Below are 46,953 nucleotides of genomic sequence, written 5' to 3'. Positions count from 1 at the left end.
TTAATTTAGTATTCGTGTGAAATTCAATAGGAATCGCTCGTTCGACTATATCATACCTGTTTACGGAAAGAAACCCAACCATAACTTTCCATACCCCTAACCTAGTGCACCGACCGTTGCAGTTTGAATCTGAGCGTTGAAACGATGAATATTTTTCGACCAGCTACAACAAAACTATAAATTTGATAGTCTTATAACAGATCAATTAATCTCTATGTGTCTCTTTAAACGCCCATTTAAAGAGATGGTTACAGAGTTGTCCTAGCAAAGTCATTCTCTATAAGCTTCAGTCTCAAATTGTCATCTCACATATCTTTGATACCAAGCAGGATAATAAAAAAAAGTGCAATTTCAGTGTATGCCATTGGTGAGTAGAAGAAGCGATTTGTCATCTCAAATGCGTCCTTGTTGGACGACATAGCATTCGTGGGTTTGCCCTACTCACCTTCTTTCTGTTAACTTGGACAGTACCCAATGACGTAGCCTGACTACGATCATCAATCATGTGAGCAATTCGGAAAGGTCAGTGGCGTATTGATGTATTTCACCTAATCAAAGCCTGTTATGGATGCTTCTTTCAATGCCCTCAAATATGGAGTCGGCTTGGACATGGGTAAAGAAACCTTTTATGCCTGTGTTAGCACAGTTGATCAAGCACAACGCATCAAAATTAAAGCGACTCATTCGTTTAGCAATTCACCCAAAGGGATCACCAGTTTCCTGCGATGGGCTACTCATCATTGTAAAGACCGTCAGCTACCTGTTCAGTATTTAATGGAAGCCACTGGCGTATATCATGAACAAGTGGCCCTGGCTTTGCATCATCAACAAGCTCAGGTAAGTGTGATCTTACCCCAAAAAGCAGCTCATTATCTCAAAGCATTAGGCATCAAAACCAAAACCGATGGAGTGGATGCCCAAGGATTAGCCACTATGGCTTGTCAACAGCGATTGGAAGCATGGACTCCGATCAGCGAAGCCATGTATAAACTACGGCAAATAACTCGACAACACACTCAATTACAAGAGCTTAAGACGCAGTTGAATAATCAACTGATTGCCTTGGAGACAGGCATGTATCAAGCCAGCGAAGTCAAAAAACAGTTGAAAAAATTGCTGGATCAACTTGATCAGCAGTTAAGCGAGTGCGTCAAACTGATTGAAAAAGCTATTGCCCAGAATCCCGATTGGCAGCGTAAGGTGGATCAAATTTGTCAGATTAAAGGTATAGGTATGTTGACTGTTGCCAACCTCCTGACCGAAACCAATGAATTCGCTTTGTTTGAGAACCATCGTCAATTAGTCAGCTATGCGGGCTATGATGTGGTCGAGAACCAAAGTGGTAAACGGGTGGGTAAAACTCATATTAGTAAACGGGGTAATGCTCGGATCCGACGGGCCTTGTATATGCCATCTCTATCGGTAGTGCGCTACGAGCAACGCCCTTTTAGAGGCTTATTTGAACGCGTCTATGAACGGACCCATATTAAAATGAAAGGGTATGTAGCCGTCCAACGCAAGCTGCTCACCATTATTTATAGTCTGTGGAAAAAAAACCAATCTTACCAGTCAGATTACACGAACGAGGGACAAAAAATAGTAGCTCCCATAATAGGAGCTACGCTGCATCAACCCCAAGAGGTCGTGCTTGAAGATACGAATGTGAGGATTTTAGTGGAATCTTAAAAAAATTATATAGCTTTTCTTGCTTCTAAAGACAGTACCACGAATCAAAATCAAAATCTCTGTAGCGTCCTAAAATAAGTTTACAGTTTCGGGGTGAATTTATTAGTTCATGCTTATAGTCCTACCATTGGTTCACAGTATCTCAACCAAAAATTAGCTATCCACTTCTAGCTCTACTTCCCTTTTCTTATAATAATTTTTCCAGCGTCTTCGTAAATCGCCCCGTTGCTGATGGGCTTGTTGTGGGGTCAGCATGTCACAACTGCTATGGGGGCGCAATGAATTATAGATCAACACAGCTTGGGCGATCCCCTTTTTGGCTACGCTCAGGCTAGGGTACTGATCGGCTAATAGTTCCGCTTTTAGTATTCCATTCACCCGTTCATCGATCGCATTTTCCAAGGGGTCTCCGCTTTGCGTCATACTGATTTGGATGTTATTATTCTGTAAAAGACTGACATACTCCAGGCAACAATACTGCACACCCCGGTCACTATGGTGAATCAATTCAGAAGTGTCTTGGCAGGCTTTTAAGGCCATCTCCAAGGCTTTCAGACTACCCATCGCACTCAACGTTTCCGATACACAGATCTAACAATTTCTAGGCTATAAGTATCGGTCACTAAGCTCAGATAAGCAAAGCCATCACCGACCAATATATACTTTATGTCGCTCACCCATAACAAGTTGGGCGCCTTGGGTACATACTCCCGAATTAGATTCGGATATTTCTTTTGCCAGTGATTTGAAAAAGTAGTCTGTACTCTACGGCGACGTTTTTTTACTAATAACTTATGGGCTCGTAGCAAATTAAACAGCGCATCTCGACCCAGCTTCAACTGGTGCTCTTGGACGAAATCCTGCATCAGCACCAGTAATTTTCGAGTGCCTAAGCGGGGCTGCTGAGCGCGGTGAAGCAACACTTGCTGAATAACCAGCTCGGCTTTAAAGCAATTCTGGTTATTGTTCTTTTCAAATTGATAGAAGGCCTGCCTGCTATAACCAAGCAGTGCACACAACGCCCACAGGCTGTGTCGCTTTTCGTTGTGCCTCACTTTATTGACCGCTTAGTGCCAAACTTTTTTCGGATCGGGACTTGCAGTTCGTCCTCGGCAATATTGAGCATGGCGTTCAGCAGCTTATTGCGTAGTTGTTCGCGCTCCAACAGCTTTTGGAGTTGCTCAACGGTAGGCGGTTGATTGGGTTTTGGCTTCATGGGATCGGAAGCTAAGCCCACGCCTTTTAGTTTAGCCTGCTGTTGGGCTTGATACTTGAGCATACACCGATTTATCGTGGCTTTACTGATGCCATATTTTTTCTCTAGTTGCAGGTAGGTATACCCACCCAGCAAATATTCTCGGACAGCCTTTTGTTCATGTTACAGTTCAATTGAGGGCTGTAAACCTATTCTAAGACATGACACTCACATTTTAGCTGAGTTTGTGAGACTGATTTTTCTTCCAAATGACGAATTATCTCCCTTTCCGTAGAACTACCCAGGGGTGGAAAACGGCAGGCAGGAATATGAACTTCTTGGCTTTGCCTTAAGACAACTGGTAATCCTCTACTGACCTATAAACTATACGCTCAGTCAAAGAAGACTGTTAAGCCAGGCATTGGTGGTAACTACACGAATTGTGGCAATGAGAACTAAGTGGCGTACTATACAAAATCGAAAAAAGCTGCACTTTCGAGCATTCTGAAAAGTTTAGCCAAGCAATGTGATCCGTACTATCTGCCAAACAATCGCCTGATAAGATCAGTTGTACGCTATGCCATAGTTAAAAATCTTTTCCAGACACCGCTCCAGCTCATCCACCAACACATATATATCGTCTTCTAATCCTTCAGCCCACCCCCCCGTTGCTGCCGAGCCGTGAAAGTAGGCCGAATAGCGTAGGCCCAGTTGCTCAGATATGTTTCGATAGAAATCGGGGAAATAGGTTGGGGCAAACAACTCGAACAAATGTGTACCAGGTTGGCACCAGAGGATGTTGACAAACGAGGCCCCATGTGGGCCAATTATAAACTCGGCGTTTTGGTAGATAGCCACCTGTTCAGTTACTGAACGCGGCTTGTCTTCAATCACCTCAATGTTATAGCGTCGCAGCAAGTCGATCAAATCAGGCTCGTTGAGCACTCGCCGTCGCCCCGCGCGGCTAATGTATACCCGACTGCGTTTTCCAGTTGGTGGAGGAAGTTTAGATAAGATGTGTTTGCGGAGCGCGTCGATGTCTGCCTTGTTTGGATAAAACCAATGGCCGGTATTCGCCAGCACACATTGCTCGAAACGTACCTGCGTCGTGCGGGTGTCCACGATACGACCCGGATCTATATCCAGTAAGGAAAGATACTCACGCTCGTAGGCGGTGTTAAATAAGGGGTAAGCAACGATGGCTTCGTTGAACGTAGTTTCAGGAATGGCTTCTTTAATCCGGCATAACTTTCCCGCCACTAACATCACGAAGTCAAAATAGCCGCCCCAAACCACGCCATCCAGGTAATGACTCCAGGGGGCAATTAAGGTTGTAGTGCTGACTTGTTGGCGTTTTTTTAGGTGAAGGACGTTTCGAAAGAAGTCATCCGTGTTGATATCCGTACAAAAAACATACTTCCGACTGCGGATACCCCCATACGGAAGTTGCCGAAGCGCTCCGTTGAACTGTCCTAAAAGCCATACTGAAACAGGTTCAGTTTCTGACTGATTTGCGGTGAAATACACCTTCACAGGATTGTTCAGGTCGGCGATCTCAGAGAGGGACAGTGCGTTAGCGGGGTAAGTAAGGCGCTGATACGGTTCAAGCTGATAGGCTGTTTGTGGTTTATCTAAAAACTGACACCCCAATCGGCGATAATACCAACGGGACCCTTTGCCTATTACCAGCTTGACCAGTTTGGCGGGAAAGCGTCTGAGTTTTCTATTTATGGACTGAAACCGGGATGCACGGATGGATAGAGGTAGAGCCATAGAAATTGCGTTTAAGCAAGTAGTCTGACGTAACGGATCAATTGATTTCTTCCTTCGTTTCTCCGCAGGTCAGCATCTGATCGCCGAAAAAGGGGTTGCGGATGGGCTTTCTGTCGCTGAGCCAGTAACTGCCCTTATTATTCAGGGCCATCGGGCAGTATTGGCGGTACACCGGTTTATCCGTAATGCCAAACGTCTTCACGCTTCGGTACAAACCGTCCTCAAACTGAGCGTAGGCCGTGCGTTGCTTGCCTAGATCGCCCGTACGACGAATCGCTATCAGAGCCGCGCTCATGGCATTCAGGTATGTCATCCAGTCGGTATGGGCCTGACCGGACAGCTGCTTCATATCCACCCCTGAAAGTGCCTTTTCGACCCCGATTGCCGCAACTTTTGTGCTTCCACTATTAGAGCCTATCAACGCTTCAGTCAATTTTAACGAGGCTTCATATACACCCGTTAACTGCTTTTTGAAGGTGTCCGGTGCACCACTACCCGTTGGTTTGCCAGATGAGAGATCTGCTACCGGCTTCCCGGATTGGCTGACTGGGGTTGCTTCCGCTTGGCGATTGGCAACCGGTGCTGGGTTTGTCTCGGCGTTTGGGGTCGATTTAACGCCATCGTCGTCTGGCTGTTTAGTAAACGGGTTCACCCCTTTTTTGAGAATCAACTCACTGTATAGCAGGTAGGCTCCTGACATGGCTATGGTCTCGTCGCCGTTGAGTCCGTTGGTGATGACCACCCGCTGATCGGTTTCAGTACCGGTTTGCACCCGGCGCGGCTGGAACGTACCCGGCCCTGTTTGCACAAACACGACCGCGCCCTCTCCCCCCCGAACGACTGCATCAACGGGCAGCGTCAGCCCGCGCTGTACCCCATGCCGGAGCAGCACCTGAGCCTGTTGACCGGGTTGATACCGCCCGCCCGGGTTGGCCAGGACAGCTCGCATGATAAGTACCTGACTGCCCGCCTGGTATTCGGGGTTGATGAAGGCAACCCGCGCCGTTAAGTCCCCTTCGTACCCGATTACTCGCACAGATACCCGGTCGCCGACTTTCACGTACTTCGCTTCACCGGCGTATAACTCAGCCTCGACCCACAGCTGGCCGAGATTAACCAGCCGGTAGAGTAACGCCCCTTCACCGACGTACTGCCCTTCACTGGCCGCAATCTCGGTAACCGTACCCCCTGCCGAAGCTACGAACGGAATACGGGGCAGTACCTTCTTCGTTTTGCCTAAAGCGGCAATCTGCCCGGCGGTCATGCCGTAAAGCCGGAGCTTCTGCTCGGCGGCCTGGCGAAACTGACTATACCGCCCGGATGCGTTTGACGCTTCGCTGTTACCCATTTCCTGCTCCTGTTGCAGCGCAATCAAGTATTCCTGTTGCTGGGTAAGCAGGGGTTCGCTATAGATTTCGTACAGTACCTGACCCTTACGGATGGTCTGGCCAGTTTCCTTTACGTACAGCCGCTCAATTCGGCCAGCCACCCGGCTACTGATGACATCCGTTTGCTGCTGATCGGCCGCTAACCGGGCGTTTAAGACGGTACTGTTACCAATGCTGCCCGACGATACGGGTTGCACCGTAACATTGGCCAACTGCATCTGACTGGCGCTAAGCATGATTTCTGCGGCTTTGGCACCCGTTTTTACAACAGCGACCAGATCCATACTACAAATAGGACACGTACCCGGTGCCGATTGTACAATCTGTGGGTGCATTGGGCAGGTATAGGTTGTACCTCCCTCCGCGTCAGGGCGGTGATTATGTCCTGAGTGGTCATGGTCGCTGGCGGCAATTTGCGTCGAATCATCCGCTGTAGTCGAGGACGTACCTCCCGGTTGGCAGGAAGCAGTAAACAGTATTAACAGACCCGCCGATCCGTATAGCCATCGTCGTATCATATTATTGGGTAGCCTGGGCTACGTTAACGAAGCTTTCACTATCAATTAAAAACTGGGCATTCCGGGCCACGGCCTGTTGTTTCGTCACGCCACTCCTGATGACCACGAACCCACCTACCTGAGCCCCTGTCTGGACACGGATGGGTCTAAAAACTCCCGGCCTTTCCTGCTGCACGAACGCAACCTGTTCATTGCCCAGATCCAGCACGGCCGTTGCGGGCAACCAAAGCTCATCGTTGGCATGCTGGCCGGTAGCACCCCGACGAATGTTTGCCCGGGCTAATTGGCCCACCCTCACCGAATTACTACCCGGCAGGTAGGCTCGTACCGTAACAAAAGGATTCCCGTTTTCCACGAACGGAACCACGAAACTTACCTGCGCCGGACGTGCTGGCTGGCCCGTTTGATCAAACGAGATGGTCAACGCATCACCGGGCTTGATACCGGCCGCATCGCGGGCGTACAGACGGAACTCAGCCCACAGGCGGCTGGCATTGACCACCCGGAACAGGGTTTGACCGGTTTGGACGTACTGTCCTTCCCGAAGTAACAGCGACCCACCGACAGCGCCACCATCCGGTGCCGGAGTTGGGGCAGAGAACGTGACTTCATCCGTTCCCGCCGTAGCTCCTACGCCGTTCATGCCCCCACCGCTGCCCATGCCTGTACTCGACCCGCCTGTTGCCATGCCGCCTGATGCAGGCGTGGCTGCCGATGGTGAACCGGTTGACTCTTCTACGACGTAGCCGTCGTAAGGGCTAAACACAGCCAGTGAGTAACTGGGCTTGCGCGTGCGGACGAGGTCGGCAATTTGCCCGTCTGTGACACCCAGCAGCCGAAGTTTTTGCTTCGCTGACGCAATCAATGGCGCGTTACCCGCGTCGGCATCGAGCAGGTAGAGCAGTTCGCGCTGGGCCGTCACAATATCGGGACTATAGAGTTCGAGCAGTTTTTGCCCTTTGCGAATCGGCTGGTAATTGAAACGTACGTACAGCTTCTCCACCCGCCCACCAAACCGGGCAGGAATGGTGTAGAGCCGACGCGTGTCATATGTCACAACTCCATTGGCCTGCACCACTACGGCTTCATCACGCCGTTCGGGATGAACCGTGGTAATGTTGGCGACAACGACCGAGTTGGTTGATTGCAGCAACGCTTCTAGGTCGGCATTAACCACGAGGCTATCCCCCCCCGCGCTCACTTTTTTGACCAAATCCATGCCGCAAATCGGGCAGGTACCGGGTTTGTTCCGCACTATTTGCGGGTGCATCGGACAGGTGTACGCTACTTCGTCAGCAGCCCGGTCGTGTTCCGCATGAACACCGGTCGCCGGTCCGCCGGATTGATTGGATTCGTTCGTCTCATTGCCGCTTTTGCAGCCTGCAAAGACTATCAAGGCCAGCACCAATAACCGGGCTGTTAACCCTAAATGCCTGTTATTTCTCCAGTTCCCGTTCATAGCTCAGAATCATGCGGTAATAGTCCTGTAGGCGCGTCAGGTAATCCATCTGCGTCATATTTAGTGTTTCCCAGGCATCAATGACGACGGGTAATTCTCCTTTGTTCTGTTCGTAAGCAATCAGCTGGGTGTCGTAATTTTTGCGCAGGGTTGGAATTACCCGTCGTTCGTAGTTGTCTACCTGCGTTCGCATGTTCCGTATGTCAGTCAGCATCTGGGCGACCATGCCTTGCGTTTCGATGAGCATGCCTTCCCGCTCATAGCGCATAGCTTCGATATCCTGCTGCATGCCTTTAATTTCGGCTTTGTACATTCGTGAGGCCCAAGGCACAACCGGAATCGAAATCATACCCATGAGCGTAAACTGGGTGGGCATCATGCTCTTGACCCCGGAGAAGGGCTGCATGTGATCGAAGCGGATGCGAAAGTCGGGGCGGGCCTGCGCTTTCTGCGCTTCGATACCTGCCTGCATACTCAGTATCTGCCGGTCCATGCGACGGATGTCGGAACGTACCTGGCCAATATCTTCCGTGGTAGGCAGAGCCTGTTGCGGTTCGGTCGGCCGTAGGGTAGTATCCGGTCGGAATGCCTCAACTGTGGGCCGGTTCATCAACGTGTTCAACCCAATGCGTTTGCGCTCAATATCGGCCTCGGTCATCGTCACCATGTTATCCAGCTCGTAGAGCCGTCCTTCCGCTTTATAGACGTTACCTAAGCTGCCCTGCTGGTAGGGGTAGCGGATGTCAGCCAGCTTTTTCATCAGTTGCAGAATACGCCGGTTTTCGGCCAGTACCGTCAGCCGTTTTTCCAGCACGAGCCAATCGAAGTAGAGTTGTTTGGCATCCGAGCGCAGCCGGTTGAGCGTTACGCCCCGTGCGGCCTCCTCAACGGCGGCTTTCGACTGCTGAAAGACTTGAGTGGCCCGCTGCTTGGCCCGGTTGGGAATATCCTGCTCGACGGAGACCATGCCAAAGCCTTTGTCTCGCTCGTCCATAATCATCTGCGCCGGATAAGGAGCCATGAACGTACCCACGCCCACCATCGGGGCCATCCAGCTACGGGCTCCCTCGGCGTAGGCACGGGCCGCAGCAGCCCGGCTTCCGTACGGTTTCAGCAGCGGGTTACGCTGGTCAATGCGGATCAGCACAGTATCCAGCGGCAGCACCGGCACGGTCCGTCGCACGGCGGGGTCGGTCTCATTCTGGCCCGTTCGGGGAGCCGGTATTGGTTGCCCGACTGTCTGAGTGTAGCCCTGACCCGCCAGCAATAGACAAAGAATCGGTATGGGATTAATGCGATGCATCTAATACGTCGAGTTTACCAAATTTGCGTAATTCATACTCCTTGGTCATCAGGAAGATGAGGGGGGTGACGAGCAGTATATGTGTAGAAGAGGTCAGCACACCTCCAATCATCGGCAGGACAATCGGTAACATTACGTCGCTGCCTACACCACCTGCCCATAGCACCGGCACCAGACCAAACAGCGCTACCGATACGGTCATGATTTTGGGTCTCAGCCGCTTGGCTGCTCCGTTGATCACGTACTCCCGAAGCTCCTCCCGGCTGATGGTTTCGCGGGAGTTTCCCCGCTTGGCCACGAGTTGTTTCATGGCGTCGTTGAGGTAAATAACCATCACTACGCCCGTTTCAACCGCAATGCCAAACAGGGCAATGAAACCCACCGCTACGGCCACCGATAGATTTACGCCGTAGAAGTACACCATGTAGGCCCCGCCGATCAAGGCGAAGGGAATGGTAATGAGACTCAGAAACGCTTCCCGCGCTGAGCCAAAGGCTAAGTACAGGGAAAGGAATATGACTACCAGGACGATGGGCGCAATGAGCAGCAGGGTTTGACGGCCTCGGATGAGGTTTTCATATTGCCCGCTCCACTCCAGAAAATAACCATTGGGTAACTTCAGATCCCGATTCACTTTGGCAATGGCTTCTTCAACGGTACCGCCCAGATCGCGGTCCCGCACGTTGAACATCACCGCACCCCTGAGAAGCGCGTTATCCGACGTTATCATCGGTGGGCCGTTCTCAAACTTGACCGTGGCTATCGCCGAAAGCGGAACCGTACCAAAAGCAGCCGTGGCAATCGGAATGCGCCGGATTCGCTCGACGCTGTTGCGGTAATCCTGCGCCAGCCGTACATTGATGGAAAAACGGCGGCGACCTTCGATCGTCTGCCCGATGGGAGAACCGCCAATGGCCGATTCGACCACGTTGTTGACGTCATCCACATTCAGTCCGTAGCGGCCCAGCGCCTCCCGGTTCACATCGACGGTCAGGTACTTACCGCCTGTCACGGGCTCTACATACAGATCTTTTATGCCGGGCACTCCGTTTAACGCCGCTTTAACCTGTTCCGAAACCGCGTAAATACTGTCGAGTGACTGCCCGTGTACCTTAATGCCTACGTCGGTACGGATACCGGTGGATAGCATATTGATGCGGTTGATGATGGGCTGTGTCCAGCCGTTGACCACACCCGGAATCTGAAGTTTGGCGTCCAGTTCGTTAATGAGGTCTTTCTTGGTAATGCCTTCCCGCCATTGGGCCTTGGGCTTGAGCATGATAATGGTTTCAATCATGCTGATGGGTGAGTTATCGGTCGCTGTCGAGGCCCGCCCCGCCTTGCCCAGCACTTTAGCCACTTCCGGGACCGATTTGATGAGTTTGTCCTGCACCTGCAAAATCCGCTTGGCTTCGGCGTTCGATACGTCGGGCAGGGTCACGGGCATAAATAGAATTGACTGCTCATCCAGGGGCGGCATGAACTCCGAGCCTAGGCTCATCAGCATGGGTACGCTGATGGCCAGTGCCAGCAGGTTAATACCGATGGTCGTCTTGCGCCAGCGCATTACCCACCGGATAATGGGTTCATAAATCCGTTCCAGAAAGCGGTTGATGGGGTTGGCATGGTCGTCTTTAAAACGGCCTTTCATGAACAGCGAAAGCATTACGGGAGCCAGCGTAACGACTAAAAACGCATCTACCAGCAGGATAAATGTCTTCGTCCAGGCCAGCGGGTGAAACAACTTGCCTTCCTGGCCGGTCAGCAGAAATACTGGTAAAAATGAGGTAATGATGATGATGGTCGAATAAAATACGCCCCTTGACACCTGAATACTCGACCGTTCAATAATTGCCAGCCGTTCTTCGTCAGGGATCTCTACATAGTTTTTAGGGCCGTAACCGAACCAACTTTTTATCTTTTTCCACATGATGTTAGCGCGTTTGTGGGGTGGGTTCAGGGACCGGTTGTCCATTGATGTAGTCACCTTTCCCATGGCCATTGGTGGCCGATGGTGTGTCGTTGACCGTGCCGGATGGCGGAACAGCAGGCTCCCCGTTACGTGTTGCCGTTAACTCAGCCTGCCGAACGGCTAAATTCTTGTACGCATTTTCGGCCATGATAATACCGTTATCGACGATCACGCCAATCGCCAGGGCAATGCCTGTTAGGGACATGATGTTTGAGGAAATGTCGAAGGCGTTGAGCAGAATAAAGCTCGTGGCAATGGTAATCGGAATTTGAATGATGATACTGACGGCTGACCGCCAGTGCAGCAGAAATAGAATCACCACCAGCGAGACCACAATCATTTCCTCAATCAATGTATGCTGAATGGAGGCGACCGACTCCTGAATCAGCCCGCTTCGGTCATAGACGATATTGAACTTGACCCCTTCGGGCAGGCCCTTCGCGACTTCTTCCATTTTCTGCTTGACGTTGCCAATGACCTCATCAGCATTCTCGCCGTAGCGCATCACCACGATCCCGCCCACCGCTTCGCCCTGCCCGTTGAGGTCAAAAATGCCTAATCGGGTCTCCCCCGTCATTTGGACCGTTGCCACGTCGGCCACACGCACAGGGACGGTGCTGAGCGTCTTCAGTGGAATGTTCTGAATCTGCTCAACGGATTGCAAATAGCCTGTCGTCTTGATGATGTAGCCGATACCGCTCAATTCAAATTTACGGCCCCCAGCTTCGTTATTGTTGGCCCGGATAGCCCCGATGACCTGCGGTACGGACAGGCCATAATAGGTCAGCTTGTTGGGATCCAGTGTAACCTGGTACTGCTTCTGAAAACCGCCGAATGAGGCAATTTCAGCGACACCCGGTACGTTTTGCAGGCCAAACTTGACGTACCAGTCCTGCACGGCCCGCTGTTCGCCCAGGTCCATGCCGGGTGCTTCTAACGTGTACCAGAGAATATGTCCCACGCCGGTGCCATCGGGGCCAAGGGTTGGCGAAACACCTCCGGGCAGCAGCCGGGCGGCATAGTTGAGCCGTTCTAGCACCCGTTCTCTGGCCCAATACACCTCTGTATCATCGTTAAAGATCACGTAGACGAAGCTCATGCCGAACATGGACGTACCCCGCACGTATTTCACCTGCGGCAAACCCTGTAGGTTCGTCACGAGCGGATACGTAATCTGGTCTTCGATGAGCTGCGGAGAGCGGCCCATCCACTCGGTAAAAACAATCACCTGATTCTCCGACAGGTCAGGAATCGCGTCAATCTTTCCCGTCTTTACCGAGTACACGCCCCAACCAAACAGGCCCGATGCCAGCAGCAGTACCATGAAGCGGTTACGGAGCGAAAATTTCATCAATCCTTCAATCATACCGATTGGCCGGTTTGTCGGTCTGTACGACCCGGCGCGTTTTAGTGTTTCATCCGTGGGCAGCTTATAAAAAAAGCCGCCTGTTCGTGGCGGCTTTCAAGGTCGAAGGGTTTCCCAGCTTATTGGGGTAACACTTCGGCTTTGTAGCCTGCCTGCTGTACGGCTGCTTTGACGGTATCGGCCGTAACGCCGAGACGTTGGACCGCTTCCGTCTGCACCGTCAGCACTTTATCGGGATTCTGCGTATCGACCTGCCAGTTGCCTGCGCCAACGGATTCGTTTAAAAAAGGCGTTACCGTGGCCACGCAGCCCCCACACTTAATATTTGTTTTCAGTTTTATCGTTTCCATGACCATTTCCAGGTTTGTCTAAATTACCCGGCAAAGGTCGTCATGAAGCGGTATGGAGCCGTTATACAATTCCCGCACGCGCTTGCAAGATTTTAGTTCGTGTGCCCTTGAAGCAGGTTTTACTGGTTTACCTAGGCCCCCGTCAAAGTCTGCTTTGCTTTCCGATGCGCATCAAAGTGTATTAGCCGACAGTTCAGTGCGTTTAACGTGTGTAGTCGATCCGATCGCTTTATATCCAGTCCAATGGGTTTCGGTCGGTCGTATGCTGATTCCGGTAGGCAGCGGGTGTCAGGCCGGTTACCTGCTTGAACTGATTCGTCAGATAAGCCACACTACTGTACCCTAACTGTTTGGCGATGTCGCTGATGGAAATTTCGTTGTAGCTCAACAGTTCTTTGGCCCGCTCGACCCGCTGAAGTATCCAGAACTTTTCGATAGTTAAATTCTCCGTTGTGGAAAACAGATGGCTCAGGTGCGCGTAGTCCAAACCAACATGGTCGGCTAAATAATCAGACAACGTCGTTCGTAGCCCAGCGATGTGCCCGCTTTGGATCAATTCGATAATCAGGGTTTTGACCTGGTTAACCACGCGGGTCGTTTTATCGGTTAATAAAGCAAACCCATGCCGCTCCAGCATGGCGGTAATTGTCGTCAGATCAGCAGAAGACTCCTCCAGTAGAACCCGCCCCAACTCGACCTGCGTGACCGAATAGCCCAATCGTTCCAATTCGGTGCGCACGACCCAGATACAGCGGTCGCATACCATGTTTTTAATATAGAGTTCCTGTAGAGCCATCAGCAGTAAGTTCCCCGGAGACAATCCGTTAGATCGTCTCCGGGTGGTGTAACACTATATTTCTTCTTTTACTGACCCACACTTCAGCATCTTGTCACCGTAGTATGGATTTCGTACCTCACGGGTAGAACTGAGCCATGAGGCGCCCTTACCCTCAGCGGCCATCGGGCAAAACTGGACGTATGTTTTAGCGGGCTTAATGGCTTTTGCCAGGGCAATCATGCTCATTGAGAGGGCCTCGAACTGCTCCCGTTGTGCGTTTACATCCGTCGACTTGCTAATGGCAGCGGCTTTACTTTTCGCCGTCACCAAGGCTTTCTTATCGGTAACGGATAGCTTGCCAGCATCGACCTTCCCCAGCGCATCGACCAACGTGGTTGCACCCGTTTTGGCTTTCCCGGCATCGGTCGCGACGAGGGCATCTTTTACCGTGTAATAAGCGGTGAGTGCCGGTGTCGTCGTTTGGGCAGAAGCAGCCAGTGAGACTAATGATAGGCCCAGGACGGCCATGGTTAATCGAATCGTTTTCATTGGTTATCTAGAATTTACTTGGTAAAGTATTTGATTGATTACAAGGTGGTTGGTAACGATTTTCGTCCTTGTTTCGGCTTCCGCCTTAACTGGGGAGACGAAACGAAATACAGCGCAAACCCCGACGAGATTGTCAGCAATCCGAGTATAGAGAAGGCCCGAAGCAGACCATTATTAATGTCGTCACGCCCTTCGTAATCCATCGTGTGGAGCATCCAGAGCATATCAAAAATGCGCCAGGGGTCGGTTCGCACGGTTTGCACCGTACCCAGTTGTGCCGCAACATATACCGTCGCGTGAGCCGGTTGCCGGAACGTAATGGCATAGGCGGGCAGCGGCTTTTCACGGTACTCGTGGTGCCCGCTGGTCGTTGTCAGGTACTCAACCCGCTCAACGTCGGAGGGGCCACTAAATCGTTGCCGGGCCAGGGCAGTAGCCTCGGTTTGCGTTAGCTCACCCCGCAATTGACCGGTCTTCGCGTCTGCCAGTTGGGTATGAGTCATGACATGACCGTTTCCATGCTGCATCAGATAGCTTAGCTGGTAGAAAGGCCGGTTGAGTACCTCGATCAGGGTCACCGTCAGAACGGAAGTCATGCCCATCTGCTGTAACGCGTTCATGGGAACGGAAGGCGAAACCAGCGATTGGGGGACGGGAAATCCCGTCGTGGCCCGTTTCAGATGGTCACCGTGAATATCGTCGAGGTTTGACCAACTGAAATACAGTCCGCCCAGTGTCCACAGCAGGAACTGAATGCCGATGAACAGCCCCAGATACCGGTGGGTTTTACGAATGCGCAGATGCCAGGTTCGATTCATACCAGCTTATTCGACTTTCTGTGACTGTTTATGTTCGTGCCGGTTGCCATCGGCGGGTTCCCCCTCATGCTGTTCGAGGTATGCCCCCCGTGGGCCAATACCGTAGAGGTACGTCAACGCGCCCCCCTGATGGCCGGCCAATCCGACAGCAATGCCCGCCCCGACCAAAGCAAGGGCCGCTACGCCTTCCAGCCACTTCAGGGGTCGCCAGAGCGTTATGCCTTTAAGTAACGTTCCCGCCAGCCCCAGCCAGATCGTATAATCTGCGTAGGTTTCGTGGGTTTCTAAAGCTAGTTGTGCCGCATCGCTCAAGCCGTCCGTATGCGGGTGCACATACGTGCCCGCTACATACGCCCCCACCGTTCCAACGGCAGCGACCAGCAGCGTTATCCAATTGAGCGGCCCCGATGGTTTTAGTAAAACTACCAGCTGTAACAACGCGGCCAGCAGTAGCATACTGATAGGCACGTGGACGATCATCGGGTGATACGTCGGATAAGCGTCCAGTGGAGCAGGCATAGGTGCCATCGCCTGAACCTCATCCATGTGCATACTATCGGCAACCATACCTACATGATTCATCGACTGATGATGGCTCATGCTCGAATCGCGACGGGTTGAGTCGGTTGCGGCTTTCTTCTTGTGTTTTCCACCATGTCCAAAACCGGGTTGAATCAGTAACAGAAGAGCGGAAATCAACCATAGTGTCCGAATTTGCTTCATTGTTTCAGGTGATAAATGGGTAGCCTACATCAACGGGTATTGGGATGCCAACCGGAGGAACTTGCCTGGCTTACTTCATGTGCGTATGCCCGGCCTGAAAGCAATGCAGCGCACAGGCCGACCCTTTATAGCTGTCGTGCACATTGCCGATTTTAGTACCTTTGGCGTCGAAAATGTCGCATGTATTGTCGGCATTGTCCTTAATGGTGAACATCAAATCGCCGTTGGCATCCATGTATGTTTTGCCATCTTTGCCCATTCTTCCCATTTTCTTGCCCGTTTTCGCATCCACAAGGTTGCCTTGACCATCTACGAAGGCAATTTTTTTACCGGTAGCATCCATAATCATCCGGTCTTTTGAAATGGTGCCAACGGCTTTGCCCGCCCCATCTTTAATCTGTCCAGTGGCAGAAATAGTCATTGGCTGTTTGTAGTTGGCCGATTGGGCGAACAAGAGTGAAGGCAGGGCCATGAACAAGGCCAGCATCAGCATTACGGTTTGTTTGGTTTTCATACTATTCGTTGTTTAAGCAATTAGGCTGGCTTTACTGCGTAGTGCAAAGCCAATGTTCCAAAAAGCGTGTTGACTTGACTGGTCTGAGTAATCTGACGAAAACCCCCACTGTAGAGCATATTCGGTAGTCGTCCCTCTACGTTAGCTCTGGTTGTATCGAACCCGTCAAAGAACTGAAGACCGTAAAACAACAACCTCATAAATTCATTGGCCGGCTTGCCCCAATCCGCCAGCATTAATACACCTCCCGGTGACAATACCCGATGCATCTCCAAAATCGATTGCCGTTTATCCGCATCAGACAGATGGTGCAGCAGAAGACTACAGGTAACGATGTCCATGCTACCGTCGGGATAGGGCATTGCTGTTGACAGGCCTCGATCCAGCGTGAGAGGCCAGCCTATCACCGCCTGTTTTTGCCGGGCAATAGCCAGAACCGTTTCATCACCATCCAACCCAAACACACTAGCTCTAGGAAACTGCCGATGCAATAACATGGCCTGTGTACCCGTGCCACACCCCACGTCAAGGATGTACCTGGGCTTGCTGTCCTGAATTGGTTCAAGCAGTAGCGTCCGAAAGTGTTCTTCCTGCATGGTTAGCGCCATTAGCCGGTCATAATACCGGGTTAAGCCGTTCCAGCGCAAGGCGGGTTTGTACGAAGCAGTAGCCGGTTTCATGGTTTACAATTTCTTTTCCCACTCAGCAATGAGCTGATTATTGAGTGTAACGTACTCGGTAAACTTCTTCTCGGCGGCCATTGCTGCTGACTTCCGGGCAGCAGCAATGGCCGCTTTGTAATCGCCTGTTTTCGCCAGCAACTTGGCTTGCAGATGCAGGTAATTGAACGCCGGTTTGCCGGTAGCCGCTTTGGTGGCCCACGTCAAGGCCTGTTTGGCATCCTTGTTTGTGTCGAAATAATACAGGGCCGACTGGTAAAATACGCCCGACTCCTCATCGGTAGCGGCTGCCGTGCGTTTTAGGATGTCCGCCGTAATGCGCTCGTCAGCGTTGCTCACGAGCGGAAAATGCACCGACGTATTGGCCCATGTCAGGTACAGATTGGCCTGATTCTTTACCAAATCCTGCACCTCGATGGTGAACGACTCATAAAACCGCACGGATGAATCAGGTTTGACCGTAAACCGCAGCACATCGTTCTTCGCTTCGTACCCCGCCGTGCCATGCCCTTCCGTATACGAGTTCAGGATTACCGTCCATTCGGTGCGGGTTGGGATGGTGAAGAGCGAATATTTGCCAGCAGGTAGGAGTTTACCGGCTACGGTCATCGGATCGGTAATGGTCAGGATGGTGGCATCCGACGCGCCGGTGCGCCACAACTCGCCATAGGGGACCAGCTTGCCAAAAACGGTTCGGCCCTTCACTGCCGGGCGCGAATAGTCGATGGTCAGGTCTGTAAAGCCAACCTTTTGTTTGACCGTTGCTGATGGGGAGGGTTCTGGTAAGCTCAGTTGTGCAAGGGTCGCTTGCGTAAACATACCTGTCAATAGGATAAGCGTAGCAATTGTTTTGGTCAGTGCGATCATGGCGCGAATGGGTTTAGTATTTGAGGACAATGCCGTTGGGCTTTTTACCCACCGAGATGTCTTTAATTTTGCTGCGTTTAGCAACGTCCACCACGGATACCGTAGCCGCCCCCTGATTGGTGACGTAAGCGGTTGCGCCATCTTTGGTGAAGGCAATGGCGTGCGCGTCGAGGCCCGTCTGAACTTCACTCATCTTCATCCAGCTACCATTCATACGCTCGAAAATAGAGACCTTATTACCTGTTCCGGCCTGGCTGACCCAGAGTTCGTTACGGGTGGCATGGTACGCTGCGTAGCCAGGCGTGAAACCCAGCTTAATCGTTTCCACAACGGTTAAGGTCGCTACGTCGATCACGCTGATGCTTTGGCCTTTTTCATTATCTACATACATCCTGCCATCGGCTCCGGGCCACGCGCCAACCGGGTCATCGCCAACCGGAATCGTCTTGGTAACCGACTTGTCGGTGACCTTGATGACCGTGACCGTATTGCTCATGCCATTGGCCACGAATGCGTATTGACCGTTTGCCGACATCGTTACTTCGGCTGGTTCCATGCCTACCGCGATGGTATTCTTCAATGCCATCGTAGCTGCATTATACACCAATACCTTGCCGGCATCATCCATCTGGGAGGTCCATATTTCGGAGCCGTCGGGCGAAAACACGGCGTTATGGTTCATCACCGGTGTTTGCTGGTTGACCGTCGTCGCGCCCGTTTTAGGGTCTACCACCAGCACCCGACCGGTCATGCCTGATGTGCCACCCGCATGACCGGCGCTGAGGTCCATACCCGGTACCCCAACGCCGAGTTTGCTGCCATCGGGGGATAGGTAGATGTGATGTGGCCACATGATCATGTCGGTCATTGACATCGTACTGTGGCCGCCTGAGGCTTCGCCAAAGGAGATCGTTTCTTTCACCTGCTGACCAGCCAGATCAATAACTGACAGGCTGTTCCCCTCAGCATTGACGACGTAGGCAGCGGGGTAATTAATGTTTAGTTCGGGTTGCATGGACGACATGTCGTGCATGTTGCAGGCTGATAAGCCCAGCATCAATAAGGCCGCTATAGCCAGCGCCCGTCCGGGAGTTTGGTTGTTCATTGGAAAAGATAGGTTGTGAAAATGATGTCTGACAGCTGACCGAAGGCTAGGTTCCTTAGCATAGAAACCGCTCAGCTTAGACAGGATCAAAACATAAGGAGCACCTCGGCCGGTATAGCCGCTGGTCGCATGAGCAGGGAACCCCGCTTAACAGAGTCGCACAAAAAAACCGCTGACCGGGACGTTCAAATCCGTCCGCCAGCGAGTAGCGACATGAATCGTTGGCTCAAATAAGCCAGGTACAGAGGGAGGTCAGACGAAACCGACCCGTTCGATGGAGTGGGGTGTCGGCAAACGAAGAAATGGGTTCAGCCGAAGAGAAGGGCAGCAGAGCCGCCAGCAGAAGCTGAAATTGGGGATTGGGTAGAAAATCTGCTGGCTGGGGAGCCTGATGCGGGTGATAGTCGGCCACGAAGCTGCTCACATCGAGGTGTTCATAACTGAGCGTTGTCTTACAGCAGGGTACTCTTTTAACGACCGGTTCGCCCGTTGCCGGAACTGATGGTTCGTCAGCCAGACAGTGTTTGGGACAACTTCTCTGAACTGCCAGCAGGGTCTTCGAGTGGCCGCGCATCTGACACCAGTGTTCCACCATACCAAAGCCCATGCTGCTTACCAAAACCAGAAGGGCCAGCCAGCAGCAAAATAGACGGGTATGTAGGGATTTTGGCATTGAATACACGATTACCGAAACAAAGGTAATTGCTTTTCTAAACAGATGATTTACAGGATTCCGTGTAGCCTTTACAAAATTTATAGAAGTGAACCGTATCCTTAGCGAACGGGATTAATCCACTCAACCTATCGACGTTGAATCAGTTAATCTAACTGATAACCAAAACGTCTGTTTGTATGGAAACTGCCTTAGCCCCCCAACATTTTCAGGAATGTATCGACGCCTGCCAGGACTGCGCCGTAAGCTGTGATGCCTGCGCCGACGCCTGTTTAGGCGAAGTGGATGTAAAAATGATGGTCAACTGCATTCGACTCGATCGCGATTGCGCCAGGATTTGTTATATGGCCGTCACCTTCATGGCCAGTGGTAGTCCCCATGCAGCTGATGTCTGTCAGCTTTGCGCCCACCTTTGTGAAGCCTGTGCTACCGAGTGCGGAAAACATGCTGACCACATGGATCATTGCCGACAGTGCGCCGAAGCTTGTCGGAAATGCGCTGAGGAATGCCGTAAAATGGCTCAGGGTGCCCACGCAATGGCGGCTTAATAAATCGTAAAGCGAACAAGCTCCATCGGGTTAAAACCTAGTGGAGCTTGCCAGTTCATGCTTACGGCTTAGGGCGTAAAGTAGTTGTAGCCATCATCACCTGCCCCTCTGACTCCCAGACGCACATTACGGTTTGACCCGCAACGGCAATACTGGGCATCTGACCTTTACCAACCTGGAGTGTTGGATTAGCCGCTGATTTGACCCAAATGATGCCTCCCTCATCCCAAGCTAATACGGGTTGTGCTGTTCCAGCAGCTAAGGTTATGTTACGACCCGTGGTAATTGATTGCTCTGGCTCACCGGGTAAACATGTATATAGGTTATTTTCACGTCGCCAGGCAGTAATGGGCTGACCTGCTGCTGAAAGAACGACCGCGCCCCCATCCATCGGACAAGCCGTTAATTTCCAGGTGCCCGTACCCAGTTTTTGGGCAGGAGCGTAGGTCTTGCCACCATCCGTCGAGTGAATCAGATGTAAGTCACGTGAACCGCCCAGCCAATTGCGGAACTGTACATATACATCATTATTTTTAGCGGCAAGTGAAACCTTACAGCACTCGCAAACGGTGCCATCAGGCGATCTATAGATAACCTGATTTTTGGACCAGGTGCGCCCCCCATCCCGGGAAGAGGCTCCGACAATTTTATTCTTCTTATCGTCACGCAGGTCAAGCCAGGCGGCATGGAACAAGCCATTGCCACTACCGGCGATGGCTTGAAAGCCTTCTTTGGCGATCTCGGGTACATCATTAACCTGTACGGCTGGAGACCACTGATTTGTAGCTCGGTTGAGTGAGTACGCATAAATATCACCTTGCCGGTTAACGGCGGTTATCACAATAAACTGATCCGTGATAGCCAGTTGTGGGCCACGCTTGGCCCCGGCCACTAAATTGGGAAGGGTCGCTACCTTACTTGGCGCGTTAAAGGATGCCGTTTGGCTTTTGGCCATAGCGTAAAAGATGGTTGAGTCTTGGCCGTACACCAGATGCATTGCCCCTTTTGTATCAGCTATAATAACGGGTAGATGGCCAGACGCGACTTTTTGAGGAGTTGAGGGCTGACAAGTTGCGGAGAGAACCCATAGCTGCAATAGAAAAAATAATAGATTGCGCATAACAGAGAGGAACAAGCAAATGAATTTACGAATATGATAAAGCGATTCTAGCCTGATATATAATGGAATGTTACCACGACACCTCTTCAAGTAGTTGAAATCAAGTGACTATCGAAGCACATTAACGATTTACTTCATGTAGAGATTAAATAGCTCGAAACCCACTCCTATGGCTTCTGAATGGGTTGCCTGATCCTATTTCACGCTACCCATAATGATATTCGGATTGGCTCCCCTCCTACTCAACCGGCCATTTTCTCCCAACAAATGCCGGGCCTGCGGCGGACCGTACCGTTGCGGATAACGGATGCTTTTAATGAACTCGTTAACTTACTATCAATGACTAAGTTGTGTTACTATTATCTAACCCTAGAAATCGTTCGCGAAAACATCGGTATTTTAAATCAGGCGATTACAGCAGTTCATTTCTCAGCGAGTTTGAGTCACTCCATATTCAACGGACAAGGCTTTTCTGTGAGATGATTATTTCGATACACCTTACCTCCATTAAGATGCCCAATTAATTTTTCGGACACATACGGTCGCGCTGCATCATATCGTCCGTGGTGACCGTCCCCGGCCGGGCCTCAGCCGCCGAAGTGGTCGGAAATTTACCGACAGAGGCCAGACACCTCTTTGTTTGGTTATGCCAATATTAGGCTCAGAATAACTAGTAAGAAACCATCTCTTCAAACGCCCGTTTTGAAACGTGGCTTTATGAGTACTCCATCGTCTCGCATAGGAGCGTTTTTATAAGACGATGAGCTTTTTATTAATTGTCCAACTTAGCTAGTAGCTTACGGGTGTGATCCCTGATTAAAAAGATCATCGTTTGATTGGACGGATTTAGCCGTGTTGGTATTACCAAAAACTTTTCATTGATAGGAAATTATGACGCTATTAATTGATTTAAATACCCTTTTTTGAACAGAAACCGTTGGTCAAGTAGGAGAGGAACCTGTACGGATATAATTATGAATGGTTCCCAAGTAAAAGGCTACGCAACCTATACCAGAAGACGTATTGGGAGCTTTTCGCTATTTTTATTTGACTATAGCTAACCAAATGGCTCACTTGTTGGCTATTAGTTTCAGTTCAATATCAAAATCATCATAGATCGCTTTGTCGCCAAGGGCGTCAAAGAAAGATGTTGAGCCGTACTTGATGTCGTATTGGGTTCGGTCAAGCGTCACTTTACCCTGCGCTTCCACCGTCGCTCCATCTTGTTTCACCCGAACAGGGAATGTTACAGCATTCGCAATCCCTTTGATACGCATAGTACCCGTTACCAGGTAGGTGGTGGCTCCCTTCGGCATAACCTTCGTAATGGTAAATGAGGAAGTTGGGTGCTTGCCTGTTGAGAAGAAATCGTCGGACTTCAGGTGACCGATCAGTTTAGCGTTGTATTCCGGATCGGTCAAATCGGTGCAGACAATGCTGTTCATGTCGAAGGTAAACTGGCCACCCGTCAGCTTGTTATCATCGAGTAGCAATGTGCCATCGGCGAGCTTTACCGTACCCATATGCTCGCCTGTTACCTTTCTGGCTTTCCAGTGCAGGCTGCTCTTCGATACATCTACTTTATACGTGTCTACGTAAGGTGTCTGTTTACTACGTGTGGCCATTGTGCCAATTGTGAGGAGTAGAATAGCGGCCAGTCGATAGAGAATTTTCATTTCAGAAGAGCTAGGTAGATCCTGTATAGTACAATGTACGCTAACGTTGAAATGAATAGGAAATTGTACCTATACAAATTTTCTGTAGATTGCACCGAATGGCTTCAACTGCAACTTGTTAGCACACGCGCCCATACGGCAACGGATTGCCCGGCTCCTGCTGGGCTTACTCCTGTTGATGCAAATCAACTCGGTGCTGTTCCGCCATGCACACCGGCTGGCCAACGGACAGATTGTTACCCACGCACACCCCTACAACCTCTTTAGCAAATCCTGTCCGCTGTCGGCTAACCCGCACACGACCCACGAATTGCTCCTGCTGGATGCGGTCAGCAACGCAGCGTTCGTACCCACGTTTGCGCTACTGATCGCCTTTCTGCTGCTGTTGGTGCGCTTTATTATCCGTTCCGTTCCGGCTGCCCCTACAAACAGGATACGGACGGTATGCCTGGCCCGGCCCACGCTGCGCGGCCCGCCCTCCCCGCTCTCTTTCCGGCATTAATAGGCCCTTCCGGTCTGGTTCTGGCACTAAGTAGCCACTGGTTCATTGCGACCGGGGTGTACAGTGCCACTGTATTCACTTTTTTCCTGCTTTTTGATGAAGAAGATAACACTACTCTATCTAGTGCTTTCGGTAATTGTGCTCGTGGCAGTGGCCTGCGAAGCGCTTTTGCCAGCGGCTCCTGCCGACGATGCCCTGCTCGACGGGCCAATTGCCGAGCTAACCCCGGAACAGAATGCCCTGTTTGCGCTGGGTGATGCCGCCTTCAACCGCGACATTTTTACCCCGGCCACAGGCTTGGGGCCTATTTTCGTGGCCAGCTCCTGCGGCTCCTGCCATGCCGGTGATGGGAAAGGAACGCCCTTTACCACCCTCACCCGCTTTGGACAGCATGATGATACGGGTAATCGGTTTATGGGGCAGGGTGGCCCCCAACTGCAAAACCGGGCCATTCCGGGCCATACCGCCGAATTACTACCTGCGGGTGCGGTCTTCTCTAGGTTTACCCCACCTGCCAATACCGGACTGGGCCTACTGGCTGCCCTTTCCGACGAGCAGATTCTGGCAAATGCCGACCCGACCGACCGGGACGGGGACGGTATTTCGGGCGTACCCAATTGGATTCATGCTCCCCATTACTTCAAACCGCAGTGGTTCCATAAAGAACAAAACGACAGGTACGTTGGGCGATTCGGCAAGAAGGCGGCAGCTATAGACCTGTTGCATCAGACCGTCAATGCTTACAAACAGGATATGGGCATTACCTCCGAGTTTGATTCCGAAGATCCGATCAATTACAATGTATCCGGGCAGGCTGGCGACGGCGTAGATGACCCGGAGGTAACGTCGGCAAAGGTCAATGCGGTGGTATTTTACCTGCGAACATTAAAAGTGCCCCTGCAACGTACCCCCGCCGACCCAATGGTAGTGGCGGGTAAGCAACTGTTTATCAGCCTGGATTGCGGCAAATGCCACACGCCCGACTGGAAAACAGGGCAATCGGATGTAGCCGCGCTGGCCAACCGGACTTTCTCACCCTATACCGACCTGCTGCTGCACGATATGGGCGCGGGCCTTGACGACGGCTACACCGAAGGGATAGCTAAAACCGCCGAATGGAAGACACCCGCCCTGTGGGGCCTGGGCCTGTCGCAAAATTCCCAGGGGGGGCGGGTATTCCTGCTCCACGATGGTCGCGCCCACTCCGTAGACGAGGCCATCCGGCTGCACGGCGGGGAAGCCAGCCGTAGCGTGGAAAAGTACGCCAACCTGGCTGAAGCCGAACGCGGTAAGCTACTTCGTTTCTTAGACACTCTCTAACCTCACCGCCTTTTTATTATGAAAAAAGAAGTAAAATTAACCCGACAGGACTTCCTGCGGCAGGCGGTCCTGAAAACCTGCGGTATGGCCTGCTTGAGTACATCCGTGCTGACGGCCGCCCTGACGAGCTGTGCGAGCGTCTATTACGCCCAGGCTCCGCGCATCAAAGGCTGGGCGATTCAGATCAGCAAGAAAGAATTTGACCTTGATCCCAACGGCAAACGGCAACGCCCGTTTATGGTGGTCGAAATGAAGAATCAGACCCACCCGATTTATCTGCGCCGGGTTGGGGGCGACAACTTCACGGCGGTACTGATGCAATGCACCCATCAGGGCAATGACCTCAACGCTCACGACGGCTACCTGTCGTGCCCGGCCCACGGCAGCGAATACGACACCGATGGTCGGGTAACGGAAGGCCCCGCCGAGGATAGCCTGAAGCGATACACCGTGACAACCGACGAACAGTACATCTACATCAATATTGCCTGATGATGAGAACACTTTATTTTTTGATTGGGTCTACACTGATACAAGTGGCGGTTTATGCCCAGCCTGACGCGGCCCGACCCGTTTCAACCTCGGCTACGGCGGCTACTGTGGTGACCGTGACCAAGCCGATACCCACTGATTCGACCCCCATGCCCAAAGCGTTTGCCGACTTGTTTTACCGGGATTCGACGCTTCGCAAGGGTAAACAGGAGAAGGGAGCCCTCAAGATTAATATGGATGCCACGTATGACCGGCCTTTTCTCACGTCAACGAAGGCCCCCGTGTCGATTGGGGGCTATCTGGAAGCCAATACCCAGTATATGCAAACCAATGGCAAGACTGATGGCCTTTCGTTTCAGGCCCGCCGGATGACCATCTTCCTGGCATCGAGCATCAACCGGCGGATCAAGTTTCTCTCCGAGATCGAGTTCGAGGACGGCACGAAGGAAATCAACATCGAGTTTGCCGCAATGGACATCGAATTGACTCCGCTGCTGAACCTGCGCGGGGGCATCATCATGAATCCGATTGGTTCCTTCAACCAGAACCACGATGGCCCTAAGTGGGAGTTTATCGACCGGCCAATTTCGTCGGTGACGATTATTCCCTCCACCTGGAGCAATGTGGGCTTTGGCTTATATGGCAAGAAATACACCGCTAACTGGGTATGGGCGTACGAAGCGTACCTGACCAATGGCTTCGATGATCAGATCATTGCCAACGGCCAGAACCGCACGTTCCTGCCCGCCACCAAAGCCAACCGCGATCGCTTCGATGAGAGCTTCAATGGAGTGCCGTTAGTTACGCTCAAAATGGCTTTCAAACGACGCAAATGGGGCGAAATCGGCCTGTCGTGGATGGGAGGGGTATACAATAAATTCCAGATTGATGGGCTGGTACTCGATCAACGTCGGCGGGTCGATGTGTGGGCACTGGATTTCAACACAACCCTACCTACGGGTACATTTATCAACAGCGAATTCGTGTGGGCCAGCATCAACGTCCCCGCCACCTACACCCAGCAATTTGGCCGGATGCAGCAGGGCGGCTGGATTGACATCGTGCATCCGTTGGTGAAGAAGACCATGTTTGGCTGGAAAAAAGCCGTTGTCAACGCGGCTCTGCGCGTGGAGCGGGTTGATTACAACGTGGGTACATTCGCCGAAACGGGTGATCCGCTGCGGGATGATCTATGGGCTATCGTGCCGGGGCTGAGCTTCCGGCCTTCGCCTACGACGGTGATTCGGGGTAACTACCGCTACCACTGGCAAACCGATTTACTGGGCAATCCCCCCGCCCGCACAGCCGGGTTTCAGTTTGGTTTTTCAACCTACTTCTAACATTACTCACCCCAATGGTTGCTAGCCGTTGGGGTTTATTTTCTATGAAACACAAAGCCCCGATCTTAAACCGTACCATCGGACGGCTGCTTATACAACGTTTGCCGCCTTTACGGCTGCCATGGTCGTTATGAAATTCTGATCACTTACAAGAGGCTATGACTATTCCTAAACCATTTTCATATGAAGTTTTTGTTTTGTCTCACGCTGGGCCTGTTGTCCTGCCAATCGATAAGGCCGTTGACTCATCGTCACTGGTGCGACCAGCCTACCCGTAAACTGCGCTGGCTGAACCGAATGATCCAGGAGATAGGCGTTTTTCCAACGGCTCAGCATACGTGGGAAGTCCATCAAGCGCATTATTGGGGGCAAGAAGTATTCATCGTGCACCTGTTTGGACAGGATAGAAAGGGCCAGGGATTTTTTCTGTATAATCATGCTGGCGAATTGATTTCCACCTGGAAACAGGCTGACTCCGTTCATTTAGCGGATTTGATCGGTGACCGGATGCTGATCGCAAACACGGGCCGATCTAAGGTGAAAGGCAATCAGTAATTTTCTTTTTCGATTACACCCAATCTACCTCGAACATACAGTAGATTAGGACAGTTAAGTCGTAGACAAAACCACGTAACAACGTCTAGATTATGGCACACGAACATCACAAAGAAGCCGCTTATCATTTCCGTAAAGCAGCTGAATACCATGAAAAAGCGCAGCAACTCCATGAAGCTGGCAATCATGAGCAGGAAGCTCACGAAGCGTATGTGGCCTATGGCCACCATAATTTAGCGGATCAGCATGCGCTGGCTGCGGCTGAGCATCACGCTGAACGGCACGACGCAGGACACAGTGATCCGGTTGCCTAATTAGGTAGTTAGTAACAAAAGCTTCCCCGGAGTCTGGCTTTGGCTGTCTCTGGGGAAGCTTTTTTATTTACCTACGTAGCGGTTATCAGGCATTCATTCGGGTGAGCAAACGGAACCAATCAAGCTTAGGGAGCCACAACCAGCGTTAGGGCCGTTTTATTCCGCACAGCCTGGTAGTTTTTGTCCTGATATTGTCCGGGCGTTTTGTCCATAAAGTCCACATCCACCACGTACTGCCCCACTCCAGTCGGCGTTAGCGTTAACCGACCGTTGGCATCAGTGATTTGTTTGATCTGCTTCCCATCGGGACTGGTCAGCTTGAGAGGGGCGTTTGCATAAGCAGCACCGTCTTTGGTAACCCGTAAGGTAGCCGGTTTGCCTAGTGCGAATCCCGTTTCGGGCGTTACGTCTAGATAATGAACGGGTTTGGCAAACAGGCTTCCCTCACCCACCTGACAGATGGCCCGCAAATACTCGCGGGGCCGCACAATGCCCAGTTTGTGACTGGTCCAGTCCTGCACGTCACGGGTATCGTTGACCAAAAGCACCTGGTACGTACCGGCCTGGCTGGGTGTAAACTGCGCCTGATAGCAGTTCTCGGCGGGTGATAACGTGAGCGGCTGAATCGAGCCATCGGGCAGCAGCACCGAGGCTGTAAAGGCCTTGATGCCCGCCAGTTTATCGGCTTTTTCGCGCAGTCCGTTTTCCAGTTCGCCGAAGTAGCATTGTACCGTTACTGGTTCGCCGACCTTACCCAAACCTTTCAATTCGAGCCAATAACTGTGGGCCTCGGTTAGCAATGGGCACAGACACAATAGAGCAATGATGATTTTCTTCATAATTCAGACGGAACAGGAGTTAAATGGACAAATCTTGTTGCTTACTTAAATTTGAGATTCTGCACCCGTACGGCGTTCAGGATGGCCAGCATCGCTACGCCCACATCGGCAAAAACGGCTTCCCACATGGTGGCTAGGCCACCCGCGCCCAGCACCAGGACTATGGCTTTGACCACTAGCGAGAGCGTAATGTTCTGCCAGACGATTCGGCGGGTGGCCCGCCCAATCTCAACCGCCGTAGCAATCTTGGCGGGTTCGTCATTTTGAATAATGACATCCGCCGTTTCAATCGTGGCATCCGATCCCAAACCACCCATCGCCATACCTACGTCGGCGAGCGCCACTACCGGTGCGTCATTTACCCCGTCGCCGACGAAGGCCAGCTTCGCTTTAGGGTTAGTGGCCTGTTCGCTTTTTAACCGCTCGACCTGCCGAACTTTATCTTCAGGCAACAAATCACCGTGCCACTCGTCTACGCCGACCTGTTTGGCAACAGCCTCAACAACCGCTGATTTATCCCCCGATAGCATGACCGTACGAATACCATCCTGTTTCAACCGCTTGACCGCTTCCGCTGCGTCCGCTTTGAGCTCATCCGCAATCGTGAAATAACCAGCAAATTGTCCGTTCAACGCCGTCATAATGATGGTATACGGAATCTGGGTTAGTGCTTCATCGAAGGCTACACCGAATTTCTGGAGTAACTTCGCATTCCCGGCTAGCATCTCTTTTCCATCCACCCGACCTTTCAGGCCATGCCCGGCGATTTCTTCGACGCCCTCAACCGAAACGGATTCATGGCCTTTTTCCCCGACCTGGATTCGGGCGTGCTCTAAGATGGCGGTAGCTACCGGGTGCGTTGATTTGCTTTCTAAAGCGGCCGTCAGCTGGGTTAATTCTGTTGCATCAATGCCAACCGGCTTAACTTCCTGTACCTTGAAGACACCCTTCGTCAGTGTTCCTGTTTTGTCCATCACAACCACTTTGAGCTGCGTCATTAAATCCAAAAATACCGAGCCTTTGAACAAAATTCCCTGCTTGGAACCAGCCCCGATACCGCCAAAATAACCAAGCGGAATGGAAATCACCAAGGCACAGGGACAACCGATGACCAGGAAGACAAGTCCCCGATAGAGCCAGTCGCGGAATTGATAATCGGCCACAAAAAAATACGGGATGAATGTAATCAGCAGCGCTAAGCCGCAGATGGCTGGCGTGTAGATTTTAGCAAATCGGGCAATAAACTCCTGCGTTTGGGCTTTGCGCCCAGTAGCTTGCTGCACGAGTTTAAGAATTCGGGACAGTTTGGAGTCTTGATAGAGCGTGGTCACATCCATTTCGACCAGGGACTGTCGATTAATCATCCCAGCGAGGATCGCTTCTCCCTCATGAATGGTTCGGGGAACGCTTTCGCCCGTCAAAGCGGCTGTATCAAACGAGCCACTATCGGAACGCATGGTGCCATCTAAACCAACTTTTTCGCCGGGTTTCACTTGCACGACGTCCCCTATGGCAACTGAAGCCGCTTTCACCGTTTGTGCTTGTCCATTACGCAATACCGTCACTTCATCGGGTCGTACATCCAGCAGCGCTTTAATCGAACGGCGTGCCCGGAGTACGGCGGCATCCTGAAACAACTCACCGATTGTATAAAATAACATGACGGCAACGCCTTCCGGATATTCGCGAATACCAAAAGCACCTAGCGTTGCGACGCCCATTAAAAAGAATTCGGTGAATACATTCCCACTCACAATTCCTTTCCAGGCCCGCTTCAGCACGGGCCACCCAACGGGCAAATACGAAATAACATACCAGATAAACCGAATTGGGTCTTTGAACCACTGGAAGGACGAGCCGGTTTTAGCGAAATGATCCAGCGCAATACCACCTAATAAAAGAACCAGGCTAATGATGACCGGCGCATACGTTCGCCAGGTTTGCTCCGGCCCTTTTTTTGCCGGGGCGGCATCCGCTACCGGGGTTGTTCCCTCTTCAATCAGATCCACATCGTCGTGGTCATGATCGTCGTGATTATGAGTATGATCGTCTGCCATAGTTGTTAAAATTCAATAAAAAAGTTTATAACCGCCAGCCCGACCAGTGTCAGGCCAGTAAGTAGATTCTCGTTATGTTCGAACCAATGGGAATTTATCCGACTTAGTCCCCCTCGTCCAATGCTCACCATCAACAGCATTCCAGATAAAGTAATTACATTGTAGATCAGGGCAACCTGTAGGACGGCTTGCCAGCCCTTAGCCCCTGCACTCAGAAAATACGTTTCGATTTCCAGGCAGGGAGACAGGAACATGGCGACACCCAGTGATAGAAGTAACATGCCAAACGAACGAGCTTTCCGGGTTGCTCCCGCATCAATGTGGTCATGAACGTGTCGATGCCGCAGATGCTGCATCAGATACCATAGCCCTAGGGCTAGCAGCAACAACGGAATGGCCCGCTCCGAGAGATCATGGTAGTTTGCCGCCAGCTGCCAACCGGCCAGACTGACCAGTACACCCAGCAACGTGGTGCTGAGCGTGTGGGCGAGTCCCGCCAGAGCTGTCACCAACAGGGTCTGCCGTCCACTCCAATGTTCGGCTTTACTGATGGTCACAAAAGGCAGCCAGTGACTGGGAATCAGGGCGTGTAACAAACTAAGCGTTAAACTTCCTACAAGTAGATCATTCATTATTGAGTAAGGTCGGTTAATTTCGAGCTACCAACAGCTCACTTATTCCGCTTCGCACTATAGTAGGCTTTCTTGGAAATATTGATCGGTGCTGTTTTCTGACGGTTTGCAATCGAGTCATTCAGGGGCTCTTTTACTTGTTTATGCTTCTTTTGCTTAATGCTAATCAGGCCAGTCCAACCAGCTAAACGCCAGAGACACCATCCCAAGAAAATGACTAGAATAGCTAAGCCAAAAATAGCTTGTAGCGTACGAATTGTATGAACCATTATAGGCTGTAGTTTAATCTTGGTAACGGACCAATAAAATAACATTAATTGACTGAATCTGATCGTCGATTATAAGGACACGTTGTTATAACTGGCAATCCTTGCATGGGTTAGTCTTCGCAAGTGCTCAAACGAGCTACTACGAAGATTACACCCCACTTAATTGACTAAGGTTTCAATCAATTGAATCAGGATATGGATGACTTTACCGTGTATTTCCTGAATTCGGTCCGCATAGCCTACATGAGAAACACGTATTTCCACGTCCGCTTGTCCGGCAAGCTTTCCCCCGTCGTTGCCCGTCAGCAGAACGACTACCATCCCCTGCGTCCGGGCGGCTTCTACAGCGCGAATCACATTGGCCGAATTGCCGCTTGTACTAATGCCCAGTAGCACATCGCCATTACGGCCCAAGCCTTCGATGAAGCGGGAAAACACAAATTCGTACCCATAATCATTACTCACACAGGTCATGTAACTTGTATCCGAAATAGCCAGACCCGCCAGAGATGGTCGGTCATTCCGGTATCGACCGGAGAGTTCCTCCGCAAAATGCATCGCATCACAGTGAGAGCCCCCGTTTCCACAGGCTATAATTTTATGGCCTGTGCGCAGCGCATCGGCCATCAAGTGCGCACTCGCTTCAATAGCCAGTAAGTTAGCGGGATTAGCTATGAACGTAGTCAGCACCGACTGGGCCTGTTGAAGTTCTTGCTGGATAAGGGCTTGATGAGTCATACCGATTACGTATTTTCTATAGCAGGCTGGCTATCGCATTGATGCTGAAGGCAATGATGATTGTATTAAAGGCAAATGACAGTACTCCATGAAGCAGTGTGATTCGACGTACCCGGCTGGAGGTGACTGAAACATCGGAAACCTGACAAGTCATGCCGACTACAAACGAAAAGTAGGCGAAGTCCAGGTAATTAGGTGACGCTGTACCCGGAAAGGTCAAACCACCTACCTGGCGTCTGTCATCAGCATCATAAAAATACAGATGGGCGTAATGCAGGGTAAAAATGCTGTGAATAAGCGTCCAGGCACTCCCTACCGTCAGAGCCGACAACACAACATGGCGGGCTGATTCGGCTGAAGATAACCCTTTTATCGAGCCCAGTAGCACGATCACAGCAAATAGGCTTAACAAGGCGGCACCAATGGTAAAGCTAAAAATGACAGCCCGACTATTATCTTCCCGTTGCGCCATTTGTTGGGCGTTCGTCCACCCAATGATGAACCAGACGAAGCCTAGTATGGTCAATGCGTAGGCTAGACATATAAGTAGCAAGCGAGTCTGCCAGTTAAACCATCCATTGGTTACCAGCCAAACCGCGATACCAACGCCCAGGGCAATTAGCGACCGGTGAAAGGCGCTCAAGACTAGTCGGTGGCGTTTGTTGTTTTTCGTCATGACATACTGTAATTGGACCAGGAGGCTATTGCTTTATATCTCTTGTTGGTTCTATAGCTAACACCTGGCGGTCAAGCGATCATACCCAAAATTAAAAACAACAAGAACCCAGCGAAGAACGTAGCCGTCAGCCACGGCTTTTCCGGCCCTTCATGGGCTTCAACCAGCAATTCCTCTGTGACTAAAAATAATAGTGCAGCCAGCCCAAATGAGAGGACAATGTCTAGCCCCGTTTCGGGAAGATTGTGCAGCAACGTGGCTCCCCCCACAGTACTGGCAAAAAACAAGGCCGATAAACTCAGCAATAGACGAATGATTCGGGCGCGAGAAACCCCTTCATCGGTGAGTGAAGTTGCCGTAGCCAGTCCTAATGACAGTACCTCAACCCCCAGCGCCAGAGCCAACAGAATTCCCTCTTTAGCACCTGCCGCAAAGCCAATACCCAGCAGCAGGCCGTCAATAAACAGATCTACACCAATAGCCAGTAGAAAGGCTACTGGAAACACGCCCCCTTGCTGATTTGATAGAGTACCTGTGGGCGGTTCACCTTCAGAAGACGCTTTTTTCGGCGATTCAGTAAGCCTGCGAATCAGTAACATTAATCCAATTCCCAGACTGAAACCCAAGACGGTTAGCCACGGATCATGTAACCGAACGACATCCGGTAGTATTTCGACCGCAACAACCGAAAAAACGACTCCAGCTGCGAAATGCAGAATAGCTGAACGCGCCTGCATCCCGAATCGAACGGACAAGGCTAATAGGCCACCGCCTGTCAGGGCCAGAGTTGGTAGCAGCGCATACGTAATAATCTGTTGGAAAAGGGGGGTCATGAGGAGTTGATTACTAATTATTGAGGTATACTCTCGGTATTGAGGGTATAATAGAGTCGAATGAGATAATCAGGACGGTCGGGTTGTTGGCTAGTATCCGATAGCGTTATAGTCAGCTGATCCCAAATCGCAAACGACTGCTCGATCCGAGCTTCGGTAGCGTTTTGGGATTGATAAAAGGTCTGTAACCTGTTGCTCCATAACACCAGATTATCCTCGTCAATAACTGTCATTACCAAGGTTGGATAGTGGCTAAAGGGCTGACCCGTTTCCAGGACTAGGTAATTAATTTGCACGGACGAAATGCCATCGCGGGCACGAAGATGCAGGGCGTTATTCTCGGGTGTTAACAATAGAGATTCCATTGATTTTGAGTTAGTGAGCATGCCCTTCTTCTTCACCACCTGCCGCCTGAAGCTGCGAGAGCACCGCATAAGCGCCATTGATAACCACCTTAGCCTTTTTAAGGTCGAGCGAAGCCGGGAGGGTGACCTGTGAGTAGCCGCCTTCCGTCACCCCACGGCGTACGGGGATTTGCTTGAAAGCAGTGCCATGCTGTTCGGTTTCACCGGCTTTGTGATCGTGCTCTTCCTTTGCCGAGTGGTTAGCCTCCCCTTCTTCATGCTCGTGTTCTTCAGGGGCTTTTTCATCCGTCACAATAAAGATATAATCCTTGCCCTCGGCGGATACGATGGCTTTTTCGGGCAGCGCCGTTACCCGGCTATCGCCTACATCCAGGCTAGCCTTTAGAAACGTATTGGGCGCTAATCGGGTATCCGGCTGATCGAGCCTTGCTACCACCCGCACCGAGCGGTCGGCCTCAATAGACCGGTTAATAAACGTGATTCGACCCGACCGCTCTTTACTGGGCTCGTTGTTAAGCCGCAGGCTCACCCGTTGGCCCTCCCGAATCTGGGGCAGGTCCTTTTCGAACACGGTCAATTCAGCGTATAAGCCCTGACTACTCGTCAGTCGTGCCATCATATCGGCGGGTTGAACGTATTGGCCGACGGTCACAGCGACCTCGGTGATCACCCCATCCAGGGGGGCGGTTACGGCATAGTACGAACTGAATTTACCACCCAGAGCAGCCTGTGGAGACAAGCCAACCAATTTAAGCCGATGCGCCAGGCCACCCAGCCGGGAACGGATTTGGTTGCGCTCGGCGGATGTTTGCTGAAACACTTTCAAGGCACTCACGTTTTGCTCGCTCAATTCTTTCTGCCGGGCATATTCCGCATCCAGATACGTTAGGCGGCTATGATTCTCGGCGTACTCCTGCTGGATGGCCACCAAATCCGGGTTTTCAATGCGGGCAATTAGCTGGCCCTTCCGCACCGGCTGACCGGGTAAGAGGGGCAAGCTCCGCACGAAACCACCTTGCAGCGCGGTAATAGCCACCTGGCTCTGAGCAGGCACGGCCAACCGACCGTTTAGCTGAAGCAACTGACCCAAATTACGATACTCGACGCTGCCTAAGCCAATCGCCCCGATGCGTAGTTGATCGGTGGAGAGTTCTACAACGTCAGCAGGCCCTTCCTCGTGGCCAGCTTGTTTGGCAGCGGGTTTCGTTTCCGCTTCACTGGTCGTTTCTTTTTCCGTGGATTCACGACAGGCAATCGTCAGCCACAAAAGACCGACACTCAAAAGGATTCGTTTCATGATACGATATTAGGGTAAGCCCAGAATTTGCTCCAGACGAATGATGGATTGATTGTACTGAGCCAGCACATCGACGTAGCTAGCGCGGGTCTGGTACGCCTGCGAAAGAGCCAGCGAGTACTGGAGATAGGCAATCTCACCAGCCCGAAAGGCTACGCCCGCTTTGTCCGCCAGCAGCCGGGCAGTTGGCAAACCGGTTTGCTCGTAATAGGTCAGACTGCTTTGCAACTTGCGGATTTCCTGAATGGTCGTGGTTAGCTCACCCTGCAAATTGCGCTGCGAGAGGGCCAGCGTGGCTTCGCTTACTTGTTGACCGAGCCGGGCCACTTCAATGCGGGCGCGCTGGGGTTTGGTAAACAGCGGAACGGCTACGCCTGCGGTCACTCCCTGGAACCGCTTGCCGCCCCCATACGTCACTTCTTGGTTGTTAACAGTATACGTACCGATGAGCGACTGATTAAAATAACCCACGGTAAAGCTGGGCAATAGCCGAGCCTGTTCCACGTCCGTTTGCCGGGAGGCTACCTCGATTTGCTGGCGTAAATAGGCCAGTTCAGGCGTCTGAGCCAACGTTGCGGAGTCCGTGACGACGGGTAGTGCCCGGCGCGTCAGGGTACTATCCGATAAAGTAATGGGTTGGTTGCTGTTCAGCAGGGTTTGCAGCCGACTGATCACAATTTGTCGATCCGCTTCCGTCTGGGCCAGCGAATTACGCAATTCGCCCAACTGATTGGTTGCCGTGGCCACCTCAACGGCGGTTCCTTCGCCGGTTTTGAGCCGCAGTTCCGTCGCTGAGCGGAAAGCCACCAACAGACTGTCCTGACTCCTGAGTAGCCGACGCCGTTCGACCAGGTATAATAGGTCGTAGTAAGCGGCTTTTACCTGGGCTCGTAGTCCGTTCTGGCTGATGCGCGCCTGTCCCTGGCTCCCCGCCACGTTGGCATCGGCCAGCCGACCCAACTGCCGAATCAGTTTTGGATTCGGTAGGTTTTGCGAAACGGCAACATTATTGTCGAAGTTTGGGCCATTATACTGTCCGCCCATCCAGGAAAAGTTAGTCGTCCCAATGTCCCGGGCTGCCCGACGTCCCGTCTGTTGCTGACTGATAACCAACGCATTGATCCGGGCTATTCCATTGTTAGAGGAGGCTTGCTGCAAAGCCGCATCCAGTGACAGCGCCCCGCCTGCTTGCGTGCTTAATTGGGGTACCTGAGCCTGAGCCGGTAAGACCAAACCTAAGCCTAGTAACCCAATTAATAGCCAACTGGCTACCTTACCTGAGATGGAGGGCGTTAAGGCCTTCTTTTTCTTATCTTGGGAGCTCGCCCCCCACAGGGTCTGTTCCCACCAGTACAGGCAGGGAAGAACGAGTAAGGTTAACAATGTAGCGGAGACCAGTCCCCCTATGACTACCGTAGCTAAGGGCCGTTGCACTTCGGCTCCGGCTGTTGTTGCTAGGGCCATCGGTAGAAAACCCAGGGAGGCCACCAGGGCGGTCATCATGACCGGACGCAGCCGGGTTGCTGTCCCCTGGAGAATACGGTCCCGAAGACTCAAATTCGTTTCGGCTGTAAGGTGATTAAATTCACCGATCAACACGATGCCGTTGAGCACTGCTACCCCAAACAGCGCAATAAAGCCAACACCAGCCGAGATACTAAACGGCATATCGCGAAGCCAGAGCGCGAAAATACCGCCAATAGCGGAAAGCGGAATGGCTGAGAAAATCAGCAAACTCTGCCGAATCGAACCGAACGTAAAAAATAAGAGCAGAAAAATCAGACCCAGCGCGACCGGTACGGCGATACTCAGTCGGTCTTTGGCTTCCTGAAGGTTTTGAAACTGTCCGCCGTAGGTGAGGTAATACCCAACCGGCAATTTAATCTGCGTATCTAACTTACTACGTAATTCATTCACCACGCTTTCTATATCACGCCCCCGCACGTTGAAGGCCACAATAATCCGCCGTTTCGCATCTTCCCGCTGAATTTGGTTGATGCTGTTTTGAAACGATACATCAGCGATTTGGCTCAAGGGGACATTCTGACCGTCAACCGTCGTTACCAGCAAATTCTGAACGTCTTCTAGCCGCTGACGGCTCTGCTGCTGCAAGCGAATGACCAGATCATACCGTCGCTCGCCTTCGTAGACTAATCCTGCCGACGAGCCCGCGAAGGCCGCTTCTAGATACCGATTGGCCTCCTCAATGGATAACCCAAAGCGGGCCAGTGCATCCCGATCAAACTTGACCACAATCTGCGGCAAGCCTGACACTTGTTCGACATAGAGATCTTCAGCCCCGGGTACGGTACTAACAACCCGCCCAATGCGGGCTGCGTAATCGGCTAACACGCCGAGATCTTCCCCGTATAATTTCACGGCGATATCCTGCTTCACGCCTGAGATTAACTCACTAAAGCGCATCTGGATGGGTTGTAGAAAGCCGTAACTAACGCCGGGTATCTGGTTGAGTTTTTCCTGCATCTTTTCGGCTAGTTCTTCCCGGCTACTGGCTGAGGTCCAGTCTTTCCGGTCTTTTAGAATCACCATCAGATCAGTGGCTTCAATGGGCATTGGATCGGTCGGAATCTCTCCCGCGCCCGTTTTGCCAATGGTTTCGATTACTTCCGGAAAATTTTCTTTTAGTATCCGCCCTGCCTGAAGGGAGGCATCACTAGACTGAGAAAGCGAAGAGCCAGTCATGACCCGGGTTTCGACGGCGAAATCCCCCTCATCTAATTGGGGGATGAATTCCCCGCCTAACTGGCTAAAGATAAACAGTGCCCCCGCCAGTAAAGCGAGCGATAAGCCAACCACTAGCCCTTTGTGATCCAGCGTCCAGCGAATGGCCGGATCGTAGCCCCGGTGAAAGAAGTGCATAATCCGATCGGAAATCGTCTTACTTCCTTCGCGCACTGGCTTCTTGCTGAGCAAGAGGGCTGAAGCCATGGGTACATAGGTCAGGGAGAGAATGAAGGCTCCCAGTATCGCGAAGGCCACGGTCTGCGCCATTGGCCGAAACATCTTGCCTTCAATACCAACCAGCGCCAGGATCGGCAGATAGACGATCAGAATGATGATCTCCCCAAAAGCCGCTGACGAACGAATTCGGCTGGCCGATTCAAAGACCTCTTCATCCATTTGGTCCTGGGATAAATGGTGCCGATAGTTTTTCAGGGCGATATGATGCAGGGTTGCCTCGACGATAATGACCGCTCCGTCCACAATTAGACCGAAATCAATTGCCCCCAAGCTCATCAGATTTCCTGACACACCAAACAGATTCATCAGCGACACGGCAAAGAGCATGGCGAGCGGAATCACCGAAGCCACAACTAATCCCGCCCGCCAGTTGCCTAGCAGGAGCACCAGCACAAAAATGACAATGAGTGCCCCTTCCATCAGGTTCTTCTCCACGGTGCCAATGGCGCGGTTGACAAGCTTCGTTCGGTCAAGGAAGGCATGAATTTCAACCCCTTCTGGCAAGGATTTCTTAATTTGCTCAATCCGCTCCTTGACGTTGCCAATTACCTGGGAGGAATTAGCCCCCTTGAGCATCATCACGATAGCGCCTACGACTTCCCCTTCTCCGTTGCGGGTCATAGCTCCATACCGAACGGCGGAACCAAGCTGAACCTGAGCTACGTCCCGAACCAGGACCGGAATACCACCGGGCGTCCGGTGAACGACAATCTTACCAATATCCTGGAGTGTACCGATCAACCCTTCAGACCGGATAAAATAGGCATTCGGCCGACGGTCAATGTAGGCCCCCCCCGCATTCTGGTTGTTGCGCTGAAGGGCAGTAAAAAGTTCATCCATCGTTACCCCCGATGCACGAAGACGCTGGGGATCGACGGCGACTTCATACTGCTTGAGAAAGCCACCAAAACTACTGACATCAGCGACTCCCTTGGTACCCAGTAATTGCCGCCTGACGATCCAGTCCTGGATGGATCGTAATTCCATGGCCGGGTAGCGTTTTTCGTAGCCGGGTTTAGCCCGTAACACGTATTGATAGATTTCTCCCAAACCCGTGGTCATCGGGGACAACTCGGGCGTACCGGCATCGTCAGGAATCTGGGAACGGGCCTGTTGTAGCCGCTCAAAGACCTGTTGACGGGCCAGGTATATATCAACGCCATCGTTGAGGACAATGGTAACGACCGATAGGCCGAAGCGGGAAATAGACCGTACCTCGATCAAATCGGGTAAGGTGGCCATCGTTTGCTCGATAGGGAAACTAATAAGCCGCTCAACATCCAGGGCTGACAGGGCCGGGCTTTGGGTAATGACCTGTACCTGGTTGTTTGTGATGTCGGGCAGGGCGTCTATGGGCAGGCGGGTTAGCGAATAGCTACCCCAAATAACCAGCGCGAGCGTAAAAAGCCCAACAATGAGTTTATTCTGAATGGAAAAGCGAATGATACGATCCAGCATGATCAGATCCGAACAAGTGAGTAACAAGAAAATGCTGTTCATAAACTAGCAGCACACGCTGATTAAAAGCGGGCACGATTAGTCATGAACTCAGTTGTGTTCAGACGGTAATCTTGGGAGGTTGCCAGATGGCGGAGAGCGTATCTGCCCAATGAGGAGACGTATAACGGAAGCTAGTGGCCACTACAGGTTTTATCGCCACGGAAGCAGTCAGCTTATAGCTGAACTGTGGCAAGAGCGTAACGATGGCGGCACAACACGAACAGCTACAAAAAGGGGTACATTGATCGTGGTGTTCATGGGACGAACCAGGATAAGACCGATCAGCTTTTGCTAGCACGGTCGCATGGCCCTGCCTAGGAATAGGCTGCACCTCATCCGCACAAGGCCATATCGATAGACCAAGCAGGTAGAGAGACAATATCGTCGTAAACCACTTCACAGCCACAAAGGTACGGCAAAGCTTTGTGCAACAGGTAGTCAAATACAAGTCTATATTTTATTTTGTAGACTATAAAGAATATGGTCGCTTGATTTAGTTAAAGAAATGGCAACTTTATGAGGGTTATCGTTGACTTCGTGTGCGTCGCTGAGGATGTGGAGAAAGCGGCCCAAATCGTTAGCAAAGCGAATGGCCGGATGTCTAGGCGGAAGCCTTGTGTACTGCTTGATGGATAGCTCTATTTTTGAACGAACCCCTTAGCGTTTTAGGAGTATGCTGCTGGCAATTTTAAAATCCATTCTTGTATTTATTCTGGCGGGCCTGTGTGAGATCGGGGGCGGTTACTTGCTTAAGAAAGCGTAATCTCGTCTTTTGTTCACATGTATACGAGCGTTTATAGTTGAACACTTGAGGAATGAGAAAACCCGCTTTCGCGGGTTTTCTCATTCAGGCGCAACAGCTCTTTTGCTCTTGGATCGGGGGGCACTTCGCTGACCCGTAGGAGCAGAATACGCAACAATCCCCCGCCAGCGGCTTTAGAAGGGTGTGGCAGGAGGTGCATTCATAAAAATAGGTGCAAGCATCAGTCGGCATGATCTCCGTTGCCTGGTGGCCACAATTTGGGCAGGTAATCCCGGATTCGAGTGTGACGGTCATGCCTTAGAGCGTTTTGGTGCTGGTGACTTTGTAGCCAGTGGCATCCACCGCTTTTTTGATGTCGGCGAGGGAAGTTTTTTTGCTGTCGTATTTCACGGTTGCCGCGCCTTTCTGGTACGACACATCCACCGCCGAAACTCCCTTGATCTTGGTAACTTCCTGCTTGATGTGATGCTCACAACCTTCGCAGGACATGCCTTTGATGGTCACATACGCCACTTGTTGCGGGCCTGCCTGCGCGGGCTGCACGGTCGCTTGATTCTTATCCTGATATAGGAAGTTCGAGTAGGACGGGAAAGCCAGCAGCAGCAATGCTATACCTGTTACTACCCCCAAAAAGGTTTTGGTTTGCCAAAAGGCGGTTTTCTTCGTTTCGCAATGACATGCCATCGTTTTTTGGGGTTTTAATTGTTCGTACCAGGCCCAACCCAACGCGCCCACCGTGAGCGCGATACTGTAAGGCCGCAAAGGTTCCAGCCAAGCCCACCCACCAGCCGATCCAGTGGCACCCACCAGCAAAGTGAGCAAAGGGACGGTACAACAGAGAGAAGAAACAAAGGCAGTGAGTAGCCCGGTCAATCCGGCGAGTTTCATAGCTTATGATCGTTATTGCCCTGGACTAAGCAGCCAACAAAGGGGTGGTTTGCATCGTTTCGAGGTGTTCTAATAGAGAATGTAAGATGCCGGTTGATTCTTCCCGTAAGGAATAAAAAACGGTTTGGCCGACTTTGCGAGCCTGGATCAACTGCGCATCTTTGAGCTTGCGCAAATGCTGGGAAACAGCGGGAATGCTCATGCCCAAAATGTCGCTCAAATCGCAAACGCACAAATTGCTTTCTTCCTGCAGCAGGTAAATAATTTTGAGCCGGTTGGCATTGCCTGCCAAATTCAGCACCTGAGCCAATCGGTCAAAGACCGGCTCGGCCTGTTTTATTTTCTCGGTGCATTGGCGAATCTGTTCTTGATCGGCAAAAACGCGGACACAGTTTGACGAATTTTCCATTTCGAAACAAAGCTAAGCAATTTGCTTATTTAAGCAAATTCTTAAATACCTATTAGGGTATTATCCAGAATAGCGGTGATTTTGCAATGATTGGGACAATCGACAACGGCTTCCAACAACTGTTGTTTAATCGCTAACAGTTGAGTGATTTGCTGGTCGATCAGCCGGACTTTTTCTAGCACTTGGGCTTTACCGGCGAGGCAGTCCAGACAACCGGTTTCATAGGACATAATGACCTGCTGAATTTCTGCCAGCGTGTAGCCAATATTCTTTAATTCCTTGATCGCCCGAAGCCGGGATAAAATAGCCGGTGAATATTCCTTGTAGTTGTTTTCTCGTCTAGCTCGTTTGGGCAAGCGTAGTAAACCGATTTTTTCGTAATACCGGATCGTGTCGCGGGAAAAGCCCGATTCCTGGGAAATGATGCCGATGAGCATAATTATTTTTCGGTGAAACGCTTGACAGTGGACTATACTCCACCGTTTAAATTTACCAGAAAAACCATGAAATCACTCCTGCTTACTGGGTTCGCCTGGTTACTCGCGCTGGTCTGCTTGGCTCAAGCAAAAACAACTAAGTCGATGGAAACCGAAACTGCTTTAAAAAAGAAAATCGCCCTGGCCTGCAAGCTCACGGACAAAGACCAGATCAAGCGAATGAATGAATTACACCAGACGCTTTTTAAAAAGGTGTCGCGTGCCGTGGAGCATACCAAGAGCTACGAGCTAGTATTTCAGGGAACAGATAGTGCCATCATTGGCGACCTAGCCGAATTTATCAAATTCGAGCGGCTCTGCTGCCCGTGGCTAGTGTTCCACCTGACCTTTCAGCCTGAAGAAGGGCCGATTTCTCTGGAAATGGGCGATTCAGTCGAAACCAAGGAAATGGTCTATCTGGTGATGGAACTCGACAAACTCGATAAGCGCACCGTTCGTTAGGCTGGCCTTTGAAATTAATTCCGGGGTGCGTAATAGATGATGCATACCCCAATTAACGCAATGAGCGCGCCGATAATATCGTATCTGTCTGGGCGGAATCCATCTACCTTCCAGGCCCAAAGCAGGGCCATGACAATAAAGAATCCACCGTAGGTGGCGTACACGCGCCCAAATCCGGCGGGTTGGAATGTGGCCACGATACCATAGCCTGCCAGGATAATCCCGCCGACAATACCGTACCAGATTGGTTTCCCTTCCTTCATCCATTGCCAGACCAGGTAACCACCTCCGATCTCGCAAAGTCCCGCCAGGATAAACACTAAAATGGATTTTAAAACGGGGATCAGCATCGTTCGTAAAACTAGAGAATCTTTCGGCGAAAGTTCGGGACAATCCTACAAGAAAAGCCCCAATACTGGGGCTTTTCTTATTTTCGGGTAATTAACCACGGCGCAGCATGTCCGCGTAAGGATCGGGCAATTCACTTTCCTCGACCGCACGGGCGGCTTTCTCCACATCGTAGGCAACCCGCACGAATTCCACTTGAACTCCATCCGCTGAACCAGGGCGGGCGGTTTCGTCAATCGTCAGGATGACATAGCAGGCGCGGGGGTCGCCGTCCTTTGGCTTGCCTACCGATCCGATATTGATGGCATGACGCCAATAAGTTTCTGCGCCTGGAGCTTCGGCACTGACCACTTTATGAAAGGGTTTGTGCGTATGCCCGAAGCATAGAATGTCGGCACTGGCTCCTTCCAGCACGCGCCCCAAACTCCGGTCGCCCCGATCCTCGAACAGGTATTCATTCACGCGTCGGGGGCTTCCATGTACCAGCAACAACGTCACCGGGGTTTGTTGTTGCCAGAGGTGGGCCGGATCGTTGCCCAACTCGAATTCGACCCGAATATGGGTCGGCAAAGTGCGTAGATACTGCCGTTCAGAATCACCCACGGTTTTGTTGGTGTAGGCAATGGATACTTTGCCCATCGCCTTTTCGTCTTCTTCTCGGTAGGCGCATCCGCAATCGTCACTACTGCGGCCTATGCCGTAATCGTAATTCCCGGCGATGGTGGGAATCCCACGTTGGCGAATGGTGGCGATGACTTCGTTCGGCCAAATGTTGTAGCCGACTAGATCACCTAAACAATACACCGCGTCAGGCTGGCGGCTGTCAATGTCGGCCAACACCGCTTCCAGTGCGGGCAAGTTGGCGTGAATGTCGGAAAACAGGGCAATTTTCATGCGTGTTTTTGAAACGTCTTTTTGTAGTGGAGATCGAATTTGTGTTGTTGTTTCAGGGCAAAATTGACCATCAGAATTAGCACCGGCACTTCGATTAGTGGCCCCACCACAGCGGCAAAGGCAGCACCCGAATTGATGCCGAAAACGGCGATGGCAACGGCGATGCCCAGCTCGAAATTATTCCCGGCTGCGGTGAAAGCGAGCGAGGTTGATTTCGCGTAATCTGCACCGGCTCGCTTCGAGAGATAGAAGGCCGAAAAGAACATGATGGCAAAATAGATCGTCAGGGGAATGGCGATGCGCAGCACATCGAGCGGAATGGACACGATCAGTTGGCCTTTCAGGCTGAACATGACCACGATCGTAAATAGCAGCGCGATAAGGGTGATGGGACTAATGGCAGGCAAAAACGTCTGCTCGTACCAGTGAAGGCTTTTCAAACGGGTGAGAATGATCCGCGAAAACATGCCTGCCAGGAAGGGCACACCCAAATAAATGAACACGCTCTTGGCCACTTCGCCGATGGTAATATTCACCTCGTACCCGTGCAGTCCGAACAGGGGCGGTAGTACCGTAATGAACAACCAGGCATAGACCGAATAGAACAGCACTTGGAAAATGCTGTTGAAGGCAACCAGCCCAGCCGCGTACAGCCGATCACCGCCCGCCAGGTCGTTCCAGACAATCACCATCGCAATGCATCGGGCAATGCCGATCATGATAAGGCCGGTCATGTATTCGGGCTTGTCGGGTAGGAAAATGACCGCTAGACCGAACATGAGCAAAGGGCCGACGATCCAGTTTTGTACGAGTGAAAGGCCCAATATTTTGGTGTTGGCAAATACCTTGGGCAGCTCGTCATAACGCACCTTTGCCAAAGGTGGATACATCATTAGCACCAGGCCAACGGCGAGCGGCACATTGGTCGATCCCGAATTGAATTGGTTGATGAAGCTCTGCGACTGCGGGAAGAAATACCCGATGCCCACACCGATCAGCATGGCCAGGAAAATCCACAGCGTCAGGTAGCTATCCAGAAAGGAAAGCTTTGGCCGGTCAACTGGGGGAACAATAGTTGGATTCATATAAAAAAAGGTCGGCTATGCACCGACCTGGCTCCGTGGGTTAATGAACGTTGCTAAACAAATACAGCATTTCGGTGGCTATCTGCCGGTTCAGGGCATTATAGACAGCGGCTTCGTTGGCTTGCCCTTCCGCCGTGCGTGGGGGCGTGTAGGGCAGGGTGATTTTAAAAGCGGGGCCTTGCACCGTGGATTTGGCGATGCGGTCGGTTGGCCCATCCGGGCCAGGGCATTCCGTAGGATCGCAGGTGAGAATCAGGCCGAAATTATTTTTGGGGTTCGCCTGGTCGGTATAGACTTTCGAGAAGAGCGTCAAAGCAGGCTGCTTTTCATCGAACCGCAATTCATAAGCCGGTTGCCCGCTCAAGGTCACCGGGTTGACCTGGAAACCAATTTTTTCCAGTGTTTTTTGAATCGTCGGGGCAACCGTGGAAGCGATGTTGCCACCCGAAAATGCATGTACGTTTTCGACGCCCAAATAATCGGCGGCAACCTGCGCCCATACCTGGGCCAGCAAGCTACGGCGGGCATTGTCCCCACTCACGAAAAGCAGGTTCGCATTTTTATCTGTGATGCGTTTGTTCTGAATGAAAAGCGCAATTTTATCCAACTCGGCACGGCGTGTTTCGGGAATCGCACCCAAGTCTTTTTTGGCGCTCTTCAGATATTCCGCCAAAGCGGGGTAGAGCTTGAATTGCGGACGCTCATTGGTGGGTGTGCGAAAGGCCAATAAGCCTATGCCACCGAGAAGAAAAAGGGCAATCAATGCGGGTTTCATGGCGGATTTAGTTTAAGCTGCGCTTCATGACAATGGCCGATGACGGACATAGTTCGCTGAATTGCTGCGTCTGTTGGATAGCCGCAGGTACTTCCTGACGGCTGACGGTTTGGAAGCCATGCCGCTCGAAATAGCGATCGGCTGTATTGGTGATGAGATACACTTCTTGCAGGCTGGATGCCTGGGCGGATTCCAGCAAACGGCCGACCAGTTGGGCGGCTATCTGCTTGCCTTGGTGGTGCGGATCGACCGCCACCGAACGCAGCAGGCCCACCGGGCCGAATCGTTCCAGACCAGCCACTCCAACGGGGGTTTGCTCGTATTTCGCAATGACAAAACCAGGAAGGCCGGTTGGCAAATCCTCAGTCAATAGGTGCCCTTGCTCTAGCAGGGCAATGACGGCCTCAGTATCGGCCAGTTGCGCGGGTTCGATCTGCATGGCCATCATTTATTGCGGGACGGCTTCGCCCAAACGGCTGGCGATGAATTCCTGACTGTAGGTTTTGATCAGATCCCGCACCCGGCGGAAGGAGGTCAATGCGTCTTCCCCTGGCCGGTCCGCCGGTGCGGTGTGGCCAGGATCGAGAAAGCTCTGGTGAATGCGTTCGCCCACGGTGGGGAAAAACGGGCATTGCTCGCGGGCATTGTCGCAAACGGTGATGACGTAATCGAAGGGAATATGCACGTACTCGTCGGCATGATTCGAGGTGTGATGCGAAATGTCGATGCCGTCTTCGGCCATCACTTGAACGGCCAGCGGATTCACCCCTTTGGGGTTCACTCCGGCACTGAGAACTTCCGCCCGATCACCGGCAAAATATTGCAGGTAGCCTTGGGCCAATTGAGAGCGGGCGGAATTGCCCGTGCAAAGCACTAGGATTTTTTTCATGGCTGATTGATTGGATTTAGTTGCAGCAACCGGGAGGGCAGCAAGCCGCTTTGGCCGCTTCTTCGGGCTTTTGAGCAAACACCGTGACGCTGTAGATACCTTTGTCCTGTTGGCGGTAATCGGCGATTTCGTCGGCCGACAGATAGTTTTTCAGCACATCATCCGGCAAGGCGATTTCCCGCTCTTTCTGCA

The 46,953-nt window shown here is 51.7% G+C and carries 52 protein-coding genes; 10 read left to right on the top strand and 42 right to left on the bottom strand.

Going from position 1 to position 46,953, the window contains the following annotated elements:
- The first annotated feature begins 564 nt into the window (after positions 1–564).
- A complete protein-coding gene (locus tag NT073_RS04295; RefSeq protein WP_297369308.1) occupies positions 565–1,686 on the top strand; it encodes an IS110 family transposase in 1,122 nt (373 codons plus the stop codon).
- A 153-nt stretch (positions 1,687–1,839) separates the two neighbouring features.
- Here NT073_RS04295 and NT073_RS04290 read toward each other — a convergent pair whose 3' ends face one another.
- From NT073_RS04290 to NT073_RS04200, 19 genes are all read right to left on the bottom strand, one after another.
- Complete coding sequence (locus NT073_RS04290; RefSeq protein ID WP_297369305.1) at positions 1,840–2,250, bottom strand: integrase core domain-containing protein; 411 nt, start codon at positions 2,248–2,250, stop codon at positions 1,840–1,842.
- A 5-nt stretch (positions 2,251–2,255) separates the two neighbouring features.
- Positions 2,256–2,741: a hypothetical protein gene (locus NT073_RS04285; protein ID WP_297369302.1), complete on the bottom strand. Its 486-nt coding sequence runs from the start codon at positions 2,739–2,741 to the stop codon at positions 2,256–2,258.
- The gene (locus tag NT073_RS04280) at positions 2,738–2,965 is read right to left on the bottom strand and encodes a hypothetical protein (protein ID WP_297369300.1); all 228 of its coding nucleotides are present in this window, start codon (positions 2,963–2,965) and stop codon (positions 2,738–2,740) included. Before NT073_RS04280 ends, NT073_RS04285 begins: the two co-directional genes overlap by 4 nt.
- A gap of 480 nt (positions 2,966–3,445) precedes the next feature.
- Positions 3,446–4,654 carry a glycosyltransferase family 61 protein gene (locus NT073_RS04275; RefSeq protein ID WP_297369298.1) on the bottom strand — a complete coding sequence of 403 codons (1,209 nt, stop codon included), beginning with the start codon at positions 4,652–4,654 and terminating at the stop codon, positions 3,446–3,448.
- Positions 4,655–4,691: 37 nt separating this feature from the next.
- Positions 4,692–6,560 carry an efflux RND transporter periplasmic adaptor subunit gene (locus NT073_RS04270; RefSeq protein WP_297369296.1) on the bottom strand — a complete coding sequence of 623 codons (1,869 nt, stop codon included), beginning with the start codon at positions 6,558–6,560 and terminating at the stop codon, positions 4,692–4,694.
- Position 6,561: 1 nt separating this feature from the next.
- Complete coding sequence (locus tag NT073_RS04265; RefSeq protein ID WP_297369294.1) at positions 6,562–8,019, bottom strand: efflux RND transporter periplasmic adaptor subunit; 1,458 nt, start codon at positions 8,017–8,019, stop codon at positions 6,562–6,564.
- Positions 7,997–9,322: a TolC family protein gene (locus NT073_RS04260; protein ID WP_297369292.1), complete on the bottom strand. Its 1,326-nt coding sequence runs from the start codon at positions 9,320–9,322 to the stop codon at positions 7,997–7,999. Before NT073_RS04260 ends, NT073_RS04265 begins: the two co-directional genes overlap by 23 nt.
- The gene (locus NT073_RS04255) at positions 9,309–11,252 is read right to left on the bottom strand and encodes an efflux RND transporter permease subunit (protein ID WP_297369311.1); all 1,944 of its coding nucleotides are present in this window, start codon (positions 11,250–11,252) and stop codon (positions 9,309–9,311) included. The genes NT073_RS04260 and NT073_RS04255 overlap by 14 nt, the downstream gene beginning before the upstream one ends.
- A 4-nt stretch (positions 11,253–11,256) precedes the next feature.
- Complete coding sequence (locus tag NT073_RS04250; protein WP_297369290.1) at positions 11,257–12,660, bottom strand: efflux RND transporter permease subunit; 1,404 nt, start codon at positions 12,658–12,660, stop codon at positions 11,257–11,259.
- A gap of 119 nt (positions 12,661–12,779) precedes the next feature.
- Positions 12,780–13,010: a heavy-metal-associated domain-containing protein gene (locus NT073_RS04245; protein ID WP_012931250.1), complete on the bottom strand. Its 231-nt coding sequence runs from the start codon at positions 13,008–13,010 to the stop codon at positions 12,780–12,782.
- A gap of 229 nt (positions 13,011–13,239) precedes the next feature.
- A complete protein-coding gene (locus NT073_RS04240; protein WP_297369287.1) occupies positions 13,240–13,806 on the bottom strand; it encodes an AraC family transcriptional regulator in 567 nt (188 codons plus the stop codon).
- A 54-nt stretch (positions 13,807–13,860) separates the two neighbouring features.
- The gene (locus NT073_RS04235; protein ID WP_297369285.1) at positions 13,861–14,337 is read right to left on the bottom strand and encodes a DUF3347 domain-containing protein; all 477 of its coding nucleotides are present in this window, start codon (positions 14,335–14,337) and stop codon (positions 13,861–13,863) included.
- Positions 14,338–14,375: 38 nt separating this feature from the next.
- Positions 14,376–15,155, bottom strand: a complete 780-nt coding sequence (locus NT073_RS04230) for a hypothetical protein (protein ID WP_297369283.1) — start codon at positions 15,153–15,155, stop codon at positions 14,376–14,378.
- 6 nt (positions 15,156–15,161) lie between these two features.
- Positions 15,162–15,878, bottom strand: coding sequence for a DUF2231 domain-containing protein (locus NT073_RS04225; RefSeq protein WP_297369281.1), 717 nt, complete (start codon positions 15,876–15,878; stop codon positions 15,162–15,164).
- 70 nt (positions 15,879–15,948) lie between these two features.
- Positions 15,949–16,392: a 5-fold beta-flower protein gene (locus NT073_RS04220; protein ID WP_297369279.1), complete on the bottom strand. Its 444-nt coding sequence runs from the start codon at positions 16,390–16,392 to the stop codon at positions 15,949–15,951.
- A 20-nt stretch (positions 16,393–16,412) separates the two neighbouring features.
- Positions 16,413–17,072, bottom strand: coding sequence for a class I SAM-dependent methyltransferase (locus tag NT073_RS04215; RefSeq protein WP_297369277.1), 660 nt, complete (start codon positions 17,070–17,072; stop codon positions 16,413–16,415).
- Positions 17,073–17,075: 3 nt separating this feature from the next.
- A complete protein-coding gene (locus NT073_RS04210; protein WP_297369275.1) occupies positions 17,076–17,939 on the bottom strand; it encodes a DUF2911 domain-containing protein in 864 nt (287 codons plus the stop codon).
- A gap of 13 nt (positions 17,940–17,952) precedes the next feature.
- Positions 17,953–19,044 carry a hypothetical protein gene (locus tag NT073_RS04205; protein ID WP_297369273.1) on the bottom strand — a complete coding sequence of 364 codons (1,092 nt, stop codon included), beginning with the start codon at positions 19,042–19,044 and terminating at the stop codon, positions 17,953–17,955.
- Positions 19,045–19,270: 226 nt separating this feature from the next.
- Positions 19,271–19,717, bottom strand: a complete 447-nt coding sequence (locus NT073_RS04200) for a hypothetical protein (protein ID WP_297369271.1) — start codon at positions 19,715–19,717, stop codon at positions 19,271–19,273.
- Between the two features lie 179 nt (positions 19,718–19,896).
- On the opposite strand from NT073_RS04200, the gene NT073_RS04195 reads away from it, so the two are divergent.
- Positions 19,897–20,265, top strand: a complete 369-nt coding sequence (locus NT073_RS04195; protein ID WP_297369269.1) for a four-helix bundle copper-binding protein — start codon at positions 19,897–19,899, stop codon at positions 20,263–20,265.
- A gap of 61 nt (positions 20,266–20,326) precedes the next feature.
- Here NT073_RS04195 and NT073_RS04190 read toward each other — a convergent pair whose 3' ends face one another.
- Positions 20,327–21,220: a sialidase family protein gene (locus NT073_RS04190; protein WP_297369267.1), complete on the bottom strand. Its 894-nt coding sequence runs from the start codon at positions 21,218–21,220 to the stop codon at positions 20,327–20,329.
- Between the two features lie 1,235 nt (positions 21,221–22,455).
- A complete protein-coding gene (locus tag NT073_RS04185) occupies positions 22,456–23,061 on the bottom strand; it encodes a YceI family protein (RefSeq protein ID WP_297369264.1) in 606 nt (201 codons plus the stop codon).
- A 115-nt stretch (positions 23,062–23,176) separates the two neighbouring features.
- Here NT073_RS04185 and NT073_RS04180 point away from each other — a divergent pair, with 115 nt between their 5' ends.
- The 6 genes from NT073_RS04180 to NT073_RS04155 all read left to right on the top strand — a co-directional run bounded on the left by NT073_RS04180 (position 23,177) and on the right by NT073_RS04155 (position 27,584).
- Positions 23,177–23,563 carry a hypothetical protein gene (locus NT073_RS04180; protein ID WP_297369261.1) on the top strand — a complete coding sequence of 129 codons (387 nt, stop codon included), beginning with the start codon at positions 23,177–23,179 and terminating at the stop codon, positions 23,561–23,563.
- A 96-nt stretch (positions 23,564–23,659) separates the two neighbouring features.
- Positions 23,660–24,883, top strand: a complete 1,224-nt coding sequence (locus NT073_RS04175) for a di-heme oxidoredictase family protein (protein WP_297369258.1) — start codon at positions 23,660–23,662, stop codon at positions 24,881–24,883.
- An 18-nt stretch (positions 24,884–24,901) separates the two neighbouring features.
- Positions 24,902–25,375 carry a Rieske 2Fe-2S domain-containing protein gene (locus NT073_RS04170; protein ID WP_297369255.1) on the top strand — a complete coding sequence of 158 codons (474 nt, stop codon included), beginning with the start codon at positions 24,902–24,904 and terminating at the stop codon, positions 25,373–25,375.
- On the top strand, positions 25,375–26,715 hold the full coding sequence (locus NT073_RS04165) for a hypothetical protein (protein ID WP_297369253.1): 1,341 nt from the start codon (positions 25,375–25,377) through the stop codon (positions 26,713–26,715). The genes NT073_RS04170 and NT073_RS04165 overlap by 1 nt, the downstream gene beginning before the upstream one ends.
- Positions 26,716–26,898: 183 nt before the next feature.
- Positions 26,899–27,270 carry a hypothetical protein gene (locus tag NT073_RS04160; RefSeq protein WP_297369252.1) on the top strand — a complete coding sequence of 124 codons (372 nt, stop codon included), beginning with the start codon at positions 26,899–26,901 and terminating at the stop codon, positions 27,268–27,270.
- A gap of 92 nt (positions 27,271–27,362) precedes the next feature.
- Positions 27,363–27,584 (top strand): hypothetical protein, encoded by a 222-nt coding sequence (locus tag NT073_RS04155; RefSeq protein ID WP_297369250.1) that lies wholly within the window; start codon positions 27,363–27,365, stop codon positions 27,582–27,584.
- A 125-nt stretch (positions 27,585–27,709) separates the two neighbouring features.
- Here the strand turns inward: NT073_RS04155 and NT073_RS04150 are convergent, their stop codons facing one another.
- The 11 genes from NT073_RS04150 to NT073_RS33290 form a co-directional block, all read right to left on the bottom strand.
- Positions 27,710–28,423: a DUF4198 domain-containing protein gene (locus NT073_RS04150; protein WP_297369247.1), complete on the bottom strand. Its 714-nt coding sequence runs from the start codon at positions 28,421–28,423 to the stop codon at positions 27,710–27,712.
- A gap of 41 nt (positions 28,424–28,464) precedes the next feature.
- Positions 28,465–30,480 carry a heavy metal translocating P-type ATPase gene (locus NT073_RS04145; RefSeq protein ID WP_297369245.1) on the bottom strand — a complete coding sequence of 672 codons (2,016 nt, stop codon included), beginning with the start codon at positions 30,478–30,480 and terminating at the stop codon, positions 28,465–28,467.
- Positions 30,481–30,485: 5 nt separating this feature from the next.
- Positions 30,486–31,112, bottom strand: a complete 627-nt coding sequence (locus NT073_RS04140; RefSeq protein ID WP_297369242.1) for a hypothetical protein — start codon at positions 31,110–31,112, stop codon at positions 30,486–30,488.
- A 38-nt stretch (positions 31,113–31,150) separates the two neighbouring features.
- A complete protein-coding gene (locus tag NT073_RS04135; RefSeq protein WP_297369240.1) occupies positions 31,151–31,381 on the bottom strand; it encodes a hypothetical protein in 231 nt (76 codons plus the stop codon).
- A 159-nt stretch (positions 31,382–31,540) separates the two neighbouring features.
- Positions 31,541–32,119, bottom strand: a complete 579-nt coding sequence (gene lpcA / locus NT073_RS04130; RefSeq protein ID WP_297369237.1) for a D-sedoheptulose 7-phosphate isomerase — start codon at positions 32,117–32,119, stop codon at positions 31,541–31,543.
- Positions 32,120–32,135: 16 nt separating this feature from the next.
- Positions 32,136–32,795 (bottom strand): DUF1345 domain-containing protein, encoded by a 660-nt coding sequence (locus NT073_RS04125; protein ID WP_297369233.1) that lies wholly within the window; start codon positions 32,793–32,795, stop codon positions 32,136–32,138.
- Positions 32,796–32,866: 71 nt separating this feature from the next.
- Entirely contained in the window at positions 32,867–33,628 is a 762-nt protein-coding gene (locus NT073_RS04120; protein ID WP_297369230.1) for a transporter, read from the bottom strand.
- Between the two features lie 17 nt (positions 33,629–33,645).
- Positions 33,646–33,993, bottom strand: coding sequence for a hypothetical protein (locus tag NT073_RS04115; protein ID WP_297369228.1), 348 nt, complete (start codon positions 33,991–33,993; stop codon positions 33,646–33,648).
- A gap of 10 nt (positions 33,994–34,003) precedes the next feature.
- A complete protein-coding gene (locus NT073_RS04110) occupies positions 34,004–35,290 on the bottom strand; it encodes an efflux RND transporter periplasmic adaptor subunit (protein WP_297369225.1) in 1,287 nt (428 codons plus the stop codon).
- Between the two features lie 9 nt (positions 35,291–35,299).
- Positions 35,300–39,730, bottom strand: a complete 4,431-nt coding sequence (locus NT073_RS04105) for a CusA/CzcA family heavy metal efflux RND transporter (protein ID WP_297369223.1) — start codon at positions 39,728–39,730, stop codon at positions 35,300–35,302.
- 100 nt (positions 39,731–39,830) lie between these two features.
- A complete protein-coding gene (locus NT073_RS33290; protein ID WP_366107223.1) occupies positions 39,831–40,172 on the bottom strand; it encodes a DUF6660 family protein in 342 nt (113 codons plus the stop codon).
- A gap of 273 nt (positions 40,173–40,445) precedes the next feature.
- Here NT073_RS33290 and NT073_RS33285 point away from each other — a divergent pair, with 273 nt between their 5' ends.
- Positions 40,446–40,535 (top strand): hypothetical protein, encoded by a 90-nt coding sequence (locus NT073_RS33285; RefSeq protein ID WP_366107222.1) that lies wholly within the window; start codon positions 40,446–40,448, stop codon positions 40,533–40,535.
- Positions 40,536–40,619: 84 nt separating this feature from the next.
- Here NT073_RS33285 and NT073_RS04100 read toward each other — a convergent pair whose 3' ends face one another.
- The 4 genes from NT073_RS04100 to NT073_RS04085 are packed head-to-tail and all read right to left on the bottom strand — an operon-like array spanning position 40,620 to position 42,269.
- The gene (locus NT073_RS04100) at positions 40,620–40,829 is read right to left on the bottom strand and encodes a GDCCVxC domain-containing (seleno)protein (RefSeq protein WP_297369220.1); all 210 of its coding nucleotides are present in this window, start codon (positions 40,827–40,829) and stop codon (positions 40,620–40,622) included.
- A gap of 3 nt (positions 40,830–40,832) precedes the next feature.
- Positions 40,833–41,423, bottom strand: a complete 591-nt coding sequence (merTP, locus tag NT073_RS04095) for a mercuric transport protein MerTP (protein WP_297369217.1) — start codon at positions 41,421–41,423, stop codon at positions 40,833–40,835.
- Between the two features lie 25 nt (positions 41,424–41,448).
- Entirely contained in the window at positions 41,449–41,832 is a 384-nt protein-coding gene (locus NT073_RS04090; RefSeq protein WP_119671832.1) for a metalloregulator ArsR/SmtB family transcription factor, read from the bottom strand.
- Between the two features lie 41 nt (positions 41,833–41,873).
- Complete coding sequence (locus NT073_RS04085) at positions 41,874–42,269, bottom strand: MerR family transcriptional regulator (RefSeq protein WP_297369213.1); 396 nt, start codon at positions 42,267–42,269, stop codon at positions 41,874–41,876.
- Positions 42,270–42,335: 66 nt separating this feature from the next.
- Here NT073_RS04085 and NT073_RS04080 point away from each other — a divergent pair, with 66 nt between their 5' ends.
- Entirely contained in the window at positions 42,336–42,770 is a 435-nt protein-coding gene (locus tag NT073_RS04080; RefSeq protein WP_297369210.1) for a hypothetical protein, read from the top strand.
- A 14-nt stretch (positions 42,771–42,784) separates the two neighbouring features.
- Here the strand turns inward: NT073_RS04080 and NT073_RS04075 are convergent, their stop codons facing one another.
- The 6 genes from NT073_RS04075 to NT073_RS04050 form a co-directional block, all read right to left on the bottom strand.
- Entirely contained in the window at positions 42,785–43,120 is a 336-nt protein-coding gene (locus NT073_RS04075; protein ID WP_199736863.1) for a YnfA family protein, read from the bottom strand.
- 91 nt (positions 43,121–43,211) lie between these two features.
- A complete protein-coding gene (locus NT073_RS04070; RefSeq protein WP_297369206.1) occupies positions 43,212–44,012 on the bottom strand; it encodes a metallophosphoesterase family protein in 801 nt (266 codons plus the stop codon).
- On the bottom strand, positions 44,009–45,097 hold the full coding sequence (gene arsB, locus NT073_RS04065) for an ACR3 family arsenite efflux transporter (RefSeq protein WP_297369204.1): 1,089 nt from the start codon (positions 45,095–45,097) through the stop codon (positions 44,009–44,011). Before arsB ends, NT073_RS04070 begins: the two co-directional genes overlap by 4 nt.
- A gap of 40 nt (positions 45,098–45,137) precedes the next feature.
- Positions 45,138–45,872: a hypothetical protein gene (locus NT073_RS04060; protein ID WP_297369201.1), complete on the bottom strand. Its 735-nt coding sequence runs from the start codon at positions 45,870–45,872 to the stop codon at positions 45,138–45,140.
- A 7-nt stretch (positions 45,873–45,879) separates the two neighbouring features.
- The gene (gene arsN2 / locus NT073_RS04055) at positions 45,880–46,311 is read right to left on the bottom strand and encodes an arsenic resistance N-acetyltransferase ArsN2 (RefSeq protein ID WP_297369198.1); all 432 of its coding nucleotides are present in this window, start codon (positions 46,309–46,311) and stop codon (positions 45,880–45,882) included.
- Positions 46,312–46,320: 9 nt separating this feature from the next.
- Complete coding sequence (locus tag NT073_RS04050) at positions 46,321–46,761, bottom strand: arsenate reductase ArsC (protein ID WP_119671825.1); 441 nt, start codon at positions 46,759–46,761, stop codon at positions 46,321–46,323.
- Positions 46,762–46,953: the final 192 nt, after the last annotated feature.

The sequence above is a fragment of the Spirosoma sp. genome (assembly GCF_026391055.1).
GTDB lineage: Bacteria > Bacteroidota > Bacteroidia > Cytophagales > Spirosomataceae > Spirosoma.
Note: the sequence above shows the minus strand (reverse complement) of the source record. Positions and strands in the feature narration are given on the sequence as shown.

Coding starts and splice junctions, on each gene's coding strand:
- NT073_RS04165 (WP_297369253.1), top strand. CDS start 25,375: ATGATGAGAACACTTTATTTTTTGATTGGGTCTACACTGATACAAGTG.
- NT073_RS04105 (WP_297369223.1), bottom strand. CDS start 39,730: ATGCTGGATCGTATCATTCGCTTTTCCATTCAGAATAAACTCATTGTT.
- NT073_RS04220 (WP_297369279.1), bottom strand. CDS start 16,392: ATGAAAACCAAACAAACCGTAATGCTGATGCTGGCCTTGTTCATGGCC.
- NT073_RS04265 (WP_297369294.1), bottom strand. CDS start 8,019: ATGAACGGGAACTGGAGAAATAACAGGCATTTAGGGTTAACAGCCCGG.
- NT073_RS04240 (WP_297369287.1), bottom strand. CDS start 13,806: ATGGCTCTACAGGAACTCTATATTAAAAACATGGTATGCGACCGCTGT.
- NT073_RS04175 (WP_297369258.1), top strand. CDS start 23,660: ATGAAGAAGATAACACTACTCTATCTAGTGCTTTCGGTAATTGTGCTC.
- NT073_RS04185 (WP_297369264.1), bottom strand. CDS start 23,061: ATGAAAATTCTCTATCGACTGGCCGCTATTCTACTCCTCACAATTGGC.
- merTP (WP_297369217.1), bottom strand. CDS start 41,423: ATGAAACTCGCCGGATTGACCGGGCTACTCACTGCCTTTGTTTCTTCT.
- lpcA (WP_297369237.1), bottom strand. CDS start 32,119: ATGACTCATCAAGCCCTTATCCAGCAAGAACTTCAACAGGCCCAGTCG.
- NT073_RS04110 (WP_297369225.1), bottom strand. CDS start 35,290: ATGAAACGAATCCTTTTGAGTGTCGGTCTTTTGTGGCTGACGATTGCC.
- NT073_RS04080 (WP_297369210.1), top strand. CDS start 42,336: ATGAAATCACTCCTGCTTACTGGGTTCGCCTGGTTACTCGCGCTGGTC.
- NT073_RS04195 (WP_297369269.1), top strand. CDS start 19,897: ATGGAAACTGCCTTAGCCCCCCAACATTTTCAGGAATGTATCGACGCC.
- NT073_RS04140 (WP_297369242.1), bottom strand. CDS start 31,112: ATGAATGATCTACTTGTAGGAAGTTTAACGCTTAGTTTGTTACACGCC.
- NT073_RS04100 (WP_297369220.1), bottom strand. CDS start 40,829: ATGACCGTCACACTCGAATCCGGGATTACCTGCCCAAATTGTGGCCAC.
- NT073_RS04150 (WP_297369247.1), bottom strand. CDS start 28,423: ATGAAGAAAATCATCATTGCTCTATTGTGTCTGTGCCCATTGCTAACC.
- NT073_RS04270 (WP_297369296.1), bottom strand. CDS start 6,560: ATGATACGACGATGGCTATACGGATCGGCGGGTCTGTTAATACTGTTT.
- NT073_RS04155 (WP_297369250.1), top strand. CDS start 27,363: ATGGCACACGAACATCACAAAGAAGCCGCTTATCATTTCCGTAAAGCA.
- NT073_RS04200 (WP_297369271.1), bottom strand. CDS start 19,717: ATGCCAAAATCCCTACATACCCGTCTATTTTGCTGCTGGCTGGCCCTT.
- NT073_RS04145 (WP_297369245.1), bottom strand. CDS start 30,480: ATGGCAGACGATCATACTCATAATCACGACGATCATGACCACGACGAT.
- NT073_RS04260 (WP_297369292.1), bottom strand. CDS start 9,322: ATGCATCGCATTAATCCCATACCGATTCTTTGTCTATTGCTGGCGGGT.
- NT073_RS04050 (WP_119671825.1), bottom strand. CDS start 46,761: ATGAAAAAAATCCTAGTGCTTTGCACGGGCAATTCCGCCCGCTCTCAA.
- NT073_RS04225 (WP_297369281.1), bottom strand. CDS start 15,878: ATGAAGCAAATTCGGACACTATGGTTGATTTCCGCTCTTCTGTTACTG.
- arsN2 (WP_297369198.1), bottom strand. CDS start 46,311: ATGCAGATCGAACCCGCGCAACTGGCCGATACTGAGGCCGTCATTGCC.
- NT073_RS04060 (WP_297369201.1), bottom strand. CDS start 45,872: ATGAAACCCGCATTGATTGCCCTTTTTCTTCTCGGTGGCATAGGCTTA.
- NT073_RS04245 (WP_012931250.1), bottom strand. CDS start 13,010: ATGGAAACGATAAAACTGAAAACAAATATTAAGTGTGGGGGCTGCGTG.
- NT073_RS04135 (WP_297369240.1), bottom strand. CDS start 31,381: ATGGTTCATACAATTCGTACGCTACAAGCTATTTTTGGCTTAGCTATT.
- NT073_RS04210 (WP_297369275.1), bottom strand. CDS start 17,939: ATGATCGCACTGACCAAAACAATTGCTACGCTTATCCTATTGACAGGT.
- NT073_RS04295 (WP_297369308.1), top strand. CDS start 565: ATGGATGCTTCTTTCAATGCCCTCAAATATGGAGTCGGCTTGGACATG.
- NT073_RS04160 (WP_297369252.1), top strand. CDS start 26,899: ATGAAGTTTTTGTTTTGTCTCACGCTGGGCCTGTTGTCCTGCCAATCG.
- NT073_RS33285 (WP_366107222.1), top strand. CDS start 40,446: ATGCTGCTGGCAATTTTAAAATCCATTCTTGTATTTATTCTGGCGGGC.
- NT073_RS04120 (WP_297369230.1), bottom strand. CDS start 33,628: ATGACCCCCCTTTTCCAACAGATTATTACGTATGCGCTGCTACCAACT.
- arsB (WP_297369204.1), bottom strand. CDS start 45,097: ATGAATCCAACTATTGTTCCCCCAGTTGACCGGCCAAAGCTTTCCTTT.
- NT073_RS04255 (WP_297369311.1), bottom strand. CDS start 11,252: ATGTGGAAAAAGATAAAAAGTTGGTTCGGTTACGGCCCTAAAAACTAT.
- NT073_RS04115 (WP_297369228.1), bottom strand. CDS start 33,993: ATGGAATCTCTATTGTTAACACCCGAGAATAACGCCCTGCATCTTCGT.
- NT073_RS04170 (WP_297369255.1), top strand. CDS start 24,902: ATGAAAAAAGAAGTAAAATTAACCCGACAGGACTTCCTGCGGCAGGCG.
- NT073_RS04125 (WP_297369233.1), bottom strand. CDS start 32,795: ATGACGAAAAACAACAAACGCCACCGACTAGTCTTGAGCGCCTTTCAC.
- NT073_RS04290 (WP_297369305.1), bottom strand. CDS start 2,250: ATGGGTAGTCTGAAAGCCTTGGAGATGGCCTTAAAAGCCTGCCAAGAC.
- NT073_RS04070 (WP_297369206.1), bottom strand. CDS start 44,012: ATGAAAATTGCCCTGTTTTCCGACATTCACGCCAACTTGCCCGCACTG.
- NT073_RS04085 (WP_297369213.1), bottom strand. CDS start 42,269: ATGCTCATCGGCATCATTTCCCAGGAATCGGGCTTTTCCCGCGACACG.
- NT073_RS04280 (WP_297369300.1), bottom strand. CDS start 2,965: ATGCTCAAGTATCAAGCCCAACAGCAGGCTAAACTAAAAGGCGTGGGC.
- NT073_RS04235 (WP_297369285.1), bottom strand. CDS start 14,337: ATGAAAACGATTCGATTAACCATGGCCGTCCTGGGCCTATCATTAGTC.
- NT073_RS04090 (WP_119671832.1), bottom strand. CDS start 41,832: ATGGAAAATTCGTCAAACTGTGTCCGCGTTTTTGCCGATCAAGAACAG.
- NT073_RS04215 (WP_297369277.1), bottom strand. CDS start 17,072: ATGAAACCGGCTACTGCTTCGTACAAACCCGCCTTGCGCTGGAACGGC.
- NT073_RS04230 (WP_297369283.1), bottom strand. CDS start 15,155: ATGAATCGAACCTGGCATCTGCGCATTCGTAAAACCCACCGGTATCTG.
- NT073_RS04190 (WP_297369267.1), bottom strand. CDS start 21,220: ATGGCCAAAAGCCAAACGGCATCCTTTAACGCGCCAAGTAAGGTAGCG.
- NT073_RS04250 (WP_297369290.1), bottom strand. CDS start 12,660: ATGATTGAAGGATTGATGAAATTTTCGCTCCGTAACCGCTTCATGGTA.
- NT073_RS04205 (WP_297369273.1), bottom strand. CDS start 19,044: ATGAACAACCAAACTCCCGGACGGGCGCTGGCTATAGCGGCCTTATTG.
- NT073_RS04075 (WP_199736863.1), bottom strand. CDS start 43,120: ATGCTGATCCCCGTTTTAAAATCCATTTTAGTGTTTATCCTGGCGGGA.
- NT073_RS04275 (WP_297369298.1), bottom strand. CDS start 4,654: ATGGCTCTACCTCTATCCATCCGTGCATCCCGGTTTCAGTCCATAAAT.